The following is a 57,671-nucleotide window of genomic DNA, read 5'->3' on the forward strand; positions in this document are numbered from 1 at the left end:
TTGGTATAGAAATGTGGAGGAATCCGGATTTAAAAACTTTAATATCCTGCTCAATACTATAACTTTTAATTACCAGTCAATTTTGAACTATTTTGATAATAGAAGCACAAATGCTTCTGCAGAATCTTTCAATGCAAAAATAAAAGCTTTTAGAAGTCAATTTAGAGGAGTAAGAAAAATAGATTTCTTCTTATTTAGATTATCCAATCTTTTTGCTTAATCCCCAACTTTTGTACCTGATCCCAAAAAGCATGGTTTTAATTAATTTTTAAAATACTATTCATGCGTAGTATATTATTATGTTATATTTGTGAAATATAAAAAATATATGTAATGACAAAACCTTCACTAACTGCTCTTTTACAGATTAATAAGCCATTAATTATGGCACCAATGTTTTTGGTTTCGAATACAAAAATGGTTATTGAAGGTATGAAATCGGGTGTTGCGGGTTGTATTCCGGCTTTAAATTACCGTACTTTAGACGAATTGCGTGCTTCTATTATCGAACTTCGGAATGCGAAAGTAGAAGGAGGTAGTTTTGGATATAATTTAATTGTCAATAAATCAAATATAAAATACAAGGATCAATTAGCGGTTTTGTGTGAAGAAAAAGTTGACTTTATAATCACTTCTTTAGGTTCGCCAGAAGAGACTATACATGCAGCCCATAAAGTTGGAATTAAAGTTTTTTGCGATGTTACTGATTTAGCTTTTGCAAAAAAAGTAGAAAGTCTTGGGGCAGATGCATTAATTGCTGTAAACAATCAAGCTGGTGGGCATAGAGGTTTGCTTTCTGCTGAGGAATTAATAAGAGAATTAAATTTAAATACCACTTTACCCGTTATTTCTGCGGGAGGTGTTGGTACAAAGCAAGAATTGGAAACAATGTTGAGTTATGGAGCAGTTGGTGTTTCTGTGGGAAGTCCTTTTATAGCTTCGTTTGAATCTGGTGTTTCACAGGAATATAAACAAGCGTGCGTTGATTATGGTGCAAAGGATATTGTGTTGACCGAAAAAATATCGGGTACGCCTTGTACGGTTATCAATACGCCTTATGTTCAGAAAGTAGGTACGCAACAAACTTGGTTGGAAAAAACGTTGAATAAAAATAAATCGCTAAAAAAGTGGGTAAAAATGATTCGCTATATGATGGGATCGAATGCTGTTACTAAAGCGGCAACACAAGTAACCTACAAAACAGTTTGGGTCGCCGGTCCAACAATTGAGAATACAACTGAAATTACCTCTGTCGCCGAAATCGTTAAGAAACTAACTTTGTAATTTTGGATTTTAATAATTAATAGTGTTGCATTAAATACCGCATTTAATTATTTCTTTTGGTTATAAAAAAATATAAGATCAATACATTTGTTTTGAAAACTGAATTGCGAGAGGGATGGACGCTGGCTACCGAAGTAGCGCAAACAGCCCGACCGCAGTATAGAAAGGGGGCGAATAAGCGGTATGCTTATTTTGCCCCCTTTCTATAATGTGGTCTCGCCCTTATTATTTAAACCCAGATTCCGCATTAGAAATTTACTACATCTGAATTCTTCTGCAAAATCAAGCACTTTTTTCACACTATTTTATTTTATTTTGGAGTTCAAGATACGCTTCGCTTGGTTCTCCCATTTTTAGAATCAAAATACAAAAGTATTCCTCATTTAAAAATAGTCCGTGAGCACTTGCTTTTATTGAATAATTCAGCTTCGTTACAAAGTCTAATGCGGAATCTGGGTTAAATTAAAAACTGAATTATTTCTGGTTACGAATTCTTCCAATATTGTGGTTTTGTTGCATTTGTTCTTTGAAACCAGTAGTCTTGGGTTACTCTATGGCCGTTTTGGGTTTTTAATTTTCGTTCGAATATCCAGATGGTAGGATTGAAAACCATATCGGTGACTGCAACGGTAAACAATTGAGGGTCTTCTTCGGTTTTTTTCTTTTCTTCATCAAGTATTACTTCAAAACCATTGTGTTCCAGTAGTTTTTTTAAGAAATTGGAACGACTTTCATCTACTCCTTTTTCGACAAAAGTAACTCTGGTTTCGCCAATGCTTCCAAATGAATGTTTTCCGTCTAGTGATGCCATAACTTATTTATTAAATATGTTGCTTAATTCAAAAATGTAATCGTAAAGCGGACTGTATAAACCAAGAACCAGAATCCCTAATACTGAAATAATAAGTCCTAAACGCATGTAGATTTTGTTATTAAAAAAAGGAATAGGGTTTTCATTTTTTCTGATAAACATAGCTCTCACCACCAACAAATAATAGTAAAGCGAAATAGTTACGTTGACAACAGCTAAGAAAACCAATAGATAATATCCTTTGCTTGCAGCGGCTGCGAACAAGAAAAATTTACCAAAAAAACCTGCTACTGGAGGTATTCCGGCTAATGAAAACAAAGCTAGCATCATCACGAGACTGAGGTTGGGGTTTGTTCTATAAAGCCCATTATAATCATCTCTATTTTCTTTGCCTGTTTGTAATGAAATGGCTTGTACAACTCCAAAAGCGGCTAAATTGGAAAAAATGTAAACGAGTACAAAATAAACTACCGTTGCGGTTCCTAATTGTGTTCCCGAAATTAGCCCCAATAATATGAAACCTGCTTGTGCTATTGAGGAGAAGGCCAAGAAACGTTTCATGTTTTGTTGGCGTAAAGCAAACAAATTTCCAATAAACATAGTGGCTATTGCAATGACATAAATAATATTTTCCCAAACGTGCATTAATGGTTTTAGGATTGTAAACATTAAAATCATTAAAATAAAAGCGGAAGCTCCTTTTGATATAACGGATAAATAAGATGCAACTCCAATTGGCGCCCCTTCATACACATCTGCAGTCCAAAAATGAAACGGAACCAACGATATTTTGAATGCCAATCCTGAGAAAAACAGAATAGAACCCAATAGTGTTAAATTGGTACTTGTTAAAAGTTTTAGGAGATCCTCAAAATAGATTGAACCCGTAGAGGCATACAACAACGAGATTCCAAATAAGGAAACTCCCGAAGCCAATCCAGCAGATAATATAAATTTGATACCGGCTTCACTGGAGATTCTTTTGGAGGTTTCCCAAGCGACCAAAGCGGCTACAGGTAAGGTTGCTAATTCTAATCCGATGTAGAACATTAGAAAATCACCTGATGAAATCATAAAATACATTCCTAATAGAGAAGAAAATAAGAGTATAAAAAACTCGGTTCCTTTGTTTAAATGCACCATTTTCTCTTGAATCCAATCAGCCGATTGAAGCAATACTATCAATACTCCAACATTAAGAACATTTTTGAAGAAATGAATTAAGGTATTGGTACGAAACATTCCGCCAAATAAGCTGCTTTCTTCGATTGTAAAAAAACCTATTACGGTATGAATTCCAAATAAGAAAAGGGCTAAATGTACGATGCTTGATTTTTTGTTATTGGGTATGAAAATTTCGCCTACAATTAGCAATAAAATAATTGCCAAAAGGAAAATTTCTTGTCTCATTATGTTAAAACTGTTCAAATCCATTTTTGTTTTTTTTTAATGATTTAGTACTCCTTGAATGAATGGTTGTATACTTGCCATTGTCATATTACTTAACCAAAGTGGGGCAACTCCCATACCAATCATTGGAATTAATAATAGCATAATACCTGTTATTTCGAACCAAGTTACTTTTGGTAAATCCAAAAATTCTTCATTTTTTACGGGTCCCATAAGCATTATTCCAAGAACTCGAAGAATGTAAACTGCTGTTACTACAATTGCCGATACTGAAATAATGGTAGCTACTCTATAAAACATTTCTTGGTGTTGAAAAGCGCCAACAAAAATGTTCATTTCGGCCACAAAACCACTAAATCCAGGTAATCCCAGCGAAGCCAAACCTGCAATAACATAAATAACCGAAATAAAAGGCATCACCTTCAGAAGACCTCCCAATTTGGTAATGTCCCGAGTATGTGTCCTTCCATAAATCATCCCTATTAAGGCAAAAAACAAGGCTGTCATAAATCCATGTGAAAGAGATTGTAAAATAGCACCGTTCCAAGCCGTTTTGTTCAACATTAATAAAGCAAACAACACCATACCCAAGTGACTTACTGAGGAATAAGCATTTATATATTTAAGGTCGGTTTGGTATAATGCTCCAAAGGCTCCATAAATGACTCCTGTTGCTGATAATATAATGAAAAACCAAGACCATTCTATTGCTCCTAGAGGTAATAAAAACATGGCAATTCTAAAAACTCCATAGCCTCCTAATTTCATCAAAACTCCTGCATGAAGCATTGATACTGCTGTTGGAGCAGAGGCATGACCATCTGGAGACCAAGTATGAAATGGAAACAAAGCGCCTAATACTGCAAACCCAATAAAAGTAAATGGAAAAAATAATTTCTGTGCTTCAAATGGGATGTGTACTTTGGCAATTTCCAAAATATTGAACGTTAAGGCACCTCCATCTGCGTTCGAATTAAAGTAGATTCCCAATACTCCAACTAATAAAATAGCAGAAGCTCCCATTAACATTAGTGTTAATTTCATTGCAGAATATTCTTTGGGACCTGAACCCCAAATTCCAATTAGCAAATACATTGGAATTACCGCAATTTCATAAAATACAAACATGGTAAACAGATCAATGGAAATAAAGAATCCATATACTCCTGATGCTAAAACCAAGAGAGAAATGAAAAATTCTTTGGGTAGATCATCTGTTTTCCAAGAAATAAAAACACCTGCCAATACCACAATTGAAGTCAATAATAATAGGGCCACCGAAATACCATCAACTCCAATGGCATAATGAATGTTGAAATTTTTAAACCAAACTGTATCTTGAGTAAAGAGCATTACGCTGTTGTTAATAGCTCTTTCTTTAAAATAGGCAAAAACCAGATGAATCGCCATACCCAATTGGATGATACTTCCAACCATCGAAATAGTTCGTGCCTGTTTTAATCCTTTGGTAAAGACCAAAGCAATAATGGTGAGTACAGGTACAATTACAAAAAGTGATAAAATATCCATATTATTTGATTATTTTGTCCATAAATAAATAAAAATCAAAGCTATAACTACAACACCCGAGACAAAAAACATAGCATAATCTTGCAACCTTCCCGATTGTAATCCTTTTATTTTTTGAGAAACGAGTACTGTTTTGTTACCAATACCTTCCATCGTACCATCAACATATTTTTTGTCGAATTTGGCAATGGGAGTTGAAATGAGGTTGAAAATAATTTTTTTGGTAACGAACATATATATTTCGTCAAAATAAAATTTATGATACGTCCATTTATAAAACACTCCAAATCCACTGGCAAACTTTTGGGCCAAATCATTTTCTTTTTTATAGAAGACCCAAGCCAAAATAATACCTGTCAATCCAGTACCTACTGCTACAGCTGCTAATGTGTAATCCAAATGCCCTTCAAACCCAATTTTGTCGGCAGTTACAAATTCGCTAAAAGGTATAAAACCTGCTACAATACTCATAAAGGCCAAGAACAATAAAGGAAATGCCATTGACATTGGTGATTCATGAGGCGTGTGTTTGTATTGGGTTTCTTTGCCCCAAAATATTCCAAAATAAAGGCGGAACATATAAAAAGCGGTTAATCCCGCCACGAAAAGGCCAACAAAATAAAGCAATTGATTTTTTTCGAAAGCAGCAACCAAGATTTCGTCTTTACTCCAAAAACCTGCAAATGGTGGAACTCCTGCTATTGCCAGTGCTGCAATCAAAAACGTAATATTGGTAATGGGCATATACTTGCGTAATCCTCCCATATCTTTTAAATAATTGCTATGAACAGCGTGAATCACAGAACCTGCTCCTAAGAATAACAAGGCTTTGAACATGGCATGTGTAAACAGATGAAACATGGATGCCATATACCCAACACCTTCGTGACCGTTGTAACCAGAAACTCCCAACGCCAGCATCATATACCCAATTTGAGACATAGTTGAAAATGCTAAAACTCGTTTAATATCCGTTTGAGTAATGGCGATTATTGCTGCAAACAAAGAAGAAAATGCGCCGACATAAGCCACAACATTCAAAGCAAATCCATTTTCTACGAAATAATACATTGGAAATAATCGAGCCACCAAAAAAACACCCGCCACAACCATTGTCGCAGCGTGTATTAAAGCAGAAACGGGTGTTGGTCCTTCCATCGCGTCTGGTAACCAGATGTGCAAAGGAAACATAGCTGATTTTCCAGCTCCTCCCATGAATATGAGAAGCAGTGCCCAAGTAATTACTGATAATCCCATAAAAGAGGAAGCTCCCCAATTCAAAAGCAACCCTTCTCCTTCTGGATTTACTGCATTTAATGTCTGAAAATCAAAAGTACCAGCGTAATATCCGACGATCAAAATTCCAATCAAGAACCCAAAATCAGCAAATCGAGTTACAATAAAGGCTTTTTTTGCAGCGGCCACTGCCGAAGTTTTCGTGTAATAATAACCAATTAGCAAATAAGAGGAAACACCCACTAATTCCCAGAAAATGTAAATTTGAAAAAGATTTGTTGCCAATACCAATCCGAGCATTGAAAAAGAGAATAAAGATAAAAAGGCAAAGAATTTGGTATATCCATTGTCGCCTTTCATATATCCTCGACTATAAATATGCACCATCAAAGAAATTGTCGTTACCACAACTAGCATCATTACAGTAATTGGATCAATCAATATTCCCATATCAATATGCAAGGTATCTGTAAAGTTCATCCACACGGTTTTTTCGACAAATGTTTGGTAAACTCCTTCGACTTTTCCCAAAACAAAAAAGTATTGGTAAGCTGTATAATAAGATAGAGCAGCCGAAATCGACAATCCCAAAACACCAATGTATCCAGAAACTGCTGGTTTGATTTGCTGGTTAAAAATTCCCAAAAGCAAGAACACAGCCAGTGGAATTAACGGAATTAAAAAAATATAAGTTATGTTCATGTTTTCAGAATATTAGTACTTCATAATTTCAGTGTCCTTCACTTCTACAGAGCTAATTTGTCTATAAAGGTTGATAATAATTGCAACAGCTAGAGCGGTTTCGGCAGCAGCCACTGCTATGATAAAGATGGAAAAGAAAACACCTTGTAAAGCATCTGGATATAAATACTTGTTGATGACAACAAAATTTACAGCCGAAGCATTTAAAATTAATTCGAGAGAAATTAAAATTGAAATCAAGTTTTTTCGAGTTATGAACCCATAAATACCTATAAAAAACAGGATAGAAGTAAGGGTGAGAATTTCGTAGATGCTTATTCCTGCTATCATGATATATCATCGTTTTTAGTTAGTTTTTCTCCTTTTCCTATAATTATGGAGCCTATAATTGCAGCTAATAATAAAATACTGATTACTTCAAAGGGCAAAATAAATCCTCCAGCCTCGTAGTTCAAAAGGCCCATTCCAATATCAGATACTGTTGTGGTTTTTGTGTTTTCTATAACCTTAAAATCATTCGAATAAATAGTATATAAAAAGATAGAAAGTCCAATCAAACAAATTAAAGCGGTTGCTAATTGTTTTGATTTTTTGGCAACTTCCAGTTCCATTTCAATATGATGAACCAAAAGCACCGAAAATATGATGAGCACAATTATACCACCTGCATAAACGGTAAGTTGAACGGCAGCTAAGAAATTATAATCAATCAAAAAATAAATTCCTGCTATTCCGATGAGCACAAATAGTAGATAAATAACGGATCGAAGCATTTGGCGACTGGTTACAGAAGCAATTGCACCAACAATCATTATCACTGACAAAATATAAAATACAATTTTTTCCATAAGATTAATCTTCAAGTCCAGACACCACTTTTGATCCTGGTTTGTTTAAAACTCTAGTTAAGTATTTTCTATCATAAACCGAATTTTCAAAATTCTGAGCCCATTTGATAGCATCTGTTGGACAAGCTTCGATACATAAACCACACATGGTGCACATTCCTAAATGGTAAATATGTTTGTCTATTAGTTTTTTCTTTTTGCCCGTTTCAGGATCAATTTGTCGATCCCAAATAATTTCGATACTTCCGTTTGGGCAAGCCAACTCACATTTTTGACAACCTGTACACCGATGCAAATTGTTTTCATCGTGAGGCATAACAACTTCGCCACGAAAACGATCAAACATTTTTAAGGTATCTCTGTTGTCGGGATATTGTTGGGTTATAGCCCCTTTTCTGGAATGTAAAAAATACTTTCCAGTAACACTCATTCCCGTAAGCAGTGTTTTAACGCCATTATATATATCAGAAAAATAACTCATGACTTTTAAAATTGAATGGTTAGTTTTAGTAATACGATCAAGGCCATTATTACCAAGTTTAATAGATTTAAAGGGAGTAAATATTTCCATTCTAATACGAGGAGCTGATCAATTCTTAATCTTGGAAATGTCCATCTAAACCACATCATTAAAAAAATGATAACCAAAGTTTTACTCAAAAACCAGAATACGCCCAAAAGAGGTATCGATTCGGTTATGCCAAATGGGGATAAATATCCGCCAAAGAAAACAGTGGTCGCTATAGCTGAGATTATAAACATATTAATAAATTCGGCCAAGAAGAAATACGCAAATTTCATCCCAGAATATTCCGTGTGAAAACCAGCACCTAATTCGGATTCGGCTTCTACTAAATCAAAAGGAGCTCTATTGGTTTCTGCTGTTCCAGCAATCATATAAATGCAAAAGGCAATGATTGCAGGGATGTGACCTTGTACAATAAGCCAGCCGTTTTTTTGAACTTCAACAATTTCCGAAAGTTGTAACGAACCCGTCATTAAAACCATTGTTAATAATGACAATCCAACAGATAGTTCGTAACTAATGGTTTGAACCCCGCTTCGCATGGCGCCGATTAAAGCAAATTTATTGTTGCTGCTCCATCCTGCCAATAAGATTCCGATAACACCAATGGAGGAAATTGCTATTAAAAAGAAAACACCAATATTAATATCAAAAGCTTGAAATTCTTTCGAAAAAGGGAAAAGAGACAAGGCCATTAATGCAGAAACGATAACAAAATAAGGAGCTAAATTGTATAAAAATTTATCGGCTTTTATGGTTCCTGTCAACTCTTTGGATACCAATTTTAAAGCATCGGCCATGGTTTGAAAAATGCCTTGATACCCTACTCTATTTGGTCCGATTCGCAATTGAAACCATGCTGCAACTCTTCTTTCGAGCAAAACCAAGTACAATCCGGCAACAGCAAAAACAGCAAGATAAACTACGGCTATCAAAACCATTTCAACTATACTTGCAACACCAGAAGGCATGAGGCTAAAAAGCCATTCGTGAATATTTTTTGTAATGTTCATTGTTACATTTATTTTTTACTGTTATCGATCAATATCTGGGATTACTAGATCCAAAGTTGCCATTGTTGCTACCAAGTCTCCAATTTTTCCGCCAACAGCAATGTGATTTAATAAGGATAAGTTGGAAAATCCAGGGGAACGAAATTTTATTCGATATGGATTTTTGGTTCCGGTACTTATCACGTAAACTCCCAATTCTCCTCTGGCTGTTTCTACTCTTTCATAATATTCGCCAACGGGTAATTTGATTACAGCGTCTGTGGTTACTTTGAAATCACCTTCGGGAATATTGTCAATTAGTTGCTCAATTATGGATAAGGATTCCCACATTTCTAGAATACGAACTTGGTAACGAGAATAGGTGTCACCTTCCGTTTTTAGAACTTCATTAAAATTTACTTTGTCAAAAGCACTATACGGATGATGTTTACGTACGTCACAGGAGTAACCAGAAGCTCTTCCAACAGGTCCCGATGCTCCATAAGAAATAGCAGCTTCTTTGGACAAAATTCCAATTCCTTTCATTCTTTTTTGAAAAATAATATTGCCGGATAATAGCAAATCGTATTCTGGAAGTTTTGTTTTGAAATGAGCGATAAACTCTTTGGTTCTTTTTACAAAGTTGGGATGAATGTCAAACATCAATCCGCCTGGAACATTGTAGTTCATTGTTAATCGAGCTCCACAAGTTTCTTCGAATATATCATTGATTAATTCTCGATCTCTAAAACCATAAAAATAAGTGGTCAAAGCGCCTACATCCATACCCATAACTCCCCACCACAATGTATGTGAAGCTATTCTAGTCAATTCATCGAGTATGGTGCGAATGACTTTTACACGATCAGGAATTTCAAGTTGCAGAGCGTTTTCAACAGTTAAGCAAACTGCTTCGTTATTAATATGAGAAGATAAATAATCCATTCTATCTGTCAAATGGACAATTTGTTGGTAGCTGTCTCGTTCGCTCATTTTTTCGATAGAGCGGTGAATGTATCCCAAATCGGGTTCTACTTTTTTGATTATTTCACCATCTATAGTCAATAACAACCGCAAAACCCCATGTGTTGCTGGGTGTTGTGGCCCCATGTTGATGAAATATTCTTCGGATTTAAAATTGTTGGTTATGGTAGCTGTTTCCATGTTTACTTATTTGATTACCATATTAATTTCATCTACATAGTCTTTTCTTAACGGAAACCCGTCCCAATCTTCGGTCAAAAAGAGTCTTTTTAAATTAGGATGATTTTTGAATTTTATTCCAAAAAAATCAAACACTTCTCTTTCATGAAATTCGGCTGTCGCCCAAATATCATAAACCGAATCAAATGTTGGGTTTTCTCTATCTTCCGTTTTAACTTTTACTACAATAATATGTCGGTGTATGGTTGATTCTAAATGGTAAACAACTCCTAATTCCTTTCCCCAATCTACACCGCTTAAGCAAAATAAATAATCAAAACTGGTTTCAGAATTATTTTTTAATTGTATCATTAATTGGTGCAAATGTTCGGGTTGAACAGTACTATTTAAAAACTGGGATTTCTCTTCTGTAAATTCCAATTCGGGAATCCAACTGCTTATTAAATTTTGTAATGCTTCGTTTGTCATAATTTGTAATATATTAAAACAATTAATTGAGGTACTAGTTCATAGAATACAAATAGAGGTTTGAAATCTTAACTCACTTCTCACTTCTCACTTCTCAAAGTCCTTCATCAAACCCATCAATAGGAAAAACTTTATTTTTCATACTTTCGGTTCTTATTTTTGCTTGTAGCATTAACATTCCTTCTAATAATGCTTCTGGTCTTGGAGGACAACCAGGAACATAAACATCAACAGGAATTACATGGTCAGCACCTTTTACAACCGAATACGTGTTGTAAAAGAAAGGACCTCCTGAGATAGCACAAGCTCCCATAGCGATAACATATTTGGGTTCGGCCATTTGATCATACAAACGACGCAACACCGGTGCCATTTTGTTTACAATTGTTCCTGCTATAATGATTAAATCGGCTTGTCTAGGCGAAGGTCTTGCTACTTCAAAACCAAATCTGGAGTAATCGTGACGAGCCGCTCCGGTTTGCATCATTTCGATAGCACAACAACTCGTTCCAAAGTATAGTGACCATAAAGAATTTGATCTTCCCCAATTGATTATTTGGTCTAATGATGTAATGACAACATTTGCGCCATTTCCTGCAGGAATTACTTTTCCTGGGAAATCAGCTGGTATTTCGGGTGCAGTATTTATTCCCATTTTAATGCTTCTTTTTTCCAAGCATAGGCTAAGCCTAAACCTAATATTACTAGAAATATGATAATCTCATAAAAGGCCACCATTCCAATTTTTTGAAAAACAACCGCCCAAGGTATTAAAAAGGCTACCTCAACGTCAAATACTAAAAACAAAATGGCGTACAGATAATAACCAACTTTAAACTGAACCCAAGTAGGACCAATTGTAGTCATACCACTTTCATAAGGTTCTCGTTTTTGGGAGTTGTCTGATTTTGGTGAAATTAAATTAGAAAGAAAATTGGCTCCTGCTACTAGAATGATTCCGGCCAACAAGAAAACTATAATTGCTTCTGAACCCATATTGATAAATTTTGAATTATTATTATCTTAATTATTTTACTTCGTAAGTTTCTCCTGAAAAGAATAAATCATCCGTTTTGGAAAAATTAGAATTTGCTTTGACTTGTGCTGTTAATTCTTTTTCTCTTTCTTCTAAGGTAACATCGCTAAAACTTCTAATTACCCCCATTGCAATTGGATTTTGTAATCGAACCAGCATTTGGTGCATAGTTGGATCTTGTTCTTTGGCATTGTGTACCAATATATCTTCTTGGGTAATTCCATTTTCTCCGATGGTAACTACTTCTAATTTTAGTCCGTTTAAGACCAATCCTTTGTCTCTGTTTTTGCCAAAAATCATTGGTTTTCCGTGTTCCAAATAGATTTGTTTGTCTTCTTTTACTTCTTTGTCTGTGATATTATTGAAGCATCCGTCATTAAATATTACACAATTTTGTAGAATTTCGATTAGGGATGTTCCTTTAAACTGATGTGCTTCAATAAAAATCTGACCCATTTCTTTTGGGCTATTACCTCCAATTCTGGCAAAAAATCGAGCTTGTGCACCTAATGCGAGTTCACCTGGTGAAAACGGCGGTTGAGTGTTGCCATAAGGAGAAGATTTTGTTTTTTGTCCAATTAATGAAGTAGGCGAAAATTGGCCTTTGGTTAATCCATAAATTTCATTATTAAACATTATAATGTTTAAATCTATATTTCTTCGAAGAACATGTATGAAATGATTGCCGCCAATGGCCATTGAATCACCATCGCCAGTTGCTATCCAGACACTTAAGTTTGGATTGGCCAATTTTATACCCGAAGCAATTCCAGGAGCTCTTCCATGAATACTATGAATTCCATAGGTTTCCATATAATAAGGAAAACGAGAGGAGCAACCAATTCCAGAAACAAAAACCACATCTTCTTTGGCAACATTCATTTCAGGAAGCGCTTTTTGCATGGTACGCAAAATCACATAATCATCACAACCAGGACACCATCTTACTTCTTGATCAGTAGTAAAATCTTTAAGGGTGTATTTATTTATAGGAGTAGTTTCCATAATTATACTAGTTCTTTAAATTTTTGAATCAAATCATCGTTAGCAAATGGTAATCCTTGAATTTTATTGAATTTTAAATAATCAAACTGACTGAATTTGATTTTTAGAACACTAGCAAATTGTCCGCTGTTTAATTCGCAAACCACAATTTTTTTGAATCTAGACAGAATTTCTTCCGTATTTTTTGGCAATGGATTAATGTAATTGAAATGGGCTAAACCAATAGAAGTATATCCTTCTTGATTGATTTGTTTTACTGCAGAATGCAACGAACCATAAGTACCGCCCCATCCAATAACTAATAAATCTCCTTCTTGGGCAAACTCCACTTCTTGGTTGGGTATATTAAATTTTACACGCTCTATTTTTTCGGCTCGAATTTTAGTCATCTCCTCATGATTTAGAGGATCATAAGATATATTTCCAGTAACAGCATCTTTTTCGAGGCCACCAATTCGATGTTCTAAACCTGGTGTTCCTGGAATAGCCCAATTGCGAGCAAGTGTATCTTGATCTCGGTCATAAGGATGCCAATTTTCTTTAGCTTCAAAAATTCGATTATTTTTAATGGAAGGCATTTCAGAAACGGTTTTTATTTTCCAAGGAGCAGAACCGTTTGCAATGTATCCATCGGTCAATAAAATAACAGGAGTCATGTGTTCCAAAGCAAGTCTTGAAGCTTCATAAGCAAAATTAAAACAGTTAGAAGGTGTGCTTGCTGCAATTACAATTAATGGGCTTTCCCCATTTCTGCCATACATGGCTTGCAGTAAGTCAGATTGTTCTGTTTTTGTAGGCAATCCAGTAGAAGGGCCGCCACGTTGTACATCTACAATAACCAGGGGCAATTCAACCATAATAGCCAATCCAATTGCTTCGCCTTTTAAAGCCAAACCTGGGCCAGAAGTAGTAGTTATGGCCAAATCTCCTGCAAATGCTGCTCCAATGGCAGATGTGATTCCTGCAATTTCATCTTCTGCTTGAAAAGCTTTTACGCCAAAATGTTTGTGTTTTACCAATTCATGCAAAATATCGGTTGCAGGAGTAATTGGGTACGAACCCAAGAATAATTCCATTCCTGCTTTTTCGGCAGCTGCAAGAAATCCCCAGGCAGTTGCGGTATTTCCCATTATAATTCTATAGGTACCAGCAGGCAATTTTGCTGGAGAAATGGTATAGGAATTCGGAATTAGTTCGAGTGTTTCGGCATAAAAATATCCTGCATTTAATACTTTGGTATTTGCTTCAATTAAATGAGGTTTTGATTTGAAGGTTTTATTAAAAAAATCAATAGTATGTTCTTTGGAACGATTGTACATCCAGTAAATCATTCCTAAGGCAAACATATTTTTGCTCCTAGAAATCGTTTTTACATCTAGACCAGAAACATCTTTAAGGGCTTCTTTAGTTAATGAAGTCATGTCTACCAATAGTACACGGTAGTTATCTAGACTTCCATCTTCCAATGGATTAGTAGAATATTCAGCTTTTTCTAAATTTTTTTTATTGAAAGAATCAGTATCTACTATTAAAGTATGACCCAATTTTAAAGCCCTTAAATTGGTCTTTAAAGCTGCTGGATTCATTGCTACTAATAGATCTACATTATCACCAGGTGTACTGACTTCAACACTACCTATATGAACTTGAAATCCAGACACACCATACAAGCTACCTTGAGGCGCTCTAATTTCGGCGGGATAATTGGGAAAAGTAGCAATGTCGTTGCCAAACATTGCAGAAGTATCTGAAAATTGTGTACCTGTAAGTTGCATTCCATCTCCGGAATCACCAACAAATCGAATTACTACAGCTTCTAGAACTTCGGGTTGAAGTTTTGTGTTATTTGCAGTCATAATTTTAAGTTTAAAAATATTAAAAACTTTAAAAAAGCAATTCCGTAACTAACAATCAGGTAGTAAATTTAATTGTACTTATTTTATAAAAATATGACGAAAGTCATAAAAAGTTAAAATTATCATATCTAAATTTACTAATAATTATTAAATTCTAAAAAACATGGCTATTATTATAACAGATGAATGCATCAACTGTGATGCATGTATTTCAGAGTGTCCTAACAATGCAATCTATGAACCAGATGATAAATGGTCTTATTCTGATGGGTCTTCTTTGAAAGGAATGGTTAAAACTCCAAAAGGAGTAGATGTGGATGCCGATGAAGAGAATGAACCTCTTTCTGATGAATTCTTTTATATCGTATCAGACAAATGTACCGAGTGCAAAGGTTTTCATGATAAACCACAATGTGCTTCAGTTTGCCCTGTAGATTGCTGTATACAAGACGAAAATCATGTTGAAACAGAAGATGAATTGCTACAGAAAAAAGCTTGGTTACATAATGAGTAGTTGGTAATATTAAAAAGTTAAGACATCCTTTTGAAATAATTTAATGGGAGTTTTAACTTTTTTTGTTTTTTATAATTAATACTATCGGTAGTTTGCAGATGGGTTATATAAGCAAATTGGAGATGGTGAAAACAACTTTATGATATGAATAATAAAATTTTTCCAAAATTAATTTGTGATGGTAACGAAGCAGTTGCAATCATTGCGCACAAAACGAATGAAGTATGCGCTATTTACCCAATTACTCCATCATCCCCAATGGGTGAGCATGCAGAGTTATACAGTTCCAAAGGAAAAACCAATGTTTGGAATAATGTTCCTCGAATTGTAGAAATGCAAAGCGAAGGAGGGGCTGCAGGAACGGTTCATGGTTCTTTGCAAGCTGGTGCTCTAACTACTACTTTTACAGCTTCTCAAGGCTTATTATTAATGATACCTAATATGTATAAAATCGCAGGGGAATTATTGCCTTGCGTTATACATGTAGCGGCACGTACAGTTGCAACACATGCCTTATCCATTTTTGGAGATCATTCTGATGTTATGGCTTGTCGACAAACTGGTTTTTCAATGCTTTTTGGAGGTTCAGTTCAAGAAGCCCATGACTTTGCATTGATTTCACAAGTCACTACCTTAAAATCTAGAGTACCAATTTTAAACATATTCGACGGTTTTAGAACATCTCATGAAATTTCAAAAATAGACGGTATTCCAGATGATATTATCAAAGCAATGATACCAGAAGATAAAATCATGGAACATAAAAAAAGATCTTTGGATCCAGATCGTCCTGTTTTAAGAGGAACTACCCAAAATCCAGATGTATTTTTTCAAGCTAGAGAAGCTTGTAATTTATTTTATGATAAAGTGCCTGCAATTGTTCAGGAAGTTATGGATGAATTCTACGAACATACAGGACGTAGATACAATTTGTTTGATTATATAGGACATCCAGAAGCCGAACGTGTGATTATCATTATGGGGTCGGCAGAGGGGCCTGTCAAAGAAGCTCTTGATGCACTTTTAAAACAAGGTGAAAAAGTTGGGGTATTACTTGTTCGTTTATTTAAACCATTCTCTATAGCTGGTTTTGTTGATAAACTACCCAAAACTGTAAAAAAAATAGCAGTGTTGGATAGAACCAAAGAACCTGGAAGCATAGGGGATCCTTTATATTTAGATATTGTAGCTGCTCTTGTTGAAAGCGGAAGAGAAATGCCAATTGTTGTAGGCGGTCGTTACGGATTATCATCCAAAGAATTTACTCCTGCAATGGTTAATGGAGTATATGAGGAACTGTCAAATTCAAAACCAAGAAATCACTTTACAATAGGTATAAATGATGATGTAACTTTCAAAAGTTTGTATTACGATCCCTCTTTTGATTTTAAATCAACAACAATCAATTGTATGTTCTATGGATTAGGTTCTGATGGAACGGTTGGGGCTAATAAAAATTCGATCAAGATCATTGGTGAAACCACTGATAATTATGTTCAGGGCTATTTTGTTTATGACTCTAAAAAAGCCGGAGCTCAAACCATTTCACACCTTCGTTTTGGGCCAGATCCAATAAATTCCAATTACTTAATTGATAAAGCAGATTTTATTGCCAGCCATAAATTTAATTTTATTGAAAAATTCAATATGATTGCTGATTTGAAGCATGGTGGTACTTTCTTACTCAACTCACCTTATTCTACAGATGAAATTTGGGACAGATTGCCTTTGCAAATTCAAAAAGGAATTATTGAAAAAGAAGTTAAATTTTATGTTATAGACGCTACTAGAGTGGCTCAAGAAGCCAGTCTTGGAAAAAGAGCCAATACCATCCTTCAAACTTGTTTCTTTGCCATTTCGGGTATTTTACCTAAGGATGAAGCGATTGAAAAAATTAAGAATGCAATTGTAAAATCTTATTCTCATAAAGGAGAGAAAGTAGTGAAAATGAATTTTAATGCAGTTGATAAAGCATTAGAAAATTTACATCAAGTTGATTATCCAAAAGTAGTTTCAAGTGAAAAATCAATGCTTTCTGCAATGCGAAACGCACCTGATGGATTTGTTACCGAGGTTTTAGAGAAAATTTTGGCTGGTTTCGGAGATGATCTTCCTGTCAGTGCCTTCACTGTAGATGGAACTTTCCCAACAGGAACTTCTCAATACGAAAAAAGTGGTATTGCCGACTTTATTCCCGTTTGGGATGATGAAAGTTTGTGTACACAATGTAATAAATGTGTTGCTATTTGTCCTCATGCTGCAATTCGTTCCAAAGTAGTTTCTAATGATGAATTAGCTGGATTGCCAAGTTCATTAAAAAGTGCACCAGCAATTGGAAGACCTTTTGCCAAAGAAAATGAATCCTATATTTTACAGGTTTCACCTGAGGATTGTACCGGTTGTGATCTTTGTGTGGCTGTTTGTCCAGCAGTGAGTAAAGAAAAAGAAAACTTCAAATCCATCAATATGCACAAGAAAATTGAAGTGGATGTAGTCGAAAATGTGAACTGGGATTATTTTGAAAAATTATCCTATTATGATCGTGCCGCTTTGCAATTGTCAACTGTAAAAGGCTCTCAATATTTGGAACCCTTATTTGAATTCTCTGGGGCTTGTTCTGGTTGTGGTGAAACACCTTATATTAAATTGATTACACAATTGTATGGAGATAGCATGTTGATCGCTAACGCAACAGGATGTTCTTCAATTTATGGAGGAAATTTACCAACAACTCCTTACAAAACTAATGAGTACGGTAGAGGACCAGCTTGGGCGAATTCACTCTTTGAAGATAATGCCGAATTTGGGTTAGGATTAAAATTAGGTTTATCCAAAAAACAAGAAATCGCAGTTGGATTATTAAAATCCTTAGAATCAGAAGTTGGTAGCGAATTAGTAAGCGCTATTTTGAATAATGGTGAAGAAACTGAAGCTCTTAAAAATGAAAAATTCGCTCAAATTGAAGCGCTAAATAAAATCTTGGTCAAAATCCAAAACAATGACGATGCTAAGAAATTGAGTCAATTGACAGAATATCTTCGTAAGAAAGCAGTTTGGATTTTTGGAGGTGATGGTTGGGCTTATGATATTGGATATGGTGGTGTAGATCATGTACTATCAACTGGTGAAGATATTAATATTATTGTTTTGGATACCGAAGTGTATTCAAACACAGGTGGTCAAGCTTCAAAATCTACTCCTTTGGGGGCAAGTGCTAAGTTTACCATTGGAGGTAAAAGAACCAGTAAAAAAAGCCTTGGACTTCAAGCTATTTCTTATGGTAATGTCTATGTAGCTCAAATTGCAATTGGTGCCAAAGATTTGCAAACACTAAAAGCAATTGAAGAAGCAGCTGCATATCCTGGACCATCATTAATTATTGCCTATTCTCATTGCGGTGAACACGGGTATGAATTGAAAAATGGTGTTAGCCAACAAGAAAAAGCGGTTGAAAGCGGGTACTGGCCTCTCTTTAGATTTGATCCTTCACAACCAAAAGGAAAAAAATTCAAATTAGATTCCAAAGCACCAAGTATTCCTTTAAGCGACTTTATGTACAACGAAACTCGTTTTACAAGGGTAGTAAAAGATAATGCAGAATTAGGAGCTGAACTATTGACCCGAGCACAAGAAGAAGTGGATACAAAATGGGAAAGACTTGAATTATACAGAGATTTATAGTCAATTTTATTTAATCAATTTAAATTAAAAAAGAAAATAGGGTTGTTAATAAAAACCTCCATTGATATTATTTCAAATGGAGGTTTTTTATGAATAAAATTAAAATATGCAGCGAAGATTATATTTCAATATCCTTGATGAATCCATCATATTCTAAATAAAACAATTCTAAAGCATTCATTTTTTCATGGAAAAAATCAAATATCTCATCCCAATACTTACGATTACTTACACTTACATTTAATTTTTCAACCCAAATACGGCTGATGGTTTTTCCATTTTCCAAAGTATGATTTCTTTCATAGACCAAATCTTTGACAAATTCATCTTCTATAATATTTTTTAGGGCCACTAATTTGTCAAAATATTGCATTCTCAATTCCTTGTTTCGCATTTCAATATCGATATGTACTTGAGCTTTGGTGTTTTCTACATAAAATTTAAAAGAAAAATCTTTTATTTTCGTGTCATACAACACCCATTTTCTGGGGTATTTTTGAGCAAATTCAACCCAAAATTCGTGTTTAAGTTTTTGATTTTCTTCCTTACTATACATACTATTTGGTTTTTGTGTTGAAAACTTGTTTGACACTGTTTTCTAAACTATATTTATAATTAATTTGTTTGCAAAAATAAACTTTGATTATGGATTTTCAAGACTTTTTACAATTAGTTCCATATTTTAATGATGTAAATCTTCCAGGCGAAGAAGCGCATAATTTAATGGTGCCAAATGAACGGTTGGAAAAAATGAAATCCATCGATATGAATCTAGTCAGTCCTAAAATTGCAGCCGTAATGATGTTGTTTTATCCAAAAGACGGAATTACTCATTTGGTTTTAATTGTTCGAAATTCCTACAAAGGAGTTCACTCTTCTCAAATAGCCTTTCCAGGTGGAAAGTATGAAACGGAAGACGCCAACTTTGAGAAAACGGCATTAAGAGAAACCTATGAAGAAATTGGTATTCATCCTAGTAAAATTGAAGTATTAAAAGCATTTACTCAATTGTATATTCAGCCAAGTAATTTTATGGTTTATCCTTTTTTGGGTATTTGCAAAGAGGAAATATCTTTTTATCCAGATTCTATCGAAGTGGCTGATATTATTGAACTACCATTATCTACCTTTTTAAGTGATGCTATTATTGTAAAAACAAAAATGAATACTTCATATTCAATTGATATTGATGTACCTGCATTTGAAATTGATGGTAAAATTGTTTGGGGAGCAACGGCAATGATGTTAAGTGAATTGAAAGTAATTTTGAAATATATTTTAAAAAAAAGCAAATTATAAATTGAACTTGTTTTGTTAAAAGGGCGCTTTTTTAGTATTTAAAAAGGAAAAAAAATCGTAATTTTGCAATCCCAAATCTTAAAAAAAAACAATCTATCTTATGGGATTATTTAAGCGAAATCCTTTTGGACACATCCTATTTATAAAAAAATGGTTGATTCGAATCTTCGGATTTATTAGCCACAGAAGGTATCGTGGTTTTAATGAACTGCAAATTGAAGGTTCTGAAATTATTAAAAACCTACCAGATACCAACGTACTTTTTATTTCCAATCATCAAACTTATTTTGCAGATGTAACAGCCATGTTTCATGTCTTTAATGCCAGTTTAAGCGGTCGTGAAGATTCTATTAAGAATGTTTGGTATATGTGGAATCCTAAATTGAATATGTATTATGTAGCAGCCAAAGAAACTATGAAAGCAGGATTACTGCCGAGAATCATGGCGTATGCAGGTGCAATTTCAGTAGAACGTACTTGGCGTGCCAAAGGCGAAGATGTAAAAGAAAAAAAAGATGTAAATCCAAATGATACGGAGAATATTAAAATTGCATTAGATGATGGTTGGGTAATTACGTTTCCTCAAGGCACTACCAAATCGTTTAAACCTGTTCGAAAAGGAACAGCACATATCATAAAACAACACCGACCTATAGTTGTTCCAATAGTAATTGATGGTTTCCGACGTTCGTTTTGCAAGAAAGGTTTACGGATGAAAAAGAAAGGAATCCTTCAATCCTTCATCATCAAAGAACCTTTGGATATCGACTACGATAATGATACCATTGATGAAATTGTAGAAAAAGTAGAATACGCCATCGAGCAACATCCTTCTTTCTTAAAAGTAATTCCATTAGAAGAACTTCAGGAACAAGAAGAATTGAATAAAAAAAGACAGTGGGATTATTAGAAAGTGAGTCGTGAAAAGTGAATGGTTAACATTTGATTTAACTATTCACTTTTCACGACTCACTTAAAATTACAAATCAATTTTCTTTAATTCTTCAAAGTTATTCTGCAAACGCTTTAATAAAATCCCATAGATTAATTTGTAAATCAGCCAGAAAGCGCAGGTAAAAATTGCTGTGGCTATAATTAATACTAAGAAAGATATTAATGCAATATTCAAGGGCATTTCGGGATGGACAACACCATTTTTTGAGGCACCTTCCAAATAGCCTTCATAAAATAAATAGCCTCCAAAAATGATAAAAAATACGGCAAAAAACGTTAAGTTAAACGCAATATATTGTTTGACCACTCTTCGTGTTTTTAATATCGTAGCGATGAGTTTTTTGGTATTATCATCTACAGCAATTTTGCGATACATCGTATAAAACTTAAAAATAAAGAATAAAATCACAGCATACAATATCACAGTCGTAGCTATATAATATCCATAAACACCCAAGTGTTTAATTAATTCTACATTTTTCTCGTCGTATTTGGTAAACGATAAAGCCAATCCTAGGACTAGTCCCAATCCCAGTTCTAAAATACTAATTATAAAAATCCACTTCACCACCGATGAAGATCGTTTGTGAATCATTTTGTAAATCTCGTTTTCCGATATCTGTTCAAAAGAAGCAGCGTTCTTTTTCCAGTCTTTTTTTAATAAATCCAACTCTTTCATACGCCTAATGGATTTAATATTTTTTTTAATTTCCCTTTTATTCGATTCATTTTTACCCTTGCATTCACTTCACTAATTCCTAAAGTTTCCGAAATTTCGGTATAATCCTTGTCTTCCAAATACATAAATACTAACGCTTTTTCAATATCATTCAGCTGATAAACTGCCTTATACATCAATTTCAACTGCTCTTCTTCTTCATAATTATATTCTATGTCATGCGTAAAATGTTGTCTACCTTCGTACTCAACTGTTGCAATGCTGCGCTTACTCTTTCGATACAAAGTAATTGCGGTATTCAAAGCAACTCGATAAGCCCAAGTCGAAAATTTACTTTCTCCCCTAAATTTAGGAAAAGCTTTCCACAACTGAATCGTGATTTCCTGAAACAAATCCTTATGAGCATCCTCCCCAGACGTATACAATCGACAAATCTTGTGGATTATATTCTGGTTTTCTTGCAGTTGCTTGACAAAAGAAGGTTCTAGATTTTCACTCATATTTCATTAGTACGCCGCCCGCACATTTTGTTACAAATCGACACATTTTTTATTAAAATAATCAAAATAATTAGAAGCAGAAATTGATCATTCATAGCATCTTTTCTCCCGCTGTCATTCCAATCTTTTTGAGAACTTTGTCAAAGTTCAAAACTTTGACAAAGTTCTCAAAAAGGATTTTCCCTTCCATCGGGGCTACTCCAGAAATTTAGTTTTTCATTAGATCTTACAGTTTAATCCTACAAATAACAGCATTTGTTAAAATTAATTTTCAAACCCTATAATTCATGTAAGTTTTTAGGTTGAATAATACTATATAACTGTCCGTAACTCATACCAAGAGTCTAAAAATTAAAAATATACCTTTGCGTCTCTGCGCCTTGCGAGCCCAATTTCAAGCAAAGTCGCAGCGACGCAAAGAACAGAAAGGAAAAGTTTTGTGAATAACATTCAACAATTAATCTATTCTTTGAAATGGTACTAGTCACGGATAGTCATATAATGTTAAGTAAAAACTAAGTCCATTTAAGTAAATACAAAACTTTTTTCACATATTTTTACTTTAATCACTACTTAGAAAGCTTGTTTACGTTGTCTTATATGACTTATGGTTCAAAATTAAATGCTGTTTAAAATAGAATTTAGCAGATCTTACTAAAAGGAATAAGGCTAGCTCATAACTTTTAATTTAAAAAGACCTTACTTTATAATAATTCACCATCAAATTCACAAACTTACTGTAACTGTCCATCCCGTCTTTTTGTTGGTTAATTTTTAGAAAACGGTCATAAAAAGCATGAAATCCCGTTTCAATTGGGGTTTGGTATTGTTCCCAAAAATCTTCACTTTCTTTATAGTTTTTCAAAATGCCAGGATGAACAGTTTTGAGTAATCGCTTCAATGTCTCTTCATTTCGTACTTGCCAATTCCCCAAACAATAGCGCAAAGCCATACAATATCCCGAATACTGAAAATACAAATTATCATTTTTTATCGAAGATAAAAATCCTATAAAGTTACATTCGCTCTCGCTGGCATATCCCATCTGATGTGCCATTTCATGATTCGTTGTCATTGGAAAACTGTACATCGGACCCAAATAATTCACCTGAGCTTCATTGGTAAACGGATTCAAATAACCGCCAAAACCCATGTAGGTTAAAGGCAAACTGAAAAGAGATTTCTTGATACTCAAATGCGAATAGGTAAAAAAGTCATACTCTCGAGATAAGTTTTGATATCCATTTTGGTTCATTTCAAAAACCTGATTTTGAGAATAGGGGAATACTACTTTTAGACTGTCATTTTTTGTAATTTGACTTTGAATGGCATTTGTTTTGGCAATTAATTTTTTGGTAAAAATCAATAAATCCGTATCGGTATAATCTCTTTCAATCGCCATTTTTTCAAACAAAGGTTCACGGTAATAATTCAATGCCCAAAGTATATGAAAGAAAAAATAAAACACGGATAAAACACTCAAAATAGTCAGAAGATTGTTTTTCCAATCTAACTTCCAAGATTTTCTTTTGGTCCAAAACCATTTTAAAGCGAATAAAATCAAAATAAAATAAATACAATCCCCAATTGAAAATGGAATTTTTCCTAAGACGATTCTCGAAAATTTTGACAGATAAACATAAAATCCGTTGCTGTAAAAACGTTCTACGCTTTCCGGAAAAAACCGAATGATTTTTAGAATTATGATTTGAATCAATAAGAATATGGGGAGAATGTAGCGGCGTTTCATTTTTTATAAATTGTATTGTAAAGAAACAAATTTTGGTCGTTTTTATACATTATTTTTTTTAAAAATAAATTTTGTTTATTTTATTGACTATTCTTTTATTTCTATTTATTAAAATAAATTATAAAAAAATAATGTTAAGTTGTTCAAGATTTGATTATTAACATTATTTTTTCTAAATTAAAATAAAGTTAAAAGATTGTATTTTCTGGTATTTATAAGTAAATTTAAATTTAATTCTTAAAAATTTGTTTATGATATTATATGGATCAGTACTTGCTTTAATTTTTATAGTGATAGTTGCTAGGCTTTTAATTTTAAAATATAATCCACAGGCAGTTTTACTATTTAGTGGTTTATTTATGTTGATAATTGCTTTGCTTTTAGGATTTAAAATGCCAATATTAGTGAAACCTACAGGATCAAGCTTTCTAAATATTTTTGAATATATTAAAGTAGCTTTTAGCGAAACCAACGCTCAAGTAGGATTATTAATTATGGCAATTGGAGGTTTCGTTGCATTTATTGAAAAAAATGGGGCTTCTGATGCTTTGGTTTATTTAGCTTTAAAACCATTGTCGCTTATGAAAAAGTATCCCTATATAATAGCCTCTTTAGTCATTCCAATAGGTCAATTTCTGTTTATTTGTATTCCATCTGCAGCAGGGCTCAGTTTGTTGTTAATGGCTTCCGTTTTTCCTATTATGGTAAATCTTGGAGTTAGTCGTTTATCAGCAGTATCTGTTATTACAGCAACAACCGCTTTTGGTGTTGGGCCTGCTTCTGTAATAACTGCTCGATCCGTTAAAATCATTGACACTTCATCAGTATCACATTTTTTTGATTCACAAATTCCGTTAATGGTTCCTTTAACAATAACATTAATGATTTGTTTCTTTTTTGTAAATAGATATTTTGATAAAAAAGAGAATTCAAGCGCAACTGTTCCAATCGAAGAAAAAGAAATAGTTTTAAAGGTACCTTTATATTATGCTATTTTGCCAATACTTCCATTGATTATATTATTAGTTTTCTCTGAAATGTTTTCGTTTTTTGAAACGCCTATTCACATAGATACTACTACTGTTATGATTATTTGCGTTTTTATTGGGCTACTGATGGATTTAATACGAACTCGAAATTTAAAAATGGTTTTTGAGTCTTTACAAATATTTTTTAATGGAATGGGTGATATTTTCAAGTCGGTTGTAACTTTAATTATTGCTGCCGAAATGTTTTCTAAAGGTTTAATCAGTTTACTATTTATAGATGGTTTGATTACAAGCTCACAAAGTATAGGATTAGGAGGTGTAGGGATTAGTATTGTTATGGCAGTAATGATATTTTTTGCTTCGGTTCTTATGGGAAGTGGAAATGCTGCTTTTTTTGCTTTTGGACCATTAGTCCCAAAAATCACAAATGAATTAGGGGTTTCTACTACCTCTATGATTTTGCCAATGGAATTTTCTGCTTCAATGGGTAGAACAGTTTCGCCAATTTCAGGAGTTCTTATTGCAAGTTCAAATATTGCCAAAGTTTCTCCATTTGACATTGCAAAAAGAAATGCAATCCCATTTGGGATCACTTTTTTGGTCATGATAATTATTCATTTTATACTATAATATATGCTAAAACTAATTAAAAATGCAGATGTATATACTCCAGAATCAATAGGAGTTAAAGATATTTTATTGGCAGGAGATAAAATAGTAGCGATAGAGAACTCTATTCCGAATTCAGATCTATATTCTCAAGTGTTTGATTTAAAAGGAAAAATACTTACTCCTGGATTGATTGATCAGCATGTTCATATTACCGGTGCAGGAGGTAAACATGGATTTGGATCCATGACTCCAGAAATTATGTTGTCTGAATTTATTGCTTGTGGAACTACTACTGTTGTTGGTTTGTTGGGCACCGATGGAAGTGCAAGAAGTATAAAAACACTTTATGCTAAAGCAAAGTCTTTGGAATCAGAAGGGATATCAGCCTATATTCTTACCAGTTATTTTGGATTGGATGCCGTAACTTTTACAGAATCTGTTCAAGATGATATGATTTTTATTGATAAAGTAGTTGGATGTAAAATAGCCATAAGTGATGAACGCTCTTCTTATCCTTTAGAAATTGACCTTCTTAGATTTTTAAAACAAGTACGGGTTGGTGGTTTGATTGCCGGAAAAAAAGGAATTTTACACATTCACTTAGGCGCTTTAAGTTCTAGAATGGATGTTTTATTGAAAATTGTAAAAGAATATGAATTTCCAATAGAACATATATCTCCAACACATGTTGGAAGATCTCTTCCTCTTTTTGAACAAGCAATTGAATTTGCAAAATTAGGAGGTATGATAGATATTACTTCTGGTGGTACAAAATATACAGATCCGTATAAATCAGTTTTATATGCTCTTGAAAAAGGAGTTTCTATTGATATGATGACATTTAGTAGTGATGGAAATGCAGGAATTGGGATAATGGATGAAAACGGTAGGACAATAGGATTTAAAAAAGCGCCGATTAATCTTAATTTAAAACAAGTACTATTATTGATTAAAGAAGGAAACGTGCCAATTGAAGAAGCCTTTAAATTAATAACAGCCAATCCTGCTAAAAACTTAGCCTTAAAAACAAAAGGTCATATAAAAATAGGATATGATGCTGATTTTTGTGCTTTTAATTCTGATTTAGAATTAACAGATGTTTTTGCAAAAGGAAAGCAAATGATGAAAGAAAAAGAGATTATAGTATTTGGAAATTTCGAATCCCAAAAATAGTGTGTTATTTAAAGTGAAAATACTATGAGTCAAATAGATAAAAAACTTTTGTTTTTAATGTTAATTTGTTTTTTCTTAAGCCTAAATGCTTGGGCTCAAGATGAAGATATGCAAGAATCTGTTCAGTCTGAGGATACAGAATATGATTCTGTTATTACAAAGTATGATACTGAAAATAGTAGTTTAGTACGAATCAAAAAAAATTACAAACTAGGAGATGGAGTAACTTTTATTACCAAAAATGGGAGTTTTAATATTACACAAAGCTTACAAACTTTGTATAATATGCAAACTCCAGATGAATTTGATTCTTTTTCTTCTCAATTTCGTATTAGAAGAGCAAGAATGAAAATGAGTGGAAATGCTTTTGATAATAAATTGTATTATAGATTTAGATTGAATTTTGCTTCGAATTATCAGAGTGCTACAAGTGGGGCTAGATCCTATAATCCTGTTCTTCAGGATGCTTATATCGAATATAGGCCAACACCAAACCAAAGAATTAATTTTGGATTGCGAGCAGATTATATTGACACAAGAGAAATTCGTTTTGAAGGGGAAGTGTTAGGATTTGTTGAAAGAAGTGCTGTTCCAGATGCTTTTGATGCGATTTTTGATTATGGAATACGATATACAGGAACTTTTAGAGTATTTAATAAACAATTGATAAAACCATACGCTTCTATTACTACTGGTGAGGGAAATGCAGCTCTTCAGCAAAATTATGGAGGTTTTAAATATGGTGTTCGATTAGATTATTTACCTTTTGGTGAATTTACAAAATCAGGAGAATTTTACATGGAAGATATGATCCGTGAACCAAAACCTAAATTAGTGTTTGGTGGAATTTATAGTTACGCAGATGGAGCATCTTCTGCAAAAGGCACAAATGGAGGGCGTTACATATATGGAGGAACAACAGAAAACATTCTTCTTCCAGATTATATAAAATATGGTGTTGATTATTTGTTTAAATACCGTGGTTTTTATTCCTTAGGTTCATTTGTAAAGACCAAAGCTACCGTTCCAAGTGGAATTGCCGGAGAATTTAATCTTTCGGGCGTTTTTGTACCCTATAAAAATGAAACTCCAGAGCAAATACAAAATAAAGTATTATCAAGGCTAAATCTAGGATATGGGTATAATATTCAAGCTGGTTATTTATTGCCTTCAGATATTTCATTTGGTTTGCGTTATTCTCATTTATATCAAGACCAACAATCTGCTAGTTTTGCGGCTTTAAATAACTTTTACTCTTTTGTGGCAACAAAATATTTTTCAGGAAAATCATTTAAACTTCAAGGAGAATTAGGTTATCAAGAGTATGCCGAACCAACTTTATTAGCTAATGGAAGTTATTTAGCCCAAATAATGTTAACCATTGTATTATAATTTATTAAAAAGAGGGATATATGAAAACCTTATTATATTATTTGTTTTTTTCAATTACTGCAACATCCTGTTTTGCACAAGAAAAAAATGGGATCTATGAAAAATTCTTCACAGACCCTGTTCAGGATATTCCTTTTCCGATTGCAAAAGGAAGCTCATACTATTCAGGGTATCAAAACACACTGGATTATATCAACCGTTTGACTGTTTCATATCCTGAATTAGTAACTGTAAGTAGTATTGGAGCCTCTCAAAGAGGTTATAAAGTACCTTTAGTCATTTTTTCTAAAAAAAACAATATCCCCGAACAAGATAAAATTCGTGTTTGTTTTCTATCTAGCGTTCATGGTGATGAACCTATAAGTACAGATGGGATGTTGTTTTTAATGGATCAATTGAGTAATAATGACAAATACAGTCAAGTTCTTGATAATATTATTCTAGAAATAATCCCAATTGTCAATGTTGATGGCTATATTGATGATAAAAGAGATTCAAATAATGGAACTGATTTAAATAGAAACTTGACGATTTTAAATGTAGTCGAAACCGTAAATTTAAAAAATGCCATTAATAAATTTAACCCTCATATTGTCATTGATTTCCATGAATATGGGCCAGCTAGAAAAGATTTTTTAGAAATAGATGATTGTCTTACATCTAGTTATGATGCCATGTTCTTGTATACGGGGAATTTAAATGTAAACAATTCTATTCGGAAAGTGATAGTTGATGATTTTGTAACACCAACAAAATTAAAATTAGAACAAAACAACAGAAAAGTAACTGACTATCTTACAACTGCTTGGAAGGATCAAGAAGTAATCTTAAATATTGGGGGGAACAGTGCAAGATCAAGTGCCACAAATTATGCTTTGCAAAACCGAATTTCAATTTTAATGGAAATCAGAGGAGTTTCTGAAAAAGAAAAAGCGGCTAAAAGAAGAATTGAAACTTCATTTTTAACTGCACTATCTTATTTGGAAATTGCGGGTCAAAAAAGCGATTTGATAAAGGCAGCAATTCAAAAAGCAGATTTAGAAACTATAAACGAAGGAAGTGATATTGTATTAGAATCAGAATCCGAAAAAATAGATTTCCCTTTTGTATTTGTAAATACTTGTACAAATGAATATCAAACCATAACTTTTCAAGCTAATTTTAATATTAAGCAAAAACCGTTGGTGACCAGAAAAAGACCGGATGGCTATTTGTTAGTAACGAAAAGCAAGCAGATTTTTAAAATTTTGGATGCCTCGGGAATTGTCTATCAAGTTGTAGATAAACCAAAAAAAATCGAAGTTGAAACATACAACCAATTAGATAAGTTCAAATTTGAAATTTCTAATGAAACAATTGAAATTCCAACAGGTACAATTGTAATTAATGAACATCAAAAAATGGGTAATGTAATTATAGAATTAATGGAACCTGAAGAGAAAAACTCATTTGTATTTAATAATCTTCTCAAACCTTTTAAAGGGACAAATAAATTAAGAGTTTATAGAATCAACAAAGATCAAGTTTTACAATTACAAAACAAAAACTAGTTATTATGCGAAAAATATTATTTCTATCTTGTGTTATACTCTTGTTAATGGTCAATAGTATAACAGCACAAAAAAAGACAGCCAATAAAGTTGAATTGGACTCTACTTTGCTCTATATAAATGGAAAAGGTCTGTTCGTAAATCTTGGTAAAAAAGAGAAAACAGTATTGAATTTCTCTACAGCAATACAAACTGGAGGAGCTTATTCCCAGTTGGAGAATGCTTCGGGAACCCAACATACCGATAGGTTTTCTATCAATTTAGCACGTATTTATTTTACAGGATCATTTATAAATGAAAAAGTTTTGATGGGATTAACAACTGATTTTACAGGAACTACAGGTATTCTTGAGGCTTGGGTTGGTGTAAACTTTTTTGAGAAACATTTATTAGTATCAATGGGACAAAGACAAACAAAGACAAACAATAGATTAGCCCTTTCAGATGAAAGATTTGGGCAAGAATTAGCACAAACTATAGACGGTACTTCTAAAGATGGAGTTGCTTATGGTGGTTTGATGCAGAATTTTGTAGGAGCTACCAGAGAGGACGGGTTGTTTTTTGATGCTAATTTTTCTATTAATAAAATGAGAATATATCCTTCAATTGCTGTAACCACAGGTAATGGTCAAGGAATAAATTCTACCCAAGAAAATTTAGGATTTAAATATGGAGGGCGTCTTGATATTATGCCTCTGGGTGATTTTAAATTTAATAATGCCTTTATAAGTCATGATATGTATTATGAAACATCACCAAAATTCGCTTTTGGAATTGCAGGTAGTTACAATGTTCAAGCTAGCCATGCTACGGGTTCTGGTGCTAATCAAATTACAGGAATTTACGATGCTAACGGAAATATAGACTATGCCAATTATGCAAAAATTGTATCTGATTTTATATTTAAATATAAAGGATTTAGTTTTATCAGTGAGTTCACAAGCGCTGCTGTAAAGGGGAAAAATTTATATATAGACTCAGCAGGAAACAAAGAATTTACAGCACTTTATTCCAGTTCAAAATACAATACAGGTACTGTATTTAACCTTCAGTCTTCGTATATGTTTAAAAGTGGTTGGGTAATTGATACTAGATTCACAAATATCAATCCGGAATACTCTGTTCAAGAATCACTGATTCAAAAACAAAATTGGTACACTTTTGGTATCAATAAATACAACAAGTATAAAAATTTAAAAATAGGTATTAATACTACTTATATTGATAATTTTAATACTGAAACAAAATACAATTGGTATAGTAATTTAGCGGTCCAATTTATTCTCTAAACATAATAGTATTTAAAAATAAAATATTAATAATAAAACAGTTTTTATTATGAAAAAATTAAAAGTCTTTCTATTAATTGCTTTTTCGTTTTGTATGGCATGTACATCTGAAATTAAATTTGATAAAAAAGAGGAACCAATTCCACCTGATAATCCTGCAATATCAGATTTAATAATATCTGAATTGGCTACTTTTATAAATACAGATGCAACAGCAGGAGGTAAGCGAAATGGTTATATTGAATTGTATAATGGAACTGATAAAAGCCTTGATTTAAGTAATTATGCCATCGGTTACCAAGCCTCTACTGATGAAAAAACATTAGTAGAATGGAGTTTTACTAATAGTGCAAACGTATTATTATTAACCGGTATTGTTGATGCTGAAAAAACCTATGTGATTGCATCGCCTCAGGCAGATCCTTCTGTAGTACCAAGTGATCAATTGTGGGGAACAACAAGTACAGCCAATGCAGATGCTAGTAAACCACTACAGCTAAGTGGGAATAGTGCGATTGCTTTGCTTAAAAAAGATGCCGCAGGAACCTATTTAATTGCTGATGAATTGTATAAAATTATTGATGTATTTGGTGCTCCAAATGTTTCAAGGGTTACATCTACAGGTAGTAGTAGTTCTAGGAATAATTTAATGTGGCCTACAGCAGGCGAAAATGATGATACTCGAAACCGAACTTTTTGGAGAAAAAACACCGTAACAGAGCCTAATTCTAATTGGGAATTAAGCCGAGGAACAAATGCATTAGATTCAGAATGGATTCTCTCATTAGAAAGAAAATGGGATTATTCAAATATTGGAAAATTCACTAATATTTAGATTTTTATGATGTTTTCTGTTAATTTAAATTTATTTAAACTATCAAAAAATTTAAATGTTTGTAGTTATTAGTCCCTTCTTCGGAGGGGATTTTTTTGTAGTTGAATTTTGAATTGAATTCATTTTGTTGGTCAACTTTTTTTGAAGGACAGCAATATAAACACCTAAAATTAATTTTTCTCATTTTTATTTAAAGCATTTTGCGAGCAATTAACTATCCAGAGGATTTGAAATAAAAAAACTGAAACAGTTTATGGATTATTTTTTTTCACTCTTCTTTCGAAATTTAATTTTGGTCATGATAAATCCAATACCTAAACATAAAAGATCTTTACTCAAAAAAACAGTACTTTAAAAAATAGATGAATAAGCATAATTTTGGTTACTCTTAAAAACGCATTACTGCATTAGAACAAAAACGGAATGATATACAATCACTATTTGGTTAAACAGATTGGTATTATTGATTGAATTTTAATACCATTAGTGAATGTAAAATAGTCCAAAGATGCGAAATTATTTTTTTTCAAGACAACGATAAAAATCATTGCATAGCCTTAGCTATGGAATTATTTTTTGAGGACGTATTGGAGAAAAAGAACGAGTAGATTGGACTATTTTATATGTGCTAATGGTATAAAGTTATAAAAATTGTGTTTTTTAAGAAAAAATTTGCTGGAATATTTATTATGATTAAATTTTTTATCTCATGTGAACAGTTGTTCTATGTGCTCTTGTGGCTTTAATTTCCTGCAATGGTGTAAGATTACAAAGATTAGTTATGAGAGTATTTAACAATTGATTAAGTGTAGGAAATGATGTTAGTTGTTAATAGAGTATAAGATTCTAGATTTTTAAGCAATGATTAATAACGAAAAATGCCTGCTTTAGCCCCGATAGAAGTGAAAATCCTTATGTGTCATGGTTTGACACATAAGATTGCAACGGATAGCGGGAGTATGGTTCTAAGAATGCCAAATGCTTCTGCTATCCAAAATAATATCCAAAATAATATTCAAAATGAGGTTTAAAATAAATTAAAACTTTTATAAAACTAGCTTAGTAGTTTGTAACTTTGAGGTTTTATTATTTTAAACCTTTTTAATTAAAAAATATACAATAGAATGAGTCAAGAGATAAGAAATCTAGAACCAAAAGCACTTTGGAACAAATTTGCCGATTTGAATGCGGTACCTCGTCCTTCCAAAAAAGAAGAACGTGTAATTGAGTTTATGAAAGACTTCGGTAACAGTTTGGGGCTGGAAACTTTTGAAGATGAAATCCGAAATGTAATTATCCGTAAACCAGCCACTGCAGGTATGGAAAACAGAAAAGCGCTTGTTTTGCAAGGCCATTTAGATATGGTACACCAAAAAAATGCAGATACTGTTTTTGATTTTGACACTCAAGGAATTGATATGTATGTAGATGGAGATTGGGTTCGTGCTAGAGGAACTACGCTTGGTGCCGATAACGGTCTTGGAGTGGCTACTATTATGGCAATTTTAGAAAGCAAAGACATTCCGCATCCTGCTATTGAAGCTTTGTTTACTATCGACGAAGAAACTGGAATGACTGGTGCTTTGAACCTAAAAGGAGGAATTCTTCGTGGTGATATTTTATTGAATTTGGATACCGAAGAAGATGATGAAATTGGTATTGGATGTGCCGGCGGAATAGATGTTACTGCCACTGCCGAATATGATGAAGAGGAAACCCCAGAAGGTTCTGTTGGGTATTCTATAAAGGTAAAAGGACTAAACGGAGGGCATTCAGGAATGGATATTCACAAAGGTCTGGGGAATGCTAACAAAATCATGAACCGTTTGTTATTTGATGGTTTTGATAATTTTGGACTGCAGATTTCTGAAATCAACGGAGGAAGCCTTCGCAATGCAATTCCGCGCGAAAGTACAGCGAAAGTAATTATCGCAGCTGTTTATGACGAAGCTTTTGTATTCGATATGCAACAAATTGTAAACGAAATAAAAGCAGAGTTTCAAACTACTGAACCAAATCTAGAAGTAGTTTTCGAAAAACTAGATACTGTTCCTGCCATGGTGATGCCATCAATCGCTCAATTTTATTTTGTTCGCGCGATGTACACAGCACACAACGGAGTTTATAGAATGAGTGCCGATTTTGATAATCTTGTGGAAACTTCCAATAATATTGCTAAAGTTGTACTAGGTGAGGGCAAACTTTCGGTACAGTGTTTGACGCGTTCTTCAGTAGAATCGTCCAAATTTGATATGGCAAATGCTTTGCGTTCTGCATTTGAATTAATGGGTTGCGAAGTGGAATTCTCCGGTTCATATCCTGGTTGGTCCCCAAATCCTAAGTCGGAGATATTAGATGTTTTGGTTTCTATTTATGAAAAACAAAATGGAGAAAAACCAAATGTAGCCGCTTGTCATGCTGGTTTAGAATGTGGGATTCTAGGAACGAACTATCCAGAAATGGATATGATTTCTTTTGGACCAACGATTCATGGTGCACATTCTCCAGACGAAAGAGCCAGTATTTCTTCGGCTCAAAAATATTGGAAATTTGTATTGGAAATTCTAAAAAATATTCCAGTTAAATAAAAGTAAAGTGGTCAGTTTTCAGTTTTTTAGTGTTCAGTAATAATTAGAACTGAATATTAAAAAACTGACCACTGAACACTAATTTTTTAGTCTCTTTTCGGGCTATTTTTCTTTTCTCTCTTTTCTTCCTTTTTTTCTTTAGCAGTTTTAAGAGGTTCTTTTTTTGCCGTTTTCTTGGCATCTTGACTTTTTGACATGATAGTATGTTTTGAGTTATTTTTTTAAATCTATTCTAGTAAAGGTACGTCTTTTTTTATTGATACTATTTCAACCTATTCTTGTTGTCTGTAAACTTCTACACTGTCTTTTTCCAATCTTTGTTTTAGCCAAACCACTAACTTTTTTTTAGAATCCAAATTTAAATCGGTCTTACTTTTGTATAATAATACGGGAATGGTTTTGTCTTTACTTGTATATTGGGTTAAGGCGATCGGTTTAATTTCAGGAAATAGAATTATGGCTTCATTGCTTACTTTGATATTATTGACTTGAAAATCGGTAATCTTTTTTTGTAAACTTTGAATTAATTCGTCTTTGTCGTCACCCGTTTTTTTATAATTGCCAATAGTATTTAAAATGTCGTTCTTTAAATCAAAAGTATCTTGTTTAATAAGCAGTTGAGTGTTTAATAAATTATACTCTTTTAATTTCTGATTTAGAGATTTAATTTCCAATGGATTGAATTTTTTAGCCAAAAATGCCAATTCAATTGTTTTTGGGTTGGCATTGTAATCCGTTTTTTTATAAATGAGAGTGTAGTCTTTTTGGGGAAATTCGGTTTCGATAAATCTTTGAGTTCGTTGAACGTATTTTTTTTCATCAAACAAACGGTAAGCAAAATAAATACTAGGAACAATCATAATTAAGAGAAGTGCTGTAATTCCTTGTTTTACTTGTTTTTGATGTTTTAAATCGATTTGTTTTGCTATGGGATATTTTAAAAACTTAACAATGACGAAAGTCGCAATACAGATAAAAACACAATTGATGGTATACAAATACAAAGCACCTCCAAAAAACAAATAATTTCCAGTTGCCAATCCGTAACCCGCTGTACACAAAGGAGGCATCAAAGCTGTGGCAATAGCAACTCCTGGAATGGGATTTCCTTTTTCGACTCTAGTCACAGCAATTACCCCAACCAATCCTCCAAAAAAAGCAATTAAAATATCATAAATATTAGGAGAAGTTCTCGCCAAAAGCTCCGATTGGACTTCTTTGAACGGGCTGATATAAAAATATAGTGTCGAAACCGTTAAGCTAACAATTGTTGCTATTGCAAGGTTTTTTATGGACTTTTTTACCAAGTCAAAATCATACATGCCCAGTCCAAAACCAGCTCCAACAATAGGTCCCATCAATGGAGAAATCAACATCGCTCCAATTATAACGGCTGTAGAATTGACATTTAATCCAACAGATGCAATAACAATGGCACAAGCCAAAATCCATAAATTGGAACCTCGGAATGAAATATTGCTGATAATGTTTTCTAACACTTTATTTTGGTCTTCTTCTCCTTTTTGAAGATCAATGAAATTTAAAAATTTATTTATTATTTTATTCATTACCGTTGTTTTTATTTGGTGTAAAAAAGCGTTTTCAATAATTAATAAAGTTACTTTATTGGTCCCAGATATAGTTTAAAACTATGTACTGTAGTGCATTTGCTTTAGCTTCTAAAAATTTCAGCCACAAATTACACAAATTCACACAAATTAATTAGTGCTAATTTGTGTAATTTGTGGCAAATAAATAAGTGTTACAACCTTGCAGACTTTTAGTCTGCCAACCAAATCTATGGACTTTAAGTCCATAGTGGTTTAGTTACAGTTACAGAACGATGCAAACTCAATTCATCCGAAACGAAATAGGTCATTCCTTGGTTAAGTTTGAAGAGTTCCCTGTTTTCTAATTCACAATTAAATTTACCTTTCAAAAAAGGTACGATATCTGCTTTTGGACACCAATGGTTTGACATATAATCATCGGAATAAAAAATTTTTGAATTTAAATCGATTCGTAATAATTTGGTTAATATTCAAAATTGTTGCCTTTTTATACATCCAGAAAAAGTAAAATTAGTGAATTCGTGGCTATAAATTAATATATTGAATGGTTACATTAAAAGTAAATTTAAGGAATAAAAAAATCCCCAACTAGTTATAATTGGGGATTAATCTCAAAAACTGAATTTGATATTACTTTTTCTTTAAAAATAAAATTAAACCAAGTACACTAACAATTAAAACAGTTAATGCTGCTAAAACCATTGTCAAATCGCGGATGTTTTTTCCAGCCCAATCCATAAACAAAAATTTATGAAATATGGCAAAAGAATACCCTTCTACTTTATCTGAATTTTGAATGGCAGCTGCTAATCTAGATGTAGCTGTTTCTATAAAATAGGTAGTTTTTTCTGGCGTGTCATATGCTAATTTTATTACGGGCAATCGTTTATTGACAAAGCCATATTCTCGACTTTCAAAGTCGCTTAAAACTTTAGTTTCTAATAAAGGAATGTTTTCTAAACTTGTTTTTTCTGTTGTTCCGCCTTCCATTTCACAACAAGCCTCTTTTGTAACGGTGTCACTAAAAAAGGAAGCCAAAAATTTGGCGTATTCTAAATCAAGGTTTGGAGCTACTTTATTTGTTGTTGTATTGATATAAAGAATTTCCGATTTTGGATTTTCTTTTTTATCCCATTTGGATTTTGAATCTATTTTGGGTGCCTCATATTTTTTATTTTTGGCTAATGTCAATTGGCATCTGTAATAAATGCTGTCATTTAAAGTAACGAGGCTTACATTTTCTATTCGTTTCCAGTCAACAGCTATAGCATTGTTTGGAGTTTGAATGTCTTTTGTTTCAAAAATAGGTTCATACACCATTTTGTCTAAAGTGTATGGTTTCCATTTGGTTGTAGCATGATAAGCTCCGCTAAAGGCAAATGTCAAGGTGAATAAGGAAACCCAAATTCCGATTTGGCGGTGGTATTTTCTGAGGCCTTTTTTAGGAGTTAAACTGTCTGTTTTTTTGAATTGCTTCCAAAATAAACCATAGATTATAATTCCGCTAATAGCCGAAAGGAAGATGATGGAAAGAAACAAAAACATCACAACAATACGAATACTGTTGTTGGTAATCCAATCAATAAAAGCCCAATTATGGAAAGTGTCAAAAAACCAGATAAAAACTTGTCTTGATTTCGGGTTGTAAGTGGCCAATTTGCTTGATGCCGTTTCAACATAAACTTGCATTCCGTCTGGACGATCAAATGTTGTCTTGTAAACTGGTAAATACCGATTGACGTATTTGTATTGAGCCGTAAATTGGGTTATTAAATCCGTTTTGCTTATTGTACTTTTTTGATCGTCTAGAAAATAACGGGATAGCCAATTTGCATATTTTTGGTCTCCATTTTCCAGTTTTTTTGCATCTAAAGTTTTAAAATAGATCAATTCGTCGTTTACCGTTTTTACTTGATAAAAGGTTGAATTGTCAAATGATACGATTCGGAAATTTTTGAATGCGGTTATTTTATTTTTTTGTAAAACCTCTTGGATTGAAATAACTAATTGAGATTTATCAATTGGTTTTACTTCAAGACGTTCGTTGGCTATTTCTGGTTTGAAAAAATGCGCCATAAAAGGATGCATTAATCCAGATAATGTCCAGAAAATAACTGGAATTAGTGTAATGATTCCTATTGTACGGTGCCATTTGTACATTTTTTGTTTCAATTTTTTGACTAGTTTGGAATCTTTCTTTTTTGAAAGTTTTTCTTCTTTTAGTGTATTGTTCATTGTTTTCTTTTTGAATTATATAACCCTTTCAGAGTTCAAAACTCTGAAAGGGTTGAATAAATTAGTTATTTTCTTAATGAAAAATTATATTGCAAACCTATTAAAAATGTTCTCGGAGCTGCAGCAGTATAAGTGGGTTGAGAGGTTGCAGTATTTCCTCGAGTTACGTTATAGGCATATAATTTGTCCGTAAGATTGATTATGTTTCCATAAATTTCAATTCCCTTCCATTCGTATCCAGCTCTGAAATTAAAAATATCATAACCAACATATTTTACGGTATTGATTTGATCTTGATAATATTTACCAACCGATTGCCATTCTATCGAAGTTCTGAATTTTGGTAACCAATTTGGGTAATAACTGATTTCTGAATTTCCAGACCATCTAGGAGCTTGAGGCATTTCTTTTCCATCCAAATTTCTCAAAGGATCTGTTGGAAAATCAGAAACTTTAAAATCTATAAAAGTATGTTCGGCAATAGTTCCCCCAAATCGAATATTCAACTGATCCGATAAAAATTTGAAATTTCCTCCAAATTCAATTCCTTTATGTCTCGTTTCACCAGCAGAACGATAATCGGTAGAGTTATCTGGCAAGCGAATGCTCAATAATTCGTTCTTGCCTTCCATGTAATAAACGGCATAGTCAAAGTTTAATTTGCCTTGAAAAAAGGATAACCAACCTCCAATTTCATAATTATTGAATGTTGCCGGTTCTAAGTTATAATAAAACGCAGCAGGTTTTCCTGATGTTCCTCCTGTTCCTGTTTTGGCTCTAAAAATAGAGGTGATGCCTGGAGGAGCAAACCCTTGGGAATAATTTCCGTAAATTCCAGTAAATGAAACAGGATTATAGTTGGCACCCGCTTTGAAAGTAGGTTTGTCATATATTTTGGTACCTGTAGAAAGGTCAAGTGCATTATTGTAATCTGCTTTTAGGTTGTCATAACGAGCGCCTGCAGTTATAACCAATTTTTCAAAAGGGTTGATGCTTACTTGTGTATAACCTGCTGTGTTAAAAATGTCAGCGGTGTAGTCTGATAATTTTACATCGGGACGTTCGGCTGTAATCTCATAATAATTAACCGTTTGCTTCCCTGGAGTTCCTGGGTTAAGATTGGCTTTCATTTCTAGTAAATACGCCCAATAGGTTACTGGAGAATAATCATAAAGTGCTCCAACAACAATTTTTGTGTTTAAAAAACTAAATTTTTGTATGTGTTGACCAATTGCACCATAGCTTTTGAAATTATTAGAGTTGACTTCTCCTTTTGCTGTTGTCGGGTTTACTGTAGGACTCCATTTAATTCCATAGGATGGATTTTGTCCTAATTTATTGTCTCTATGATAAACGGTTAAATAACTATGGGCATTATCATTCCAATCGTGTTCCAAAGTCAATCTAGTTCTTAGAGCATCTGATTTTCGATACGTAAAATCGGTGGTGCTTTTATAGGTTCTATTATAAAAAGCAGCTTCATTAACACTTCCGCTCATATCAGAATAGTATTTGCCCCACATCGTATTACTGATTAATCGAGTTTTATTGTTTATGTTGTAATCAATTCTAACGTTTATATTGTCTTTTTTGTAATCAGAATAAGTCATCCAACCGTTTTCCTGTAAACTTGAAATTCCAGCGATATTGAAACCAACTTTGCCTACTGTTGCTCCACTTGCTACTTGAATTCGTTTGTAACCCCATTGGTCTGCTTGAATTCCAAACTTGAATTCAGGTGTAACGGGAGGATGAATAGAAATTAAATTAACAGTTCCTCCAACTGCTTCTGGTCCATATAAAGAGGAAGCTGGGCCTTTTATAACTTCTATACTTTGAAGGTTGAATTGGTTGATTTCTAATAAAGCATTGTGGTTGAAAATTCCCATTGGGCGAATAGGTAGGCCATCTTCAAGATATAAATAATAAGCATTGGTGGTCATGGGTTGACGAATAGACATCATGTGTTGTTCGTTACCAAGGTTTACCATCGTCACTCCTGGTGTTTTGTTGATAATTTCATAAGCAGCTACTGCCTTGGTTTCGTTAATGGTTTTGGCGGTTAATTTACTAATAGCAGCTGGAGTTTCTTTTCGATGAGTAGCAGAACGATTGGCAGTAATAAAGATAGTCTCAAGTTCTTCGGTTTTTGAGGAGTCTTTTTTAGTATTATTTTGTGCAATGGAAATTTGCCCCAATAGTAAAAGGGAGAATAGAATTTTCTTCATTTTTGATTTATATAAATTTTGGGTAATAACAAATGTTTCATTGACTTTAAGCCAATGAAAGACATTTCAAAAAAGTTTGAAAAGTGAAATTAGAATTTATATAAAATAGTTGGGTGGTCGAAAGTTCGATAATACAACCGAGATAGGTTTTTTATCTAAAGAAAAGTATTTTGATTGAGTTGAAGAAATTGATGTTACAATTGAAAAGTTCGTTTCTAAAGTATTTGCAATGTAAACCTGCTCTAATTTATCTTTGAGATTGTTTTGCATTTGTTTCTCATTATCATCAAATTTCTTTAAGCTTTTCTTAAGTTCACAATTACCATTACAAGTGTTGTTGGCAATTTCTCTTTGTACACAAATGGTTTTGGAAATCTCGTCTTGATTGATTTTGAATTTTACATATACAATTATTTCCCCAAAAGAGGGAAGAAGTAGTAATGAGGATAGTAATATGACGAAAAATTGTTTCAGACTATTTTTTTGAGCGCAAAAATAGTATTTTTTTTAAGACAATTTTATCCTTTTAATAAAAAATCCCCAACTACTTTCGTAATTGGGGATTCAAATCAAATTTATTTTTAATTAAGAAACCAAAACCCAAGCACCACTTGCGATTAAGCTTTCGGCTTTTTTGAATTTCATTTCTTGTGTTTGACCATTGGCTACATTTTGTATAGTTACTGTGTCATTTCTGTTTATTTTGGGTTGATCGCGAACGATAGTCTCAGTTACTTGTCGTTGTTGCGTTTGTCCAGCTTCTTGATTACGTTCTGCTAATTCATCAGAATTTAAAACTTCGTCTTTGCTTAACTTATAATCTTCTTTCTGACGTACAATTTTTGCTTCTTCAATAACTGGAACATTTTGCGCAGGTAAATCTCCTTTAAATAAGAACGAAATTACATCCTTGTTTACATTCTCCAACATTCCTCTAAATAAATTAAAAGCTTCCAATTTATAAATAAGTAATGGGTCTTTTTGTTCATGTACTGCCAATTGAACGGATTGTTTCAATTCATCCATTTTACGTAAATGTTTTTTCCAAGCTTCATCAACGATAGATAAAGTGATATTTTTCTCAAAATCGGCAACTAGTTGAGCTCCATTTGTTTCGTAAGCTTTTTTCAAATCAGTAACTACGTTGAATGATTTTATTCCATCTGTAAAAGGAACAACAATGCGTTCAAAATGATTGTTTCTGTCTTCGTAAACATTTTTTATAATTGGGAATGCTTCTCTAGCACTTCTTTCTGTCTTTTGAGTGTAAAATTCTAGCGTTGCTTTATAAAGCTTAGCTGTAATTTCAATTTCTGTTAATTTAGAGAAATCGGCTTCTGAAACTGGCGAAGTAAAGGAGAAATAACGAATAATATCAAATTCAAAATCTTTGAAATTATTTCTTGCTTTATTCACGTCAACGATCAATTCACAAGTGTCATAAAGCATATTGGCGATATCTAATTTTAGACGTTCACCAAACAAGGCGTGACGACGACGTTTGTAAACTACTTCACGTTGTGCGTTCATTACGTCATCATATTCCAATAAACGTTTACGAACACCAAAGTTGTTTTCTTCTACTTTTTTCTGAGCACGTTCGATCGATTTGGTCATCATAGAATGCTGAATCACTTCTCCTTCTTGCAATCCCATTCTGTCCATTACTTTGGCTACTCTTTCAGAACCAAATAAACGCATTAAGTTGTCTTCAAGAGAAACATAAAACTGAGAACTTCCTGGGTCACCTTGACGTCCTGCACGACCACGTAACTGACGGTCTACACGACGAGAGTCATGACGTTCTGTACCTACAATTGCCAAACCACCAGCCGCTTTTACTTCTGGAGATAATTTGATATCGGTACCACGACCTGCCATATTGGTTGCAATGGTCACCACTCCAGGTTTTCCTGCTTCCTCAACAATTTGTGCTTCTTGTTTGTGCATTTTTGCATTCAATACATTATGTGCTACACCACGCATTTTCAACATTCTGCTCAATAATTCTGAAATCTCTACCGAAGTTGTTCCAATAAGAACAGGTCTTCCTGCTTTTGATAATTCAGTAACATCTTCGATTACCGCATTAAACTTTTCACGAGTTGTTTTGTAGATATAATCTTCTTTGTCAATTCTGGACATTGGTCTGTTTGTTGGAATTTCTACAACATCCAATTTGTAGATTTGCCATAACTCTCCAGCTTCTGTTACCGCTGTTCCAGTCATTCCGCCCAATTTGTTGTACATTCTGAAATAGTTTTGCAAAGTAACTGTTGCAAAAGTTTGGGTAGCCGCTTCAATTTTTACGTTTTCTTTGGCTTCAATGGCTTGGTGTAATCCGTCAGAATAACGACGACCATCCATGATACGTCCTGTTTGCTCATCTACAATCATGATTTTGTTGTCCATGATTACATATTCTACATCTTTTTCGAACAAAGCGTATGCTTTCAAAAGTTGTGTCAAAGTGTGAATACGTTCGCTTTTTATACCAAAATCTTGAAATAATCTTTCTTTCTCTTCGGATTCAGCATCTTTATCCAGTTTTTTCTTTTCGATGATAGCAATTTCAGTTCCGATATCTGGAAGTACAAAAAAGTCAGCATCAGTATCGCCAGAAAGGAATTTTATTCCGTTATCTGTTAATTCTACTTGATTGTTTTTTTCTTCTATGACAAAATACAATGCTTCATCCACTTTTGGCATTTCGCGATTGTTGTCTTGCATGTATTGATTTTCGGTTTTTTGTAGCAATTGTTTGATTCCTTCTTCGCTCAAAAACTTAATAAGTGCTTTGTTTTTTGGTAAACTTCTGTAAGCTCTTAGTAATAAGAATCCACCTTCTTTTGTGTTTCCTTCTTTGATTAATTTTTTAGCTTCAGAAAGGAAACCATTGGCCAATTGGCGTTGTAAACTTACAAGGTTTTCGATTTTTGGTTTCATTTCCATGAACTCATGACGATCTCCTTGTGGAACTGGTCCCGAAATGATAAGAGGTGTACGGGCATCATCAATCAAAACAGAATCGACCTCATCCACAATCGCATAATTGTGTTTTCTTTGTACCAAATCTTCTGGCGAATGCGCCATATTATCTCTTAGGTAATCAAAACCAAATTCATTATTTGTTCCGTAAGTGATGTCTGCGTTGTAAGCATTTTTTCTTCCTTCTGAACTCGGTTGGTGATTATCAATACAATCTACAGTCAATCCGTGAAATTCGAATAAAGGGGCTTTCCACGTACTATCACGTTTGGCCAAGTAATCGTTTACGGTTACCAAATGAACACCGTTTCCAGTTAAAGCATTTAAGTATAATGGTAAGGTTGCAACCAGTGTTTTACCTTCTCCAGTTTGCATTTCGGCAACTTTTCCTTCGTGTAAAACCATTCCGCCAATCAATTGAACATCATAATGAATCATGTCCCAAGTGATTTCTTTTCCTGCAGCATTCCAAGTGTTTGCCCAAATAGCTTTATCGCCATCAAGTGTAATGTAGCTTTTGGTAGCAGATAATTCTCTGTCTTTTGCTGTAGCAGTAACCGTGATTTGTGTGTTGTCTTTGAAACGTCTTGCGGTTTCTTTTACCACTGAGAAAGCTTCTGGAAGAATCTCCATTAATGTTTTTTCAGAGATGTCATATGCTTCTTTTTCTAAAGCATCTATTGCAATATAAATATCTTCTCTTTTGTCAATATCTTCAATGCTTTCTACTTCAAGAAGAAGGCTAGCAATTTTAGCATCTTTGTCTGCACGTGCTTGTTTTATTTTTTCTTTAAAATAAGCAGTCCTGGCCCTAAGTTCATCATTTGATAAGGCTTGTAAAGTGCTTTCAAAAGTTTTAATTTTATTTAAATAAGGCTGTAATGCTTTGACATCTTTCTCAGATTTATCTCCAACAAAGATTTTAATAATACTGTTTATGAAACTCATGATTTATTTTTATTTCTAATTTTATAACTGTGTAAATTTAAACAAAAAAAAAGCCTCTTTTGAGACTTTTTCTTGGTTTACTTTTTAATATTCATCCTCATTCCAAAGATAATCTTCGTCAGTTGGATAATCTGGCCAAATTTCTTCCATTGATTCATATATCTCGCCTTCATCTTCTATAGATTGAAGGTTTTCTACTACTTCTAATGGAGCGCCTGCTCTAATAGCGTAGTCAATAAGTTCGTCTTTGTTAGCAGGCCACGGTGCATCGCTTAAATATGATGCTAATTCTAATGTCCAATACATATTTGTCGATTTAGTTTTGTGCAAAAATAAATTTTTTACTGAAAAAGACAAGTAAAAAACCATTTATTTTTTAAAAAAATTAAGAACGTATTTTCAGACAGTAAGTATTAAGATAATTAATTCTAAATTTCAAAACTGAAAATCTTTTCTAAATACTGTAAACCGTAATCTATAAAACGTCAACCTATTTTCTAGGAATCCATTTTACTTCCTCGGCGTTTAAATCATGAGACAACTTTCGTGCCAATACAAAAAGATAGTCAGAAAGTCGGTTTAAGTACTTAATTGCAATTTCAGCAACAGGCTCATTATGGCTTAAATGCACTGCTAAACGTTCTGCACGGCGGCAAACGCATCTTGCAATATGACAATATGACACGGTTTGATGTCCTCCCGGTAACACAAAATGTGTCATTGTGGGAAGTGATTCTTCCATACTGTCTATTTCATTTTCCAGTAATTCAACATCAGACTCGATAATCCCAAGTTTTTTTAGACGTAATTCGCCATTTTTCATCACTTCTTTTTCTGGAGGAGTGGCAAGAATGGCTCCGACAGTAAACAATCGATCTTGAATTTCGATTAATATTTCTTTGTAATGATTATTTATTTCTTGGTCACGGATTAATCCAATGTAGGAATTCAATTCATCTACTGTTCCATAGCTTTCGATGCGGGCATGGTCTTTTGGTACTCTAGTGCCACCAAAAAGGGCTGTGGTTCCGCCATCTCCAGTTTTTGTATATACTTTCATTTTAAGTTAGAGATTAGAAGTTAGAAGTTAGAGGTTTACAAGTTCAGAATAATTCTAACCTCTAAATTATTTTGCTGTATCACTTTCAATAACACCGTCTCTTAAACGAATTACACGATGGGCGTAAGCTGCAATTTCCTCTTCGTGTGTAACTAGAATAACAGTATTGCCATTGGCATGAATATCTCCAAAAAGTTTCATAATTTCCAAAGAAGTTTTGCTATCCAAATTTCCTGTCGGTTCATCAGCAAGTATGATGGAAGGTTTGTTTACTAATGCTCTAGCAATGGCCACACGTTGACGCTGTCCTCCTGAAAGTTGATTGGGTTGATGATCCATTCTATCACCAAGATTTACTTGGTTTAATACTTCAGTGGCTCTAGTGTTTCTTTCGGTTTTTGAATAGCCAGCATAAATCATTGGCAAGGCTACATTATCAAGGGCTGTCGTTCTTGGTAAAAGATTGAATGTTTGAAAAACAAATCCAATCTCTTTATTTCTAATTTCGGCTAGTTCGTCGTCTTTCATATGGCTTACATCTTTTCCGTTTAAGATATAAGTTCCAGATGTTGGTGTGTCTAAGCAGCCTAATAAATTCATTAAGGTAGATTTTCCAGAACCAGATGGACCCATTAAAGCTACATATTCCCCTTTGTTAATTTCTAAATCAATACCTTTTAATACATATACAATTTCATTTCCTAGTACAAAGTCTCGTTTGATATTGGTGATTTTTATAAGTGGGTTTTCCATTAGAGTTATAGATTGTAAATTTTGATTTAAGATTTTAAAAGTACAAAAGACTTTTTAATTATGATAAGTAGTTCTAGTTAGATTTTTGTTACAATTTATTCATATCTATTATCATTTGGGTAGTTTTAATTTTTATGAAATTTATATCGAATTTTGATATGTATCAGAATTTTTTGGATTGTTTGTATAATTGCTACATATATATTGGATACAATGCAACTCAAGGTACATTTGATACAGATATGTTTATTAAATCAAAAATTATGAAAACTAGAAAATTATTATTGGGAATGGCTGTAATTACTTTGGGATTATCTTCTTGCAAGGATGAAAAAAAAATACAGGCCGAAAAATCGGTAGATACCTATGTTGTCTATGTGGATTCATTAGGAAACACAGATACAGTAGTTACCAAAGAGAACTGGGAATCTATTCAAGCTAATTATGAAATAAGAAATGCTGCTGCTGAATTGGCTTTGGCTGATTTGAAAGATGATATTAAAGCACAAGAGCGAATTAATGCCAGTAGAGCCAAATATGAAGAACTTAAAGCAAAAATGGATGCGCAAACCGAAATTGAAAATCAAGCTATAATAGCGGATAATCCAAAACAACGATTGAGAAATGCACTTTTTGGTGAGGGAAAGGTTGGGAATGATATCAACTTTAATTGGGTAAATGCTAAAAATATTCTAGGTGTATACCAATTATTTGTTGATACCGCTCAAAAAAATAAAGACAATTATACCCGTGAGGATTGGGATGAAGTAAAATTAATGTATGAAGCCTTGGATAGTAGAAAAAATACAGTGGAAAACGAGGGACTTACTTCAAATGATAATATGAAAATTTCTGGATTGAAGTTGAAATTTGCTCCGATGTATACTTTAAATAGAATGGGAGCCAAGTCGGCAGAAATGGCCAAAGCAAAAAAATAATTAATTATGGAATGAAATAAAATAATTTTTCATCATAAATATTTAATTTATTATAGTTTAATTAGTGTTAAAATTAAATAAAAGTGTATTTCATCGATTTTACATAGAATATTGTCGATTTTTATTCTTGTATTTATTAAATTTGGTAATCAAAAGTTTAAATTTTAGTAGTAGGTTATTTAGGTTTAAACTTTTGTTTGATTGTTTAGCAAAAATTAATTTCATTCTAAAGCAATCAATTGAAATAAAATCTTCGGATTTTAGATTTTGTTATTCAGAATGGAAAAGACAGTCATGGGGGTGACTGTCTTTTTTTTGTTTTGATTTCAAACAAACTATTTTGAAACCGTTTTGAATCTTTTTTTAAGTAAAACTTGTTTAGTTTGATATTTTGTAAATCTGGGTAATATCTTTCAATTTTTCTGTAAAGTTGATATTAAGGTCAATTAATTTTCCACTGTGAATATCAAAAATCCATCCATATACTTTTAAATTTCGGTCGTTGAATGCTTTTTGTACTTCGGCAGTTTTGATAACATTGATGCATTGTTCTTGTACGTTTAATTCAACTAACTTTTTATATTTTTCTTCCTCATTGGTTATAGCATCAAGCGTTTTTCGATGAATTCGATAAACATCGCGGATGTTTCTTAGCCATGGGTTTAATATTCCCAAATCGGATTGTTGCATGGCTGCATGCACACCTCCACAACCATAATGACCACAAACTACGATGTGATTTACTTTCAAATGTACCACCGCATAATTGATCACTGACATCGAATTTAAGTCGGTATTTGGAACCATATTGGCAATGTTTCGGTGTACAAAAACTTCTCCAGGTTCCAGTCCCATTAGTTCTTCTGCCGAAACGCGACTATCCGAACAACCAATATAAAGAAATTCGGGAGATTGTCCTTTTGATAATTTTTCAAAATAGTTTTTATCTATTTGGAGCTGTTTGATAATCCATTTTTGGTTATTTTCAAAAATTTGGTTGATGTCCATAATGTAATTTTAAATTTTAAAACGGCAAATTTATGTTCTGATTATAAAATGCTGTTTGGGTTGCTCGTATCTAAAGAAGACCAATCCCCATTGAAAAGTATCTATGCTTACCGTCACTTTTGGATGGTTTTTTATAATTTCCCAGGCCGCTTCCATGTCTGCAGACCAATGAATATCATCAAAAATCCAAACTGTTTCATTAGTAATAGTTGGTAACAATAACTCAAAATAGTCTAATGTTGCTTTTTTAGAATGGTTGCCATCAAAGTAAATCAATTGGTAGCTTTCTGTTTTCTGTTGGCAGTTTTGCAGATAACTTAAAAAATCGGTTTCAACACATTCTATAGTATTACAATTGAATTTTTCCAGTTGAATTTTTGCAACTGCAATTGTATTTGGACAACCTTCGAGCGTTATGATTTTTGCTTTTGGATTTCCTAATGCAAGTGCAGAAGTTGCCAATCCTAATGAAGTTCCAATTTCTAAAACAGTTTCAGGTTGAAAATAATGGACAATTCGATACAATAATTGGGCTCGTTTGGGGGAGATTCCAGCCGTTTCTGCAATTTTTGAAATTTGTCTGATATTAGATTTAAAAACTCGAGAACCTGCACCAAAGTCGGTTACAGCAATGGTGTTTTTATTTTGCAAAAGTTCGTTTCGGTACCTTTTTAAAATGGCATATTCTGGTTTGTATTTTTTGTCATAAAAACATTTGGTCAATAAATTAAAGACAAATGGGGAATGAACTGCATGTTCGTTTTTGGATTGCCAAAGGAATTTAAGATAAGATTTGATTTGGAATAACATAAAGACTGTTTCACAAAGGTTCACAAAGAAAATGCGAAGATACACAGAGATTTTTTAAGTATTCAATATCTAAAAACTAAACTTTGTGCTTCGCTGTGTTTTCTCTAGATTCCTTGTGAAATAGCATTTTATTAAAGTATAAGCCAATATTTAACAGTCCCAAAATTTAAAACTATCTTTGCTCCCTTGAAATTTACATCAAGAAAAGTAAAGAATATAATAATGATGACGGAAGAAACAGCTATTAAAAGTGCAATAACATTGGAGGAAATTAACCATTGCATCACTATTTTGACACAACTCAATACAGATACAGATCAAATTTTTGAAATACCAAAAGAACAACGAACAGCATTAATTAAAGCAGCAGGTCAGTTTTCGAGACCAGATCGCGATGAGTTTGCCCGTCGAAAAAAAGACGGAAAAGCAGTAGCCAAACGCAAGCAGGAAAAGAAAGACAGAACGGCCCGTAAAGAAACTGGAATTCGATCTGCTCGTGAAGCAAGTATATTTGTAGCTCCCAAATTATTGGCTGTAAATGATCTTGCCAATAAAGAGCAATTGGAATTGGAGACACCCCAGAATTGTTATGTATGCAAAACAGAGTTTACTAGAATGCATCATTTTTACGATTCGATGTGTCCGGATTGTGGTGATTTTAATTATGCCAAACGTTTTCAAACCGCAGATGTAAAAGGGCAAATTGCCGTGATTACGGGTTCACGCTTAAAAATAGGGTATCATATTACTTTGATGTTACTTAGAGGTGGAGCAACAGTTATTGCAACAACCCGTTTTCCTGTGGATTCGGCTTTGCGATTTGCAAAGGAAGATGATTTTATGGAGTGGGGACACCGCTTAAAAATTCACGGATTAGATTTGAGGCATATTCCAAGTGTAGAGATTTTTTGCAATTTCATAGAACAAAAATATGGAAGGTTGGATATTCTAATCAATAATGCTGCACAAACGGTAAGACGACCAGCTGGGTTTTATACGCACTTGATGGAAAATGAAGAACGAGCCATCGCTAGTTTGCCAAAATCTGCTCAAGAATTATTATTGGACCACACCAATTGTTTAGATGAGTTAAAAGTATTGACTTTGGGAGCTTCTTCCAACCAAAATATGCCAGTAACGTGGCACGGACCAGAACCCGGAATTGGTTTAAGGGCTTCTGCTAGATTATCCCAAATTCCGTATTCTTTTGACAATACGTTGGTCGCGCAAGAAGTTTTCCCGGAAGGAGAACTCGATGCCGACTTGCAACAAGTAGATTTAAGAAAAACTAACAGCTGGCGTTTGAAATTGGGACAAATCGAAACTACAGAAATGATTGAAGTGCAGCTAGTAAATTCGGTAGCTCCATTTGTATTGTGCAATCGACTTTCGGAAGTGATGAAGAAAGACATTACGGGCAAAAAACACATTATCAACGTTTCGGCAATGGAAGGAAAATTTTATCGTGATTTCAAGGAAGACCGTCATCCGCATACCAATATGGCCAAAGCGGCTTTGAATATGCTCACACACACAGCCGCAGGAACTTTGGCCAAAGATGGGATTTTTATGAATGCTGTCGATACAGGTTGGGTAACCGATGAAGATCCTGCCGAATTGGCCAAAAGGAAACAGGAAGAACAAGATTTTCAACCACCTTTAGATATCGTTGATGGAGCAGCACGGGTTATGGATCCTTTGTTTGATGGTATTAATACTGGAAAACACTGGTGCGGAAAGTTTTTGAAAGATTACAATCCGATTGCTTGGTAGAATTAGTCTCGATTTTAAGTCTCAATGGACACATTGGAGCTAATTTGAAGAAGACTTCTATCATACTGCGACTGAAAACTGCGACTTGAATAGTAGTTAGAATCCTTCTCCATCATTAAAATAGAATGTTTCAGAATCACGACCCAATCCAAAGTTGACTATAAAATTGGTTAGAGTGTTTTTGTCTAAAAGAACTCTCAATCCAAGTCCAATTGCGGGTTGAATGGATTCGAATAAATGGAGGTTTTTATCTTCCGAACTGGCAGTTGTAGCATTAGCAAAAACCGTTCCGCTGATCATTTGGTTTTTTGTAATTGGGAAACGATATTCGCTTTCAAAATACATCAAGTTGGTTCCTCTAAACAAACCTTGAGTATATCCTTTCCCGCTACGGCTATTTTGATCCCAACCTATTGCAGGTTGATTCAAATAAGGTTGTCTTCCACTTGTTAAAAATTGGCCATACGCCCAAAAACCAATTACATGTTGTTTGTTTGTTTTACTGATGGGAATAAAATATCGAGATTCCAGCAATAGTGTAGCGCTCTTGTGTTTATTAATATCGTTTTGTGGATTATAGCGATAATTCATGTTCAAATACAAACCGTTATTAGTGTTTATTAAATTGTCTCTAGCATCATAAATTAAGTTTAAACTAAAGCCATTTACAGCATAGTTTTTATCACTGAACCCGTATTTTTTTGAGTAATTGTAATGGTAAGTATATTGCATATTGGCAACATTCAATAACTTGTCATTTATATTGGTATAACTATCAAAATGAATTCCTAATCCAATAAAAAAAGAGCGATAGATATTATAAGAAACGGTTTCGTGAAATTTAAAATAATTATAATTCATTGGTTGCTCGATACTATTATAATCGAATTTCTTAAATTCGGCTCCCCAAGGAATAATATCGGTTCCTAATCCATAATTGGATTGAGAGAAAATATAATATCGAAAATCACCACTAAAAAAAAAGTGGTCATTACTGATGTACATATTGTTTTTTAAATAGGTCAAGACTTGTTTTTGGGAACTATAGGATGCACCACCAGATAGTAATGAGATTTTATTTTCTGGTTTTAATTTAAAACTAAATTGACTTATGAACCCAAGAGTAAATCCATTTGCGGGTTGATAGCCTAATGTAGGGAATGCTATTAAATTTGTTTTAGAATCAGGTTTGCTGATTTTTAGTGTATCTTCTTTGGTAAATAAATCAACAATGGAGCGTAGTTTTTGTTTTATTTCTTTCTCTTTTTTCTCTTCCTGTGAAACGATTGTTTGAGAATAAAAAAAAGAAAAAATAAATAAGACTACGAATTTTGATTTCAAATTATTTTTAAAAGTCATACTAAAGACCTGAGTTATATCCAAACCCGTTTATTTTTCTGAATTAATATTTTTTTCAACAAAAGATAAAACTAAGCAAAATTTCTCATAGAGATTTAATTATTGTAATTAAAGTGATTTAACTTTATATCACTTGAATGAAATAAAATCAATAAAAAAGAAAAGCCACATTAGAAATGAATTTCGTTGTGGCTTTTTTATGTATTAATTGGCTATAAAATTAATTTACTGAAATTAATTTAACATCAAAAATAAGTACCGAACCACCAGGAATAGGTCCCATACTGTTATTTCCGTACCCTAATTGTGCTGGTACCAAAAGAATAGCACTTCCTCCAGTTTTTAAATAAGGAATTCCTTCTGTCCAACCTTTTATAACTTGATCCAATCCAAAAGAGATTCCTTCAGGACCACTTTGGTCAAATACGGTTCCATTAGTGAAATAACCTTTATAAGCAACCGTTACATTTGAAGTTGCAGTTGGTTGTTTTCCAGTTCCAGGATCGGTAATTACATAATACAATCCCGAATCACTTTTTATAGTTTTTAAATTGTTTTTGGCTATGTAGTCGGTAATTTCTTTATTGTTTTTAGCAACGAAATCTACTGAAATTTCTTTTTGAATTGTAGGTTCTTTTTCTTTTCCTTTTGAACAAGAAATAAAAAGAGTCAAGGCTAGTAGGGCAAATAATAATGGTTTCATAGAAAAATATTTTTAAAGAAAGCAAATATAGTAAAACCGATAGTGATTTTATAAAAAAGATTTTTCGTGACTTTTATTTGAAAATTTTTAATTTAATGGAACAAAAAATTGTTTGACAAAATAATAAAGCCATAACGAAAATTAAATTTTGTTATGGCTTTTAGAACTATTCTTTAATATGTGTTTATCTCTGCAAACTAAAATTTATCCTTCCAATTTTGCACTCAACTCAAACCATCTTTCCTCTTTGTTCTCAATTTTCTTGATGATGTTTTCCAGTTCTTTGGCTTTCTTTTCGATATCGGCATCTGCTACTTTTCCATCAGAGAATAATTGCTCAATTTTGGTTTTGTCAATCTCCAATTCCTTGATTTCTTTCTCTATCTTTTGAAATTCTTTTTGCTCGTTGAAAGTCAAATTTCCAGTCGGATTGTTTTGCTTCCACTCTTTTTTCTCTGTTTTGTTATCTTCTTTTTGAGCCACATCAGTGCTGTCTTCATAGGCTCTAAAATCAGAGTAATTTCCAGGAAATGTTTCAATTTCTCCTTGACCTCTAAAAATAAACAACTGATCTACAATTTTGTCCATAAAATAACGGTCATGCGAAACCACTACCAAACAGCCCGGGTAGTCCAAAAGGAAACTCTCTAATACATTCAATGTCACAATATCCAAATCATTCGTTGGCTCATCGAGAATCAAAAAGTTTGGGTTCTGAATCAAAACGGTACATAAATACAGACGTTTCAATTCGCCTCCGCTTAATTTTTCTATATAGTCGTATTGTTTTTTAGAATCAAAAAGAAAACGCTCTAACAATTGCGAAGCCGAAATCAGTCTGCCTTTTGTTAACGGAATAAATTCTCCGTATTCCTTAATGACATCGATTACACGTTGCCCTGGTTTTGGGTTAATTCCGCTTTGGGTATAATAACCAATTTTTATGGTATCACCCACAACCACTTTTCCACCATCCAACGGAATAGTTCCTGTCAAAAGATTCAAGAAAGTAGATTTTCCAGTTCCGTTTTTACCAATGATTCCAATGCGCTCTCCACGTTGAAAATCATAACTGAAATTATCCAAAATGACGTGATCTTTGAATTTTTTAGAAATTTTGTGAAGCTCGATGATTTTGCTTCCCATACGTTCCATGTTAATTTCTAGTTCGACTACATTTTCTTTTCTGCGACTTTGGGCTTTTTCCTTAATATCATAAAAATCGTCCTGACGCGATTTCGATTTGGTTGTTCTCGCTTTTGGTTGGCGACGCATCCATTCCAATTCTTTGACAAATAAGTTTTGTGCTTTATCAACACTCGCATTTTCGGAGGCGATGCGCTCTTCTTTTTTCTCTAAATAATACGAATAGTTTCCTTTGTATTGGTATATTTTTCCGTTGTCCAACTCAATTATTTCATTACAAACACGCTCCAAGAAAAAACGGTCGTGTGTCACCATGAATAATGTGATATTTTCTTTGGCAAAATAACTTTCTAACCATTCGATCATTTCAAGATCCAAGTGATTTGTTGGTTCATCCAGAATCAATAAATCGGGACGGTTGATCAAAATAATAGCCAGTGACAATCGTTTTTTCTGTCCACCCGAAAGGTTTTTTACTTTCAGTTTAAAGTCTTCCAACTTCAATTTGAACAAAATTTGTTTGTATTGCGTTTCAAAATCCCAAGCATTGTGCTGATCCATTCCGTCAAAAGCTTTTTGATAGGCTTCTTCATCCTCAGGATTTTCGAGTGCTTTTTCATAAGCTTCTATAATCTTTAAACTCTCATTATCCGATGCAAAAATGCTTTCTTCAATCGTTAATTCGTCTTGCAGTTTATTGTCTTGTGACAAAAAAGCCATTCGAATGCTTTTTCTCAGCACAACTTGACCAGTATCGGGCTCGTCAAAACCATTAATAATGTTCATTATGGTAGTTTTACCCGAACCGTTTTTGGCGATAAAGGCAATTTTTTGATCTTTGTTAATTCCAAAGGAAATGTCTTTGAACAGCGTACGCTCCCCAAAAGATTTAGATATATTCTCTACTGATAAATAATTCACAAGGCTAATTTTTTGGCAAAAGTAAGCTATTATGAGACTAAATGCGAATTGTTTATTTTGAAACTAAGAAAGACAAGGCAATCATTCTTTTAAATACGGACTCAAATCAATTGAATGTATTTGTTGTGGAGTGTTTACAAATGGTTTTTTTACAGTTGCTTCATTAGTCAAATAAAATACTTTCCCATCTTCGCTAGCAATTCCTTCAACTTGATGAAAGGGAAGTTCAATTTTAATTTTTCGTTTATTCCCAGCCGAAAAATCATTGTTTTTGTAATCATATAATAGGTATACAAACGGCTGAAGCATTTTTGAATACCCACACAAAACAATTCCTTTTTTCATAGGTAATACCGTTGCGCCTGTAATCAGTCCTTGCACATTCAGAGTCTCTTTGAGTTGGGCAATGTGCGTCCCGGGATTTTTTGGTAAAGAATACAAACTCGTTTTCTCACTATTCCATTGTTTGCTAAATAAATATATACTGTCCTGTAAAACTACAAATGCCTCACAGTCAAAATCGGTGGTGTTTGCTTTCTGAACATTGAAATCCGTTTGGTTTTCATACGAAAAAGCAATAGTGTCAATTATAGGTACGTTTTCCAAAACTGACTTTTTATCAACTCTCAAAATCCGTAAATCTTTTCGGTTGCCTTTGTAATTATTCCCAAAATCACCAATATAGAGATATAAACTGTCTTGCGAAATTTCCTCCCAGTCATTGTTTTTTAATCCTTGTAGTGTAATTTTCTTCTGGATTTTTCCTTTTTTGTCTAGTCCATAAAGAGTAGTATCGTGATCGTCATTGTGTGTCCATAATAAATGTTCAAAAGCAATCAAACCCGAAGTTTCCTTAATCGAATCGCTTAGTTTTTCTGTAGATTTCGCCTTTACTTTTGCGGATGTGTACTCACAACTTCCATTATTTTCGGTGGCTTTTGGGTTGAATTTTTTCGCCAAACGATCCGTACAGCCCTGAATTTGGGAATAAGAACCAGTTACAACCAGTAAGAAAAGTAGAATCGTTTTTAGCATCGCAGTATTCAAATAGAAATCAAAAGCAAGATATTAAACAATTCTATAATAAAAAGGTTTTGGAGCGAATGATTGAGCATTTTTGGAGACATCGTTCCCGCTATCCGTTATATTCCCGATTAACAAAAACTACGACAAAAACGCCTTGTTTTTCTAAATCGGGAGATGCCACTTCTATCGGGGCTCAAGAGGTTTTATGGTTTTTGGGATTGATTTTTTTGATAAGGCAATTGTCTTTCCTAAATATGAGAAAGCTCCATAAATAGAGCTGTAATTCGGTAATAAAGCAGGTAATTAATCAAAATAAAAAGCTGTCTAGCTCTATATTTTTTTCTTCTTTAATAACTAATAACTGCTATAAGAGTCATGAATATAAAAAACAAATGGGATTGTTTTTTTGGAATTTCTATTCTTTATATTTGCCTTATGCAATTATCCGTTATCATTCTCAATTATAATGTTCGCTATTTTTTAGAACTCTGTGTGCAAAGCGTACAAAGCGCTACAGAAAACATATATGCCGAAATCATTGTGGTAGACAACAATTCTTCTGACGATAGTTGCAACATGATAAAATCACGTTTTCCAAATGTGAAGCTCATTAGAAACAATCAAAACGTTGGCTTTCCAAAAGGCAATAATATAGGAGTAGCTCAGGCAAAAGGGGAATACATTTGTATTCTAAATCCAGATACTGTCGTTGCTGAAGATACGTTTGAAAAAGTATTGAATTTCGCCAAAAAGCAAAATAATCTTGGAATTGTAGGTGTAAAACTAATCGACGGAACGGGTAATTTTCTACCCGAAAGCAAAAGAGGGATTCCTACGCCGTGGGTTGCCTTTACTAAAATTTGCAGTTTGTATAAAATCTTTCCAAAATCTAGATTTTTTAATCAATATTATGCGCAGCATTTATCTGAAAATGAAACGGGTGAAGTAGAAATTTTGGTGGGGGCTTTTATGTTCCTGAAAAATGAGTTGTACAATGAGGTAGGCGGTTTTGATGAAAATTGTTTTATGTATTCAGACGATATTGATTTGTCGTATATGGTATTGCAAAAAGGAAAGACGAATTATTATTATCATGACACAACTGTAATACATTATAAAGGAGAAAGCACAATTAAGGATGGAACTTATATGAAACGATTTCAAGAAGCAATGACGTTTTTCTATAAAAAACATTTCCAAGTATCCGTTTTTTTTAATGTATTTATGAGGATAGGAATTGTGTTTTTTTCTGTAATAAAAAGAATTCAGGGTAGGTCTAAAACTAAAACAACTTCTAGAAAATATTTGTTATTATCGACTTCTGAAACGGTAGTGAAAAATATAATAGGTGTAGTTCAAAAAAAGGTAAATTTTCTCGAATGGAAATCAGAAAAAGAGGTAAATTTGTCATCAAATTCAATAAAAAAAGGGACGCAAATTATTATGGATAATGAGTTTTTTTCTTTTAAAGAATGCATTAAAATTCATGAAAGGTTTAAAAATAAAGGAATAACCTTTAGAATTATACCTA

The 57,671-nt window shown here is 33.3% G+C and carries 49 protein-coding genes (2 of these 49 cut by a window edge); 17 read left to right on the forward strand and 32 right to left on the reverse strand.

Going from position 1 to position 57,671, the window contains the following annotated elements; all coding sequences use genetic code 11:
* Both OYT91_RS00975 and OYT91_RS00980 read left to right on the forward strand, forming a co-directional pair.
* Positions 1-220: the end of an ISAon1 family transposase gene (locus OYT91_RS00975; protein WP_432419420.1), read on the forward strand. The gene continues 734 nt to the left of window position 1, outside the view; the window shows 220 of its 954 coding nt (coding positions 735-954); the start codon falls outside the window, past its left edge; its stop codon occupies positions 218-220.
* Between the two features lie 113 nt (positions 221-333).
* Positions 334-1,284 carry an NAD(P)H-dependent flavin oxidoreductase gene (locus OYT91_RS00980; protein ID WP_281239132.1) on the forward strand — a complete coding sequence of 317 codons (951 nt, stop codon included), beginning with the start codon at positions 334-336 and terminating at the stop codon, positions 1,282-1,284.
* Positions 1,285-1,768: 484 nt separating this feature from the next.
* Here the strand turns inward: OYT91_RS00980 and OYT91_RS00985 are convergent, their stop codons facing one another.
* The 14 genes from OYT91_RS00985 to OYT91_RS01050 form a co-directional block, all read right to left on the reverse strand.
* The gene (locus OYT91_RS00985) at positions 1,769-2,095 is read right to left on the reverse strand and encodes a hypothetical protein (RefSeq protein WP_281239133.1); all 327 of its coding nucleotides are present in this window, start codon (positions 2,093-2,095) and stop codon (positions 1,769-1,771) included.
* Positions 2,096-2,098: 3 nt separating this feature from the next.
* The gene (locus OYT91_RS00990) at positions 2,099-3,505 is read right to left on the reverse strand and encodes an NADH-quinone oxidoreductase subunit N (protein ID WP_281239134.1); all 1,407 of its coding nucleotides are present in this window, start codon (positions 3,503-3,505) and stop codon (positions 2,099-2,101) included.
* A 36-nt stretch (positions 3,506-3,541) separates the two neighbouring features.
* Positions 3,542-5,035 (reverse strand): complex I subunit 4 family protein, encoded by a 1,494-nt coding sequence (locus OYT91_RS00995; RefSeq protein ID WP_281239135.1) that lies wholly within the window; start codon positions 5,033-5,035, stop codon positions 3,542-3,544.
* A 9-nt stretch (positions 5,036-5,044) separates the two neighbouring features.
* On the reverse strand, positions 5,045-6,973 hold the full coding sequence (nuoL, locus tag OYT91_RS01000) for an NADH-quinone oxidoreductase subunit L (protein ID WP_281239136.1): 1,929 nt from the start codon (positions 6,971-6,973) through the stop codon (positions 5,045-5,047).
* 12 nt (positions 6,974-6,985) lie between these two features.
* Complete coding sequence (gene nuoK / locus OYT91_RS01005) at positions 6,986-7,303, reverse strand: NADH-quinone oxidoreductase subunit NuoK (RefSeq protein ID WP_269223483.1); 318 nt, start codon at positions 7,301-7,303, stop codon at positions 6,986-6,988.
* Entirely contained in the window at positions 7,300-7,821 is a 522-nt protein-coding gene (locus OYT91_RS01010) for an NADH-quinone oxidoreductase subunit J family protein (RefSeq protein WP_281239137.1), read from the reverse strand. The genes nuoK and OYT91_RS01010 overlap by 4 nt, the downstream gene beginning before the upstream one ends.
* A gap of 4 nt (positions 7,822-7,825) precedes the next feature.
* On the reverse strand, positions 7,826-8,302 hold the full coding sequence (locus tag OYT91_RS01015) for a 4Fe-4S binding protein (protein ID WP_269223481.1): 477 nt from the start codon (positions 8,300-8,302) through the stop codon (positions 7,826-7,828).
* A gap of 5 nt (positions 8,303-8,307) precedes the next feature.
* Positions 8,308-9,360, reverse strand: a complete 1,053-nt coding sequence (nuoH, locus tag OYT91_RS01020; protein ID WP_281239138.1) for an NADH-quinone oxidoreductase subunit NuoH — start codon at positions 9,358-9,360, stop codon at positions 8,308-8,310.
* A 21-nt stretch (positions 9,361-9,381) separates the two neighbouring features.
* Entirely contained in the window at positions 9,382-10,503 is a 1,122-nt protein-coding gene (locus OYT91_RS01025; protein ID WP_281239139.1) for an NADH-quinone oxidoreductase subunit D, read from the reverse strand.
* Between the two features lie 6 nt (positions 10,504-10,509).
* Complete coding sequence (locus tag OYT91_RS01030; RefSeq protein WP_281239140.1) at positions 10,510-10,971, reverse strand: NADH-quinone oxidoreductase subunit C; 462 nt, start codon at positions 10,969-10,971, stop codon at positions 10,510-10,512.
* A gap of 94 nt (positions 10,972-11,065) precedes the next feature.
* Positions 11,066-11,626, reverse strand: a complete 561-nt coding sequence (locus tag OYT91_RS01035; protein WP_269223478.1) for an NADH-quinone oxidoreductase subunit B — start codon at positions 11,624-11,626, stop codon at positions 11,066-11,068.
* Positions 11,617-11,967: an NADH-quinone oxidoreductase subunit A gene (locus OYT91_RS01040; RefSeq protein WP_269223477.1), complete on the reverse strand. Its 351-nt coding sequence runs from the start codon at positions 11,965-11,967 to the stop codon at positions 11,617-11,619. Before OYT91_RS01040 ends, OYT91_RS01035 begins: the two co-directional genes overlap by 10 nt.
* Positions 11,968-11,998: 31 nt before the next feature.
* Positions 11,999-13,012 carry a 2-oxoacid:ferredoxin oxidoreductase subunit beta gene (locus OYT91_RS01045; protein ID WP_281239141.1) on the reverse strand — a complete coding sequence of 338 codons (1,014 nt, stop codon included), beginning with the start codon at positions 13,010-13,012 and terminating at the stop codon, positions 11,999-12,001.
* 2 nt (positions 13,013-13,014) lie between these two features.
* Positions 13,015-14,868 (reverse strand): 2-oxoacid:acceptor oxidoreductase subunit alpha, encoded by a 1,854-nt coding sequence (locus OYT91_RS01050; RefSeq protein WP_281239142.1) that lies wholly within the window; start codon positions 14,866-14,868, stop codon positions 13,015-13,017.
* 163 nt (positions 14,869-15,031) lie between these two features.
* Between OYT91_RS01050 and OYT91_RS01055 the strand changes: the two genes are divergently transcribed.
* Positions 15,032-15,382 (forward strand): 4Fe-4S dicluster domain-containing protein, encoded by a 351-nt coding sequence (locus OYT91_RS01055; RefSeq protein WP_269223473.1) that lies wholly within the window; start codon positions 15,032-15,034, stop codon positions 15,380-15,382.
* Positions 15,383-15,526: 144 nt separating this feature from the next.
* Positions 15,527-19,063, forward strand: coding sequence for a pyruvate:ferredoxin (flavodoxin) oxidoreductase (nifJ, locus tag OYT91_RS01060; RefSeq protein WP_281239143.1), 3,537 nt, complete (start codon positions 15,527-15,529; stop codon positions 19,061-19,063).
* 118 nt (positions 19,064-19,181) lie between these two features.
* Here nifJ and OYT91_RS01065 read toward each other — a convergent pair whose 3' ends face one another.
* Complete coding sequence (locus OYT91_RS01065; protein ID WP_281239144.1) at positions 19,182-19,619, reverse strand: DUF4268 domain-containing protein; 438 nt, start codon at positions 19,617-19,619, stop codon at positions 19,182-19,184.
* A gap of 89 nt (positions 19,620-19,708) precedes the next feature.
* Here OYT91_RS01065 and OYT91_RS01070 point away from each other — a divergent pair, with 89 nt between their 5' ends.
* The gene (locus tag OYT91_RS01070; RefSeq protein ID WP_281239145.1) at positions 19,709-20,362 is read left to right on the forward strand and encodes an NUDIX hydrolase; all 654 of its coding nucleotides are present in this window, start codon (positions 19,709-19,711) and stop codon (positions 20,360-20,362) included.
* Between the two features lie 100 nt (positions 20,363-20,462).
* Positions 20,463-21,272 carry a lysophospholipid acyltransferase family protein gene (locus tag OYT91_RS01075; protein ID WP_281239146.1) on the forward strand — a complete coding sequence of 270 codons (810 nt, stop codon included), beginning with the start codon at positions 20,463-20,465 and terminating at the stop codon, positions 21,270-21,272.
* Positions 21,273-21,341: 69 nt separating this feature from the next.
* On the opposite strand, the gene OYT91_RS01080 is transcribed toward OYT91_RS01075, so the two are convergent.
* The 3 genes from OYT91_RS01080 to OYT91_RS01090 all read right to left on the reverse strand — a co-directional run bounded on the left by OYT91_RS01080 (position 21,342) and on the right by OYT91_RS01090 (position 24,245).
* The gene (locus OYT91_RS01080; RefSeq protein WP_269223468.1) at positions 21,342-21,995 is read right to left on the reverse strand and encodes a DUF8845 family protein; all 654 of its coding nucleotides are present in this window, start codon (positions 21,993-21,995) and stop codon (positions 21,342-21,344) included.
* Positions 21,992-22,495, reverse strand: coding sequence for an RNA polymerase sigma factor (locus tag OYT91_RS01085; protein WP_281239147.1), 504 nt, complete (start codon positions 22,493-22,495; stop codon positions 21,992-21,994). The genes OYT91_RS01080 and OYT91_RS01085 overlap by 4 nt, the downstream gene beginning before the upstream one ends.
* A gap of 688 nt (positions 22,496-23,183) precedes the next feature.
* Entirely contained in the window at positions 23,184-24,245 is a 1,062-nt protein-coding gene (locus OYT91_RS01090) for a DUF3810 domain-containing protein (protein WP_281239148.1), read from the reverse strand.
* 251 nt (positions 24,246-24,496) lie between these two features.
* Between OYT91_RS01090 and dcuC the strand changes: the two genes are divergently transcribed.
* From dcuC to OYT91_RS01130, 8 genes are all read left to right on the forward strand, one after another.
* Entirely contained in the window at positions 24,497-25,864 is a 1,368-nt protein-coding gene (gene dcuC / locus OYT91_RS01095) for a C4-dicarboxylate transporter DcuC (RefSeq protein ID WP_281239149.1), read from the forward strand.
* A gap of 3 nt (positions 25,865-25,867) precedes the next feature.
* Positions 25,868-27,019, forward strand: a complete 1,152-nt coding sequence (gene iadA, locus OYT91_RS01100) for a beta-aspartyl-peptidase (RefSeq protein ID WP_281239150.1) — start codon at positions 25,868-25,870, stop codon at positions 27,017-27,019.
* Positions 27,020-27,043: 24 nt separating this feature from the next.
* Positions 27,044-28,411, forward strand: a complete 1,368-nt coding sequence (locus tag OYT91_RS01105) for a putative porin (RefSeq protein WP_281239151.1) — start codon at positions 27,044-27,046, stop codon at positions 28,409-28,411.
* Positions 28,412-28,431: 20 nt separating this feature from the next.
* Positions 28,432-29,961 carry a M14 family zinc carboxypeptidase gene (locus OYT91_RS01110; protein ID WP_281239152.1) on the forward strand — a complete coding sequence of 510 codons (1,530 nt, stop codon included), beginning with the start codon at positions 28,432-28,434 and terminating at the stop codon, positions 29,959-29,961.
* Positions 29,962-29,966: 5 nt separating this feature from the next.
* Positions 29,967-31,250: a hypothetical protein gene (locus OYT91_RS01115; RefSeq protein ID WP_281239153.1), complete on the forward strand. Its 1,284-nt coding sequence runs from the start codon at positions 29,967-29,969 to the stop codon at positions 31,248-31,250.
* A gap of 49 nt (positions 31,251-31,299) precedes the next feature.
* Positions 31,300-32,085, forward strand: a complete 786-nt coding sequence (locus OYT91_RS01120; protein ID WP_269223460.1) for a lamin tail domain-containing protein — start codon at positions 31,300-31,302, stop codon at positions 32,083-32,085.
* 878 nt (positions 32,086-32,963) lie between these two features.
* On the forward strand, positions 32,964-33,116 hold the full coding sequence (locus tag OYT91_RS01125) for a hypothetical protein (RefSeq protein ID WP_281239154.1): 153 nt from the start codon (positions 32,964-32,966) through the stop codon (positions 33,114-33,116).
* 93 nt (positions 33,117-33,209) lie between these two features.
* Positions 33,210-34,673, forward strand: coding sequence for an aminoacyl-histidine dipeptidase (locus OYT91_RS01130; RefSeq protein ID WP_281239155.1), 1,464 nt, complete (start codon positions 33,210-33,212; stop codon positions 34,671-34,673).
* Between the two features lie 272 nt (positions 34,674-34,945).
* Here OYT91_RS01130 and OYT91_RS01135 read toward each other — a convergent pair whose 3' ends face one another.
* From OYT91_RS01135 to OYT91_RS01170, 8 genes are all read right to left on the reverse strand, one after another.
* Positions 34,946-36,241 carry a DUF389 domain-containing protein gene (locus OYT91_RS01135; protein ID WP_281239156.1) on the reverse strand — a complete coding sequence of 432 codons (1,296 nt, stop codon included), beginning with the start codon at positions 36,239-36,241 and terminating at the stop codon, positions 34,946-34,948.
* Positions 36,242-36,480: 239 nt separating this feature from the next.
* A complete protein-coding gene (locus tag OYT91_RS01140) occupies positions 36,481-36,654 on the reverse strand; it encodes a hypothetical protein (protein ID WP_269223458.1) in 174 nt (57 codons plus the stop codon).
* Between the two features lie 220 nt (positions 36,655-36,874).
* Positions 36,875-38,479 (reverse strand): PepSY domain-containing protein, encoded by a 1,605-nt coding sequence (locus OYT91_RS01145; protein WP_281239157.1) that lies wholly within the window; start codon positions 38,477-38,479, stop codon positions 36,875-36,877.
* A 65-nt stretch (positions 38,480-38,544) separates the two neighbouring features.
* Entirely contained in the window at positions 38,545-40,707 is a 2,163-nt protein-coding gene (locus OYT91_RS01150) for a TonB-dependent receptor (RefSeq protein WP_281239158.1), read from the reverse strand.
* A gap of 585 nt (positions 40,708-41,292) precedes the next feature.
* Positions 41,293-44,643, reverse strand: coding sequence for a preprotein translocase subunit SecA (gene secA, locus OYT91_RS01155; RefSeq protein ID WP_281239159.1), 3,351 nt, complete (start codon positions 44,641-44,643; stop codon positions 41,293-41,295).
* 84 nt (positions 44,644-44,727) lie between these two features.
* A complete protein-coding gene (locus OYT91_RS01160) occupies positions 44,728-44,949 on the reverse strand; it encodes a DUF2795 domain-containing protein (protein WP_007138072.1) in 222 nt (73 codons plus the stop codon).
* A 184-nt stretch (positions 44,950-45,133) separates the two neighbouring features.
* Complete coding sequence (locus OYT91_RS01165) at positions 45,134-45,703, reverse strand: cob(I)yrinic acid a,c-diamide adenosyltransferase (protein WP_281239160.1); 570 nt, start codon at positions 45,701-45,703, stop codon at positions 45,134-45,136.
* A 66-nt stretch (positions 45,704-45,769) separates the two neighbouring features.
* On the reverse strand, positions 45,770-46,456 hold the full coding sequence (locus tag OYT91_RS01170; RefSeq protein ID WP_281239161.1) for an ABC transporter ATP-binding protein: 687 nt from the start codon (positions 46,454-46,456) through the stop codon (positions 45,770-45,772).
* 263 nt (positions 46,457-46,719) lie between these two features.
* Between OYT91_RS01170 and OYT91_RS01175 the strand changes: the two genes are divergently transcribed.
* Complete coding sequence (locus OYT91_RS01175; RefSeq protein ID WP_281239162.1) at positions 46,720-47,394, forward strand: DUF6565 domain-containing protein; 675 nt, start codon at positions 46,720-46,722, stop codon at positions 47,392-47,394.
* A gap of 378 nt (positions 47,395-47,772) precedes the next feature.
* Here OYT91_RS01175 and OYT91_RS01180 read toward each other — a convergent pair whose 3' ends face one another.
* Both OYT91_RS01180 and OYT91_RS01185 read right to left on the reverse strand, forming a co-directional pair.
* Complete coding sequence (locus OYT91_RS01180; protein ID WP_269223452.1) at positions 47,773-48,402, reverse strand: carbonic anhydrase; 630 nt, start codon at positions 48,400-48,402, stop codon at positions 47,773-47,775.
* Between the two features lie 30 nt (positions 48,403-48,432).
* Positions 48,433-49,212 (reverse strand): O-methyltransferase, encoded by a 780-nt coding sequence (locus OYT91_RS01185; protein ID WP_281239163.1) that lies wholly within the window; start codon positions 49,210-49,212, stop codon positions 48,433-48,435.
* A gap of 222 nt (positions 49,213-49,434) precedes the next feature.
* On the opposite strand from OYT91_RS01185, the gene OYT91_RS01190 reads away from it, so the two are divergent.
* The gene (locus tag OYT91_RS01190) at positions 49,435-50,985 is read left to right on the forward strand and encodes an SDR family NAD(P)-dependent oxidoreductase (protein WP_281239164.1); all 1,551 of its coding nucleotides are present in this window, start codon (positions 49,435-49,437) and stop codon (positions 50,983-50,985) included.
* A 96-nt stretch (positions 50,986-51,081) separates the two neighbouring features.
* On the opposite strand, the gene OYT91_RS01195 is transcribed toward OYT91_RS01190, so the two are convergent.
* The 4 genes from OYT91_RS01195 to OYT91_RS01210 form a co-directional block, all read right to left on the reverse strand.
* Positions 51,082-52,326 (reverse strand): BamA/TamA family outer membrane protein, encoded by a 1,245-nt coding sequence (locus tag OYT91_RS01195; RefSeq protein WP_281239165.1) that lies wholly within the window; start codon positions 52,324-52,326, stop codon positions 51,082-51,084.
* Between the two features lie 238 nt (positions 52,327-52,564).
* Positions 52,565-53,047, reverse strand: coding sequence for an FKBP-type peptidyl-prolyl cis-trans isomerase (locus tag OYT91_RS01200; RefSeq protein WP_281239166.1), 483 nt, complete (start codon positions 53,045-53,047; stop codon positions 52,565-52,567).
* A gap of 204 nt (positions 53,048-53,251) precedes the next feature.
* Positions 53,252-55,114, reverse strand: coding sequence for an ABC-F family ATP-binding cassette domain-containing protein (locus tag OYT91_RS01205; protein ID WP_269223447.1), 1,863 nt, complete (start codon positions 55,112-55,114; stop codon positions 53,252-53,254).
* 81 nt (positions 55,115-55,195) lie between these two features.
* A complete protein-coding gene (locus OYT91_RS01210) occupies positions 55,196-56,149 on the reverse strand; it encodes a T9SS C-terminal target domain-containing protein (protein ID WP_281239167.1) in 954 nt (317 codons plus the stop codon).
* A gap of 426 nt (positions 56,150-56,575) precedes the next feature.
* Here OYT91_RS01210 and OYT91_RS01215 point away from each other — a divergent pair, with 426 nt between their 5' ends.
* Positions 56,576-57,671: the 5' portion of a glycosyltransferase family 2 protein gene (locus tag OYT91_RS01215; RefSeq protein ID WP_281239168.1), read on the forward strand. 80 nt of this gene lie beyond the right edge of the window; the window shows 1,096 of its 1,176 coding nt (coding positions 1-1,096); its start codon is at positions 56,576-56,578; the stop codon falls past the right edge of the window.

The sequence above is a fragment of the Flavobacterium praedii genome, assembly GCF_026810365.1.
GTDB lineage: Bacteria > Bacteroidota > Bacteroidia > Flavobacteriales > Flavobacteriaceae > Flavobacterium > Flavobacterium praedii.

Bases quoted from the DNA above. Each gene is read 5' to 3' on its own strand.
- OYT91_RS01025 (WP_281239139.1), bottom strand. From the start codon at position 10,503: ATGGAAACAGCTACCATAACCAACAATTTTAAATCCGAAGAATATTTC.
- iadA (WP_281239150.1), top strand. From the start codon at position 25,868: ATGCTAAAACTAATTAAAAATGCAGATGTATATACTCCAGAATCAATA.
- OYT91_RS01140 (WP_269223458.1), bottom strand. From the start codon at position 36,654: ATGTCAAACCATTGGTGTCCAAAAGCAGATATCGTACCTTTTTTGAAA.
- OYT91_RS01075 (WP_281239146.1), top strand. From the start codon at position 20,463: ATGGGATTATTTAAGCGAAATCCTTTTGGACACATCCTATTTATAAAA.
- nuoH (WP_281239138.1), bottom strand. From the start codon at position 9,360: ATGAACATTACAAAAAATATTCACGAATGGCTTTTTAGCCTCATGCCT.
- OYT91_RS01125 (WP_281239154.1), top strand. From the start codon at position 32,964: ATGCCTGCTTTAGCCCCGATAGAAGTGAAAATCCTTATGTGTCATGGT.
- OYT91_RS01055 (WP_269223473.1), top strand. From the start codon at position 15,032: ATGGCTATTATTATAACAGATGAATGCATCAACTGTGATGCATGTATT.
- OYT91_RS01150 (WP_281239158.1), bottom strand. From the start codon at position 40,707: ATGAAGAAAATTCTATTCTCCCTTTTACTATTGGGGCAAATTTCCATT.
- OYT91_RS01110 (WP_281239152.1), top strand. From the start codon at position 28,432: ATGAAAACCTTATTATATTATTTGTTTTTTTCAATTACTGCAACATCC.
- OYT91_RS01105 (WP_281239151.1), top strand. From the start codon at position 27,044: ATGAGTCAAATAGATAAAAAACTTTTGTTTTTAATGTTAATTTGTTTT.
- nifJ (WP_281239143.1), top strand. From the start codon at position 15,527: ATGAATAATAAAATTTTTCCAAAATTAATTTGTGATGGTAACGAAGCA.
- nuoK (WP_269223483.1), bottom strand. From the start codon at position 7,303: ATGATAGCAGGAATAAGCATCTACGAAATTCTCACCCTTACTTCTATC.
- OYT91_RS00985 (WP_281239133.1), bottom strand. From the start codon at position 2,095: ATGGCATCACTAGACGGAAAACATTCATTTGGAAGCATTGGCGAAACC.
- OYT91_RS01130 (WP_281239155.1), top strand. From the start codon at position 33,210: ATGAGTCAAGAGATAAGAAATCTAGAACCAAAAGCACTTTGGAACAAA.
- OYT91_RS01115 (WP_281239153.1), top strand. From the start codon at position 29,967: ATGCGAAAAATATTATTTCTATCTTGTGTTATACTCTTGTTAATGGTC.
- OYT91_RS00995 (WP_281239135.1), bottom strand. From the start codon at position 5,035: ATGGATATTTTATCACTTTTTGTAATTGTACCTGTACTCACCATTATT.
- nuoL (WP_281239136.1), bottom strand. From the start codon at position 6,973: ATGAACATAACTTATATTTTTTTAATTCCGTTAATTCCACTGGCTGTG.
- OYT91_RS01090 (WP_281239148.1), bottom strand. From the start codon at position 24,245: ATGAAACGCCGCTACATTCTCCCCATATTCTTATTGATTCAAATCATA.
- OYT91_RS01015 (WP_269223481.1), bottom strand. From the start codon at position 8,302: ATGAGTTATTTTTCTGATATATATAATGGCGTTAAAACACTGCTTACG.
- OYT91_RS00990 (WP_281239134.1), bottom strand. From the start codon at position 3,505: ATGAGACAAGAAATTTTCCTTTTGGCAATTATTTTATTGCTAATTGTA.
- OYT91_RS01050 (WP_281239142.1), bottom strand. From the start codon at position 14,868: ATGACTGCAAATAACACAAAACTTCAACCCGAAGTTCTAGAAGCTGTA.
- OYT91_RS01145 (WP_281239157.1), bottom strand. From the start codon at position 38,479: ATGAACAATACACTAAAAGAAGAAAAACTTTCAAAAAAGAAAGATTCC.
- OYT91_RS01210 (WP_281239167.1), bottom strand. From the start codon at position 56,149: ATGCTAAAAACGATTCTACTTTTCTTACTGGTTGTAACTGGTTCTTAT.
- OYT91_RS01040 (WP_269223477.1), bottom strand. From the start codon at position 11,967: ATGGGTTCAGAAGCAATTATAGTTTTCTTGTTGGCCGGAATCATTCTA.
- OYT91_RS01180 (WP_269223452.1), bottom strand. From the start codon at position 48,402: ATGGACATCAACCAAATTTTTGAAAATAACCAAAAATGGATTATCAAA.
- OYT91_RS01045 (WP_281239141.1), bottom strand. From the start codon at position 13,012: ATGGAAACTACTCCTATAAATAAATACACCCTTAAAGATTTTACTACT.
- OYT91_RS01085 (WP_281239147.1), bottom strand. From the start codon at position 22,495: ATGAGTGAAAATCTAGAACCTTCTTTTGTCAAGCAACTGCAAGAAAAC.
- OYT91_RS01065 (WP_281239144.1), bottom strand. From the start codon at position 19,619: ATGTATAGTAAGGAAGAAAATCAAAAACTTAAACACGAATTTTGGGTT.
- dcuC (WP_281239149.1), top strand. From the start codon at position 24,497: ATGATATTATATGGATCAGTACTTGCTTTAATTTTTATAGTGATAGTT.
- secA (WP_281239159.1), bottom strand. From the start codon at position 44,643: ATGAGTTTCATAAACAGTATTATTAAAATCTTTGTTGGAGATAAATCT.
- OYT91_RS01185 (WP_281239163.1), bottom strand. From the start codon at position 49,212: ATGTTATTCCAAATCAAATCTTATCTTAAATTCCTTTGGCAATCCAAA.
- OYT91_RS01080 (WP_269223468.1), bottom strand. From the start codon at position 21,995: ATGAAAGAGTTGGATTTATTAAAAAAAGACTGGAAAAAGAACGCTGCT.
- OYT91_RS01160 (WP_007138072.1), bottom strand. From the start codon at position 44,949: ATGTATTGGACATTAGAATTAGCATCATATTTAAGCGATGCACCGTGG.
- OYT91_RS01175 (WP_281239162.1), top strand. From the start codon at position 46,720: ATGAAAACTAGAAAATTATTATTGGGAATGGCTGTAATTACTTTGGGA.
- OYT91_RS01165 (WP_281239160.1), bottom strand. From the start codon at position 45,703: ATGAAAGTATATACAAAAACTGGAGATGGCGGAACCACAGCCCTTTTT.
- OYT91_RS01120 (WP_269223460.1), top strand. From the start codon at position 31,300: ATGAAAAAATTAAAAGTCTTTCTATTAATTGCTTTTTCGTTTTGTATG.
- OYT91_RS01190 (WP_281239164.1), top strand. From the start codon at position 49,435: ATGATGACGGAAGAAACAGCTATTAAAAGTGCAATAACATTGGAGGAA.
- OYT91_RS01070 (WP_281239145.1), top strand. From the start codon at position 19,709: ATGGATTTTCAAGACTTTTTACAATTAGTTCCATATTTTAATGATGTA.
- OYT91_RS01170 (WP_281239161.1), bottom strand. From the start codon at position 46,456: ATGGAAAACCCACTTATAAAAATCACCAATATCAAACGAGACTTTGTA.
- OYT91_RS01030 (WP_281239140.1), bottom strand. From the start codon at position 10,971: ATGACAAACGAAGCATTACAAAATTTAATAAGCAGTTGGATTCCCGAA.
- OYT91_RS01035 (WP_269223478.1), bottom strand. From the start codon at position 11,626: ATGGGAATAAATACTGCACCCGAAATACCAGCTGATTTCCCAGGAAAA.
- OYT91_RS00980 (WP_281239132.1), top strand. From the start codon at position 334: ATGACAAAACCTTCACTAACTGCTCTTTTACAGATTAATAAGCCATTA.
- OYT91_RS01200 (WP_281239166.1), bottom strand. From the start codon at position 53,047: ATGAAACCATTATTATTTGCCCTACTAGCCTTGACTCTTTTTATTTCT.
- OYT91_RS01010 (WP_281239137.1), bottom strand. From the start codon at position 7,821: ATGGAAAAAATTGTATTTTATATTTTGTCAGTGATAATGATTGTTGGT.
- OYT91_RS01135 (WP_281239156.1), bottom strand. From the start codon at position 36,241: ATGAATAAAATAATAAATAAATTTTTAAATTTCATTGATCTTCAAAAA.